Annotated in this window: 41 protein-coding genes (1 of these 41 only partly in view); 14 read left to right on the top strand and 27 right to left on the bottom strand. The window is 37.0% G+C overall.

The features are described from left to right. Window positions 1–49 precede the first annotated feature (49 nt). From D9780_RS02760 to D9780_RS02750, 3 genes are all read left to right on the top strand, one after another. Window positions 50–844, top strand: a complete 795-nt coding sequence (locus D9780_RS02760; protein WP_121639210.1) for an ABC transporter ATP-binding protein — start codon at window positions 50–52, stop codon at window positions 842–844. Continuing rightward, window positions 825–1,589 carry an ABC transporter permease gene (locus D9780_RS02755; protein WP_121639209.1) on the top strand — a complete coding sequence of 255 codons (765 nt, stop codon included), beginning with the start codon at window positions 825–827 and terminating at the stop codon, window positions 1,587–1,589. Before D9780_RS02760 ends, D9780_RS02755 begins: the two co-directional genes overlap by 20 nt. Window positions 1,590–1,651: 62 nt before the next feature. Further along, a complete protein-coding gene (locus D9780_RS02750) occupies window positions 1,652–2,647 on the top strand; it encodes an aliphatic sulfonate ABC transporter substrate-binding protein (protein ID WP_121639208.1) in 996 nt (331 codons plus the stop codon). A gap of 477 nt (window positions 2,648–3,124) precedes the next feature. On the opposite strand, the gene htpG is transcribed toward D9780_RS02750, so the two are convergent. From htpG to D9780_RS02730, 4 genes are all read right to left on the bottom strand, one after another. Continuing rightward, complete coding sequence (htpG, locus tag D9780_RS02745; protein WP_121639207.1) at window positions 3,125–5,002, bottom strand: molecular chaperone HtpG; 1,878 nt, start codon at window positions 5,000–5,002, stop codon at window positions 3,125–3,127. A gap of 148 nt (window positions 5,003–5,150) precedes the next feature. Continuing rightward, window positions 5,151–6,089, bottom strand: coding sequence for a nucleoside hydrolase (locus D9780_RS02740; RefSeq protein WP_121639206.1), 939 nt, complete (start codon window positions 6,087–6,089; stop codon window positions 5,151–5,153). 604 nt (window positions 6,090–6,693) lie between these two features. Next, the gene (locus D9780_RS02735; RefSeq protein ID WP_121639205.1) at window positions 6,694–6,963 is read right to left on the bottom strand and encodes a hypothetical protein; all 270 of its coding nucleotides are present in this window, start codon (window positions 6,961–6,963) and stop codon (window positions 6,694–6,696) included. 161 nt (window positions 6,964–7,124) lie between these two features. Beyond that, window positions 7,125–7,949, bottom strand: a complete 825-nt coding sequence (locus D9780_RS02730; protein ID WP_121641412.1) for an aldo/keto reductase — start codon at window positions 7,947–7,949, stop codon at window positions 7,125–7,127. A 243-nt stretch (window positions 7,950–8,192) separates the two neighbouring features. On the opposite strand from D9780_RS02730, the gene D9780_RS02725 reads away from it, so the two are divergent. Continuing rightward, a complete protein-coding gene (locus D9780_RS02725) occupies window positions 8,193–9,395 on the top strand; it encodes a potassium/proton antiporter (RefSeq protein ID WP_162985769.1) in 1,203 nt (400 codons plus the stop codon). Between the two features lie 627 nt (window positions 9,396–10,022). Here D9780_RS02725 and manA read toward each other — a convergent pair. The 3 genes from manA to D9780_RS02710 form a co-directional block, all read right to left on the bottom strand. Further along, window positions 10,023–10,979 carry a mannose-6-phosphate isomerase, class I gene (gene manA / locus D9780_RS02720; protein ID WP_121641411.1) on the bottom strand — a complete coding sequence of 319 codons (957 nt, stop codon included), beginning with the start codon at window positions 10,977–10,979 and terminating at the stop codon, window positions 10,023–10,025. A 382-nt stretch (window positions 10,980–11,361) separates the two neighbouring features. Further along, complete coding sequence (locus D9780_RS02715; RefSeq protein WP_116279791.1) at window positions 11,362–13,281, bottom strand: PTS fructose transporter subunit IIABC; 1,920 nt, start codon at window positions 13,279–13,281, stop codon at window positions 11,362–11,364. Window positions 13,282–13,592: 311 nt separating this feature from the next. Continuing rightward, complete coding sequence (locus tag D9780_RS02710) at window positions 13,593–15,506, bottom strand: BglG family transcription antiterminator (RefSeq protein ID WP_121639203.1); 1,914 nt, start codon at window positions 15,504–15,506, stop codon at window positions 13,593–13,595. A 472-nt stretch (window positions 15,507–15,978) separates the two neighbouring features. Between D9780_RS02710 and D9780_RS02705 the strand changes: the two genes are divergently transcribed. Continuing rightward, complete coding sequence (locus tag D9780_RS02705; protein ID WP_121639202.1) at window positions 15,979–17,376, top strand: NAD-dependent succinate-semialdehyde dehydrogenase; 1,398 nt, start codon at window positions 15,979–15,981, stop codon at window positions 17,374–17,376. 199 nt (window positions 17,377–17,575) lie between these two features. Here the strand turns inward: D9780_RS02705 and D9780_RS02700 are convergent, their stop codons facing one another. The 4 genes from D9780_RS02700 to D9780_RS02685 all read right to left on the bottom strand — a co-directional run bounded on the left by D9780_RS02700 (window position 17,576) and on the right by D9780_RS02685 (window position 23,843). Beyond that, window positions 17,576–18,874, bottom strand: a complete 1,299-nt coding sequence (locus tag D9780_RS02700) for a family 4 glycosyl hydrolase (RefSeq protein WP_121639201.1) — start codon at window positions 18,872–18,874, stop codon at window positions 17,576–17,578. 382 nt (window positions 18,875–19,256) lie between these two features. Next, entirely contained in the window at window positions 19,257–21,305 is a 2,049-nt protein-coding gene (gene ptsG / locus D9780_RS02695; protein WP_121639200.1) for a glucose-specific PTS transporter subunit IIBC, read from the bottom strand. 350 nt (window positions 21,306–21,655) lie between these two features. Next, the gene (gene glcT / locus D9780_RS02690; protein WP_121639199.1) at window positions 21,656–22,501 is read right to left on the bottom strand and encodes a glucose PTS transporter transcription antiterminator GlcT; all 846 of its coding nucleotides are present in this window, start codon (window positions 22,499–22,501) and stop codon (window positions 21,656–21,658) included. A 250-nt stretch (window positions 22,502–22,751) separates the two neighbouring features. Then, a complete protein-coding gene (locus tag D9780_RS02685; protein WP_073005829.1) occupies window positions 22,752–23,843 on the bottom strand; it encodes a nitric oxide synthase oxygenase in 1,092 nt (363 codons plus the stop codon). 421 nt (window positions 23,844–24,264) lie between these two features. Between D9780_RS02685 and D9780_RS02680 the strand changes: the two genes are divergently transcribed. Continuing rightward, window positions 24,265–25,863 (top strand): aspartate:alanine exchanger family transporter, encoded by a 1,599-nt coding sequence (locus D9780_RS02680; protein WP_121639198.1) that lies wholly within the window; start codon window positions 24,265–24,267, stop codon window positions 25,861–25,863. Between the two features lie 360 nt (window positions 25,864–26,223). Here the strand turns inward: D9780_RS02680 and menC are convergent, their stop codons facing one another. Further along, window positions 26,224–27,333: an o-succinylbenzoate synthase gene (gene menC, locus D9780_RS02675; RefSeq protein ID WP_073005826.1), complete on the bottom strand. Its 1,110-nt coding sequence runs from the start codon at window positions 27,331–27,333 to the stop codon at window positions 26,224–26,226. A gap of 205 nt (window positions 27,334–27,538) precedes the next feature. Next, on the bottom strand, window positions 27,539–28,957 hold the full coding sequence (locus D9780_RS02670; protein WP_121639197.1) for a YfcC family protein: 1,419 nt from the start codon (window positions 28,955–28,957) through the stop codon (window positions 27,539–27,541). A gap of 313 nt (window positions 28,958–29,270) precedes the next feature. On the opposite strand from D9780_RS02670, the gene D9780_RS02665 reads away from it, so the two are divergent. The 7 genes from D9780_RS02665 to D9780_RS02635 all read left to right on the top strand — a co-directional run bounded on the left by D9780_RS02665 (window position 29,271) and on the right by D9780_RS02635 (window position 43,037). Continuing rightward, window positions 29,271–30,392 (top strand): M20 peptidase aminoacylase family protein, encoded by a 1,122-nt coding sequence (locus D9780_RS02665; protein WP_121639196.1) that lies wholly within the window; start codon window positions 29,271–29,273, stop codon window positions 30,390–30,392. 548 nt (window positions 30,393–30,940) lie between these two features. Next, window positions 30,941–32,539 carry an aspartate:alanine exchanger family transporter gene (locus D9780_RS02660; protein WP_121639195.1) on the top strand — a complete coding sequence of 533 codons (1,599 nt, stop codon included), beginning with the start codon at window positions 30,941–30,943 and terminating at the stop codon, window positions 32,537–32,539. Window positions 32,540–32,795: 256 nt separating this feature from the next. Continuing rightward, complete coding sequence (locus D9780_RS02655) at window positions 32,796–34,019, top strand: ISL3 family transposase (RefSeq protein ID WP_121638963.1); 1,224 nt, start codon at window positions 32,796–32,798, stop codon at window positions 34,017–34,019. 440 nt (window positions 34,020–34,459) lie between these two features. Further along, complete coding sequence (locus D9780_RS02650) at window positions 34,460–40,516, top strand: lamin tail domain-containing protein (protein WP_121639194.1); 6,057 nt, start codon at window positions 34,460–34,462, stop codon at window positions 40,514–40,516. 352 nt (window positions 40,517–40,868) lie between these two features. Then, window positions 40,869–42,071, top strand: coding sequence for an MFS transporter (locus D9780_RS02645; protein WP_121639193.1), 1,203 nt, complete (start codon window positions 40,869–40,871; stop codon window positions 42,069–42,071). 337 nt (window positions 42,072–42,408) lie between these two features. After that, complete coding sequence (locus D9780_RS02640; RefSeq protein WP_116279282.1) at window positions 42,409–42,618, top strand: helix-turn-helix transcriptional regulator; 210 nt, start codon at window positions 42,409–42,411, stop codon at window positions 42,616–42,618. Continuing rightward, a complete protein-coding gene (locus tag D9780_RS02635) occupies window positions 42,615–43,037 on the top strand; it encodes a hypothetical protein (protein WP_121639192.1) in 423 nt (140 codons plus the stop codon). Before D9780_RS02640 ends, D9780_RS02635 begins: the two co-directional genes overlap by 4 nt. 167 nt (window positions 43,038–43,204) lie before the next feature. Here the strand turns inward: D9780_RS02635 and D9780_RS02630 are convergent, their stop codons facing one another. From D9780_RS02630 to D9780_RS02600, 7 genes are read right to left on the bottom strand one after another with little or no spacing between them, the layout of a single operon-like run. Beyond that, a complete protein-coding gene (locus tag D9780_RS02630; RefSeq protein ID WP_121639191.1) occupies window positions 43,205–43,990 on the bottom strand; it encodes an ATP-binding cassette domain-containing protein in 786 nt (261 codons plus the stop codon). Beyond that, window positions 43,987–44,967 carry an ABC transporter ATP-binding protein gene (locus D9780_RS02625; RefSeq protein ID WP_162985768.1) on the bottom strand — a complete coding sequence of 327 codons (981 nt, stop codon included), beginning with the start codon at window positions 44,965–44,967 and terminating at the stop codon, window positions 43,987–43,989. Before D9780_RS02625 ends, D9780_RS02630 begins: the two co-directional genes overlap by 4 nt. A 10-nt stretch (window positions 44,968–44,977) precedes the next feature. Further along, entirely contained in the window at window positions 44,978–45,784 is an 807-nt protein-coding gene (locus D9780_RS02620) for an ABC transporter permease (RefSeq protein WP_121639189.1), read from the bottom strand. A gap of 7 nt (window positions 45,785–45,791) precedes the next feature. Beyond that, window positions 45,792–46,736, bottom strand: coding sequence for an ABC transporter permease (locus tag D9780_RS02615; protein WP_205601116.1), 945 nt, complete (start codon window positions 46,734–46,736; stop codon window positions 45,792–45,794). A 25-nt stretch (window positions 46,737–46,761) separates the two neighbouring features. Beyond that, a complete protein-coding gene (locus tag D9780_RS02610) occupies window positions 46,762–48,303 on the bottom strand; it encodes an ABC transporter substrate-binding protein (protein WP_121639188.1) in 1,542 nt (513 codons plus the stop codon). A gap of 13 nt (window positions 48,304–48,316) precedes the next feature. Then, the gene (locus tag D9780_RS02605) at window positions 48,317–49,057 is read right to left on the bottom strand and encodes an MBL fold metallo-hydrolase (protein WP_240458768.1); all 741 of its coding nucleotides are present in this window, start codon (window positions 49,055–49,057) and stop codon (window positions 48,317–48,319) included. 9 nt (window positions 49,058–49,066) lie between these two features. After that, window positions 49,067–49,900, bottom strand: coding sequence for a MurR/RpiR family transcriptional regulator (locus tag D9780_RS02600; protein WP_240458767.1), 834 nt, complete (start codon window positions 49,898–49,900; stop codon window positions 49,067–49,069). 536 nt (window positions 49,901–50,436) lie between these two features. On the opposite strand from D9780_RS02600, the gene D9780_RS02595 reads away from it, so the two are divergent. Then, on the top strand, window positions 50,437–51,270 hold the full coding sequence (locus tag D9780_RS02595; protein ID WP_121639187.1) for a YitT family protein: 834 nt from the start codon (window positions 50,437–50,439) through the stop codon (window positions 51,268–51,270). Window positions 51,271–51,534: 264 nt separating this feature from the next. Here D9780_RS02595 and D9780_RS02590 read toward each other — a convergent pair whose 3' ends face one another. The 7 genes from D9780_RS02590 to D9780_RS02560 all read right to left on the bottom strand — a co-directional run. Beyond that, on the bottom strand, window positions 51,535–52,263 hold the full coding sequence (locus tag D9780_RS02590; RefSeq protein ID WP_121641408.1) for an SIS domain-containing protein: 729 nt from the start codon (window positions 52,261–52,263) through the stop codon (window positions 51,535–51,537). Between the two features lie 65 nt (window positions 52,264–52,328). Then, on the bottom strand, window positions 52,329–53,060 hold the full coding sequence (locus tag D9780_RS02585; protein ID WP_121639186.1) for a creatininase family protein: 732 nt from the start codon (window positions 53,058–53,060) through the stop codon (window positions 52,329–52,331). A 51-nt stretch (window positions 53,061–53,111) separates the two neighbouring features. Continuing rightward, window positions 53,112–54,104, bottom strand: coding sequence for a phosphotriesterase family protein (locus D9780_RS02580; protein ID WP_121639185.1), 993 nt, complete (start codon window positions 54,102–54,104; stop codon window positions 53,112–53,114). A gap of 259 nt (window positions 54,105–54,363) precedes the next feature. Then, a complete protein-coding gene (locus tag D9780_RS02575) occupies window positions 54,364–55,659 on the bottom strand; it encodes a PTS ascorbate transporter subunit IIC (RefSeq protein WP_121639184.1) in 1,296 nt (431 codons plus the stop codon). Window positions 55,660–55,698: 39 nt separating this feature from the next. Continuing rightward, on the bottom strand, window positions 55,699–55,971 hold the full coding sequence (locus D9780_RS02570) for a PTS sugar transporter subunit IIB (RefSeq protein ID WP_073005794.1): 273 nt from the start codon (window positions 55,969–55,971) through the stop codon (window positions 55,699–55,701). Then, on the bottom strand, window positions 55,968–56,417 hold the full coding sequence (locus D9780_RS02565) for a PTS sugar transporter subunit IIA (protein WP_121639183.1): 450 nt from the start codon (window positions 56,415–56,417) through the stop codon (window positions 55,968–55,970). The genes D9780_RS02570 and D9780_RS02565 overlap by 4 nt, the downstream gene beginning before the upstream one ends. A 28-nt stretch (window positions 56,418–56,445) precedes the next feature. Next, window positions 56,446–57,671 carry the 3' portion of a BglG family transcription antiterminator gene (locus D9780_RS02560; RefSeq protein ID WP_162985767.1) on the bottom strand. It continues 886 nt past the right edge of the window, so 1,226 of the gene's 2,112 nt are visible here — the last part of the coding sequence; its start codon lies off the right edge, out of view; the stop codon is at window positions 56,446–56,448.

The following is a 57,671-nucleotide window of genomic DNA, read 5'->3' as shown; positions in this document are numbered from 1 at the left end:
TTTTATTATAGGAATAATAAACTTTGTGTTGCCAAGGAGGTTTTCATCTTTGCTTTTAGAAATCGAACATGTAAATAAATCCTATTGGGATGACAAACAACAAGTACATTTCCCTGTTTTTTCAGATGTGATGATAAGTATAAATGAAAATCAATTCGTCTCTATACTTGGCCCATCTGGTTGTGGAAAGTCGACTTTACTTTCTATGATTGCTGGTCTGGAGGAGACAACAGAAGGAACGATAAAGCTAAACCGCGAACCTATTAGCGGCCCTGGGCCAGATCGAGGAATGGTGTTTCAGCAACCTTCCTTACTTCCATGGCTCAACGTTAAAGAAAACATCTTATTTCCAATTAAAAAACGGTTCAAAAAGAAGGAAGCAGAAGAGCAAGCTGCTTATTTTCTACAGTTAGTTCAACTAGATAAATTTCAACATCATTATATCCATGAACTTTCAGGTGGGATGCAACAGCGAGTAGCCATTGCACGTGCCTTAGCAATGAATCCAAAAATATTATTAATGGATGAACCGTTTGCCGCTTTAGATGAGCAAACAAGAGAGAACCTTCAAGACAAATTGCTTGCTATTTGGCAGAAAAAGAAGAAAACGATATTGTTTGTAACGCACAGCATTAAGGAGGCACTCATCCTTTCTGATAGAGTCATCGTCATGGGAACCAATCCCGGACGAATAATAAGTGATGTAAATATTAATCTAAGCAGGCCACGTAAACGAGAAGATGAACAAATCATAATTTTGGAGAAAAAGATTAGAAAGCTTTTAAAAAATGAAGTGAATAAAGCATTAAAGGATGCATGGTCAAATGAATTTCAAAATGCTTAGCAAGCAACTACTATTTCTAGTTTTCTTTATAACGATTTGGCAATTGGTTTACTCAATAGGTATTTTTGAAGCAATCGTATTTCCTTCACCAAAGAATGTAGCTTTTGCCTTATATAATGGATTTTCAAGTGGCGATTTTTTAATTGCTTTGGGAGCGAGCTTTAAGCATCTTCTACTTGGAATGACAACAGCATTATTCATAGGTACTGTTATTGGGCTTATTCTTGGCAAATCAAAAGTTGCCAATGAAACAGCAGGCATGTATTTGATAGGGATGCAAAGTATACCAAGTATTGTTTGGGTGCCACTTGCAATTATGTTATTTGGTTTTACCGAGTCTTCTGTTGTATTCGTAGTTGTACTAGGGGGAACTTTTGTCATGGCACTTCAAGTAAGGTCAGCCATTCAAAATATATCCCCTCAATTAGTTCGTGCGGCAAAAACGATGGGAGTTAATGGTATTGAGCTTTTTTACAGAGTTGAAATACCTGCGGGGATGCCCCATTATATAACAGGCATAAGGCTTGCATGGGCCTTTAGCTGGCGTGCATTAATGGCAGGAGAATTATTAAGTAATGGTCCTGGATTAGGCTATTCACTTAGATATGCGCAAGATTATGCTCGGATGGATCAAGTCATCGCAATCATTATAGTTATTGGTGTTATAGGAGCAACTGTAGATCATGGCATCTTTTCAAAAATTGAACGTAATGTCATGAAACGCTGGGGTTTATTAAAACAATAGGAAAATAAATTTTGCCGATTTCCCCCCGTTCAAACATATATTTTATAGAAAGGGTGACGAAAATGAGAAAGAAAAAACTGTTTTTATATGTATTCATTATTTTCATTGCGGTGTTAGCAGGTTGTGCTAAAGAAAATAAGGATACTGACAATAAAGAAAAAATAACTATTGGTTACTTTCCCAATATTAATCATGTTGCAGGAATGGTCGCAGAAGAAGAAAAAATGTATGAATCCGAGATGCCAAACGGTATAAAAGTTGAATATCAATATTTTCCTGATGGTTCTGCATTTATGACTGCATTAGAAACTGGTGAAATTGAAGGAGGTCTTGTTGGTCCTGGCCCCGCAATGAACCACTTTGCTAGCGGCGCAAAGATTAATATTGTAGCAGGAGGATCGACTGGTGGCACTGTCATTATGGCTCGCAATAAAGCAGGGATTGAAAGCCCGAAAGATTTAGCAAATAAGACGTTTATTTCTCCACGAGTTGGTTGTACGCATAATGTACAATTTGAAGCTCAGATGAAGAAAGAATATAATCTAACATCTGATCGAGTCCAAGGAAAAATGAAACATGTGACTGGAAAGCCTGCAACTTATCACAGTATGTTTATCTCTGAGAAGATTGATGTTGCTACAGTGCCAGAACCTTGGGCATCTGTAATTGAAGCAGAAGGAAGCGGAAAAGTGTTGATCGACACACCTGAAGTCGCTTGGGGAGAAATATTGCCTGCTGCAGTATTTGTAACTTCTCAAGATTTAGCCAAAAACAATCAAGAGCTCGTGCAACATATGGTGAACGCACATCAACAAGCAACAGCGTTTATTCAAGATAATCCTGAGAAAGCCAAAACAATTGCTATTAAAAAGATTGCAGACATTACGGAACAAAAGCTGTCCAAACAAGTCATTGATAAGGCATGGAAGCGTATTGATTTCACATCCGAAGTGGATAGCGATGTACTACAGGATTTTTCTAATGCTTCCTATGATTTAGAGTTTCTCAAAGACAAACCAAATCTGAAAGGGTTAGTAGATACACAATTTTTACAGTAACGAATAGTCTTTTAGAAAAAATCGGTGCGTATATAAAGTTTTTTCCACACCAGAACCGATTTCCCTTCACGTTGGTAGTTCACTAATTACAAGACAAGATGTTTTGTGAGAGTGAAATTGAAGGAACTTAAATGATACTATAAGCCCAAAAAATTTTATACTTTTCTACAGTGCAAAAAAAACAGCCAGACGCATTCCCATGTTTGGAAGATTAGCGTCTGGCTTTTCTTATAAAATAAGGTGCTAGTATAGTGAACAAGGAAATAACCGAATAGTCACGCTCCTAGTCCATGACTCAGCAACGAGGTGACTTCTCGAAATTTCCCTAAACTAAGTCACCATCAGTTCCTCCCTAAAAGGAAGACCGATTAAAATAGGCTTGCCGACCAAAGTGGACATACTTCTGTTTTAGTGGCATGATTCCTATATCTTTCATTGATCCATTCCATCGCTTCGTTGCTAAACGAGCGCTGTTCCTTAAACCATGACTTTACAAATATCATTCGTAAATTCAACAGGGTCGTTTACAGGTATACCTTCAATTAATAACGCCTGATTATACAATAAGTTTGTATATAAACCTATTTTTTCCTTATCCTCTTTATGAGACTTTAATGCTTGGAATACGTCATGATTTACGTTAATTTCTAATATCTTTTCAGCCTTTATTTGTTGATTATTCGGCATTGCATTAATTACTTTTTCCATTTCCAAAGAAATTTCGCCCTCAGCTGTTAAGCATACAGGATGCGATTTCAAACGTTTAGAAGCTCGGACATCTTTTACTTTATCTCCTAGATGTTCCTTCATAGCTGTAAACAATGCTTTATTCTCTTCTTGTATCTCTTCATCTGCTTCATCTTTTGTGTCATCCTCTAAACCAAGATCACCACTAGATACAGATTTAAATTCTTTCTCTTTATATTCTCGCATCATTTTAATCGCAAATTCATCTACTTCTTCGGTGAAATATAAAATTTCATACCCTTTATCTGCTACCATCTCCGTTTGTGGTAATTTTTCAATGCGATCAATAGATTCACCAGCAGCATAATAAATATACGACTGATCTTCTGGCATACGTTGTACATATTCAGCAAGCGTGACTAATTTCTTTTCTTTTGATGAATAGAACATAAGCAAATCCTGCAGTGTTTCTTTATTCGCACCAAAGTCATTATATACACCAAATTTCAGCTGTCTGCCAAAGGCTTGATAAAATGTTTCATACTTTTCACGATCATCACGTAATAGGTGCTGTAGTTGTGTTTTAATTTTTTTCGTCATGTTTTTTGCAATTACTTTCAACTGTCTGTCATGTTGTAACATTTCTCGTGAAATATTTAAAGACAAATCTTCGGAATCTACCATACCTTTAACAAAGCTAAAATAATCTGGTAGAAGATCTGCACATTTATTCATAATTAATACACCGTTGGAATAAAGTTCGAGGCCTTTTTCAAATTCCGGCGAATAATAATCAAATGGTGCATTTTCTGGAATGAATAAAATAGCATTATAGCGAACTGTACCATCCACATTAATATGCATGGATTTTAACGGTTTATCGAAACCATATCTTTTTTCTTGGTAAAAATTCGTATAATCATCTTCTGTTAATTCACTTTTATTCTTTTTCCAGATTGGGATCATACTATTAATCGTTTCTTCTTCTACATAATCTACGTATTCTTCACTATCTTCCTCTTTCGGTTTGCTCTTTGTAACATCCATTTTAATTGGATAACGAATGAAATCCGAATACTTTTTAATAATTTGTTGTAATTGATGCTCGTCTAAAAATATATCAAACGAGTCTTCCTCTTCGTTTTCCTTCATCTTTACAATAATTTCTGTGCCTACGCTTTCTTTATCGGCCGGTGTAATGGTATAACCATCTGTCCCTGTTGATTCCCACTGGTATGCTTGGTCGCTATCCACTGATTTCGTAATTACCGTTACTTTATCTGCCACCATAAATGCCGCGTAAAAACCAACACCAAATTGCCCAATAATATCACGGCCATCTTTTAGTTCCGTGTCATTTTTAAAAGCAAATGAACCACTTTTAGCAATCGTTCCTAAGTTTGTTTCTAATTCTTCTTTCGTCATTCCAATTCCGGTATCGATCACTCGTAACGTGCGATCTTCTTTATTTGGGATAAGTTTAATATAATAATCTTCTTGATTAAAAGTTAAGTTTTCATCTGTTAAGCTACGATAATACATTTTATCCATTGCATCACTTGCATTGGAAATTAGTTCTCGTAAAAACACTTCACGCTGCGAATAAATGGAATTAATCATTAATTCTAACAAACGTTTGGATTCCGCTTTAAATTGCTGTTTTCCCATAAGATCCTCTCCTCTACTTAAACTCATATGTTTAAATACCATAAATGTTATTTCATGTCAATCATGATGCATGTATTCCTATTTTATACACGATAGGAAAGTATAAATAGTATGTTTTTAATATAACACCCTTAGCAATATAATTACACTACTTTTGTCTAGCGAGATCTGTTATGTAGGAAAAAAATTGTTCCCGTTTCACTTCATAGACAAGGTTCACTTCACGCCCTTGTTTATTCAGTTCTGTTCGTCCCTGACTTTTTCCATCAGGATGAACGAAACATCGAACGATTTTCCTTTTAATTACATTTGAATTTCCTATTGTTGCTGTTGTAAGTACATCCCATAGAAAATATGTTGAATTTGTTTGGAAGTGGACAAGTGGAGGGACCATTGCATAACATTGTCCTAAAAAGTCTATTCCTATATCTTCTCTTTCTCTCGCCCATTTATTACGAACATCTACCGTTAGTGGCACATTATTCGTGCTTTCTAATGCTACTAAATCAATAGTTATTTTACTATCCCAAACTATTTTTGCAGCTTCTGGGTCCCAAAATGCGTTCCACTCAGCTGTTCCATCGTGTTCAGGCTCTTCTACATTTCCAGTCGGTAAAAACGTGCCACCCATCCAAACGAGTTTTTCAATCTTTTCCTCAATATCTGGCGCTTCGTCCAATGCTCTTGCCAAATCCGTTAATGGCCCAACGAATAATAATGTCACTCGTTCATTACTATTTCTTAAAGTTCGAATAAGGTGTTGATGTGCTGGTAATTCTGCTTCCTTTGTTTGGATTGGTAAATGCTCATTGAGTATTGGTAGTGCATCTACATAAAAAGCATGCATGCGCCAATCTTTAGGAAATGGATTTTTCCCACGTGAAGTAGAAGCTGCTACTTCTATCTCTTTCCCTTGTCCAAACCGATCAATAATTTTGCGACTTGCATATATTGCGGGCTCCAAATAACAATCTGCTGGGATAACGCTAACACCTACTAGATCAACATCTTCCATTTGCAATAATAAAAATAACGATACTAAATCATCGACTCCACCATCGTGGTTCATGTATACTTTTCTCTTCATTCTGTGTAAATGTCCTCCTCGAATTAACCCATTTCCGATATGTATACAACCCATTGTCTCAAGTTTTTCAATTCTTTACAAATGATATAGTAGAGAGATGTATATCAAGTTTTTTCGACATAGTTATATTTTTAATGCAACAGTTGGTTTGAATTAGAGACAGCTACAGAAAAACACTACGCTAGCTTAACAGTATGAACTATCGCTATATGTGCAATGTCAACTTCTCCACTTCACGAGGTTGAAAATATAACAGCTAAGCCGTTTGCTAGCCTGTTTATATATATGCTCTACAAACTACTCCAACCTTAAAATGAACCTCTTTGGCGATTTTCTTTTATCTCACACGAAGGCTTTAGTAGCTCAAGGGGTGTAAGACCTCTTACGAAAAATGGGATTTAGGTACTGTAAGACGAGTGGGTAATAACAGTACAGCAACCTGTTATAAAAATGGAAATGTAGGCCATAGCCTAGCGAAATTTTAATAACTTGCAGAAAAAGGAGAAGGAGATATATGATAGCATTTTCTGGTGCTTAATCCAGTTTTCCTAAAAACATATACAAGCCGTGAGGGAAAGGACCTACCACGGCTTGTACATTCACTTTATTGTTTATTTTGTCGATACGTTTCAATTTCTTGTCTTGCATTATGCAATTTTTCAAAGGTTTGTTGAAATTGTGGGTTGTCTAAAGCATCTTGTCCTGCTTGATACTGTGTTTCTTTCAATAAGTGGTCCACTTGTAACAGTTGGTTTTGCGCTTGCATCAACTCTTCCTCATTTCCACTTGTTTTAGCCTGTTGTATAAGCTCGTAAGCATCTGTAAATTGCTGTGTAGCCAACTCTAATTGCTGGTGAAGCATTTGCTTTTCCATTGTATACCTCCAAACGTATCGTAAACATATATTCATAAGCATCCTATTAACAATATATGTATTGTTATTCCCAAAACTTTTATATTCATACGTTTTAAAAAAGGAATAAGCTTCTTTTTAGAGTTGACGAGCCTAATAAAGCAGGAGCATAGACATCATAATTAATCGTAACTATCTGGGTTTGTTCCACTTCGATCATTTTGATTTAAACGGCTAATTTTTTGCATTTCTTTTTCAGTTAGCGAAAAATCAAAAATAGCAGCATTTTCTTTAATTCGTCTGGGATTCGTTGATTTCGGAATCGTTATTACTTCGTTTTGAATATCCCAACGCAAAATAACCTGGGCTATAGTCTTTCCATACTTTTCAGCTACGCTTAGTAAATACGGCTCGTCCATTAGTCGCCCTCGTTTTAAAGGGGACCATGCCTCTAACTGGATACCTTGTTGTTTGCAAAACGCATACAGCGGCTTCTGTGTTAAATGGGGGTGATATTCAACTTGGTTGATAGCAGGAACTATTTTACTATTCGCTAACAAATTTTCTACATGTTGTTGGTGAAAATTGCTCACTCCAATTGCACGGACTTGACCGCTTTCATACAGCTCTTCCATAGCTTTCCAAGTCTCTACATACTTTCCTTTCACTGGCCAGTGAATTAAATAGAGATCTATATAGTCTAAGCCAAGCCTCTGCAAGCTCTTTTCAAAAGCTTCTTTTGTCTCAGCGTATCCTTGTTCGTCATTCCATACCTTTGTCGTAACAAATAACTCTTCACGGGGAATATTTGACAGCTTAATGGCTTCCCCAACACCTACTTCATTGTCATAAAATGAGGCAGTGTCTATCATACGGTAGCCTGCCTCTAAAGCTGCTTGAACCGCAGTTTGAACCGTTTTTCCATCTTCAACTTTGTAGACGCCTAAGCCGAAACCAGGCATTTTTACTCCATTATTTAACAAGACAGTATCTTGTAAATGTGTAATCACGTAACATTCCTCCCCTTAGACTACCTCCATTATTAACACAAAGAAAACGAACGTTCAATTAGGAGACCCTAATTTCTTACATCATGATGATAACTCCTCCTTACTATATGAACAGCGTTTTCCACACTTTTGATAAAAGCATCTTAGTTACGCAAGGCTGAAATTATTTTTAATAAATTGGTGTTATTTTTAAACCGGCGGGGAATAGACAAAAATAGAAATAAAGGGGGGGTTTTCCTGTTGATTCCAGCAGTCCAACAATCAAATATAACAATACTTTCTATTTCCCTTATATTAATAATTAGTATTCTAGCTGTAAAGTTCTCCGCAAAAGTAAATTCTCCCTCGCTTGTCTTCTTTATTGGCATAGGGATGATTTTCGGTAGTGAAACTGTTCATTTATTTCACTTTGATGACCCATCTGCGGCGCAATTAATAGGGATGCTAGCTTTAGTTGTTATTCTGTTTGATGGCGGGATGCAAACAAATTGGCAATCTTTACGGCCTCATGCAGTCCCTGCTTTATCTCTTGCTACGATCGGAGTGTTATTAACGACTATTGTGATGGGTCTTGTAGCAAAATTACTGTTTCCTTTTAGCTGGCCAGAAGCTTTATTATTAGGAGCTTTAGTTGGCTCAACAGACGCTGCAGCAGTATTTGCTATGCTTAAAGGAAAAGATGTATCTAACAAAATTACTTATACGTTAGAAGGAGAGTCTGGAGTAAATGACCCCATGGCTGTATTTTTAACTACTTCGTTGATTACAGTGGTAACCAACGAAACTCCCAATAGCTTATCTTTTATTGGAGATTTCATATGGCAAATGGGCGGAGCAATCGTTTTTGGTTTTATTATTGGTAAATTAGGAAGTAAAGGATTGCATCGCATGGCCTTATCTGCAAGTGGTTTATATCCTTTATTAGCACTTGCTTTTGCTCTATTTGCCTATAGTTTTGGTTCATTGCTACAGACAAGTGGTTTATTAACCGTCTACATTGCAGCCATTGTTATTGGTAGCCATCCTTTGCGCCAACGCTACACGATTTTGCGTTTTAATGAGGGATTGAGTTGGGTAGCACAAATAGGAATGTTTGTACTTTTAGGTATGTTTGTCATTCCGTCTGACTTATTTTCGTTTTCTATTATTGCAAAAGGTTTGTTGCTCTCTTTTACATTAATACTTATTGCGAGACCAATTGCAACAAATATCGCCGTTATACGAATGGACTTTAATTGGAAGGAGAGATGTTTTATATCGTGGGCTGGATTGCGTGGAGCTGTGCCAATCGTGCTTGCGCTATTTCCAATGCTTGCTCAAATAGAGCATAGTCAGCTTTATTTTAACCTCATATTCTTCATCGTGTTAACATCTAGCATGATTCAAGGAACTTCACTACCATGGCTGGGAAGAAAACTCGATCTATCAAAAAACAGCAAATAGCCGTATTCAGATCATATAGTATAAAACGGGAATGAAAATGATAAAGTACATCTTCATTCCATGCTTTTACATGCCCTTATTTGCACTTGCTTTTTGCTTGGTTTTCTATAAGGAGCTCCTTATTTATTTTAAATAACTCACCTATGAATGTTGTTCGCTATGTACAGTTTCTACATGAACGGTTTTTGATTTTGTGTGATTGTGTAAATCGCAATAATATACGGTTGTTTTTATTTTTTGTGATATATGACACGTACGTTTATGTCTCATAAAATTCTTCCAGTACGTAAATTCATGACTACCCGTATGTATGTAATTAATATCTGAGCTTGCTTGCTTCCATTCATGCAAAATAGCTGCATAAGAATGGTTCGGTCTGTCCAACCAGCCAAAAGAAAAGGTACAAAATAAAGTGATACTACAAATGTAAAAAAATCGCCTGTATACCATGTTCAATCACCAACCTACTATTCGTTTTTTACTATTTTGATACAGGCGAATTGGAATTATACATCTTAGGTTTACATTTAAATCCGTAGTTGGCAAAACGGATGAAAGGATACAGTAAACGCAAATAGAAAAAATCGTTATGCACAATAAGCTAACTTATAACGCAACATATAGACTTCACGTATGCGAAACGATTAATTCAGCATCCCCTGCCAAGCGATACGATGTAATTCCATGTGGCAAAATAAAATGATCACCTTTTTGTATGGCGAATGACTGCCCATTTATTTCAATTTCTGCTTTCCCAGAGATTACGCTACATTGAAGAAAATCAGCGTCTAACTGTTTTGTTACTTGTCCATTTACTTTCCAGTGGTAGACAGTGAAATAATGTTCTTTAACCAATTGCTTTATTTGCAAATCATCTATTTGACTCTGTTTCTGATCAAATACAGAAGCTTGATGGGGAATATTTGTAACTTCTTTTGCTTTCTCCAAATGTAGTTCTCGTGTATTTCCATGACTATCCGTTCGATCATAATCATAAACTCGATACGTAATATCTGAACTTTGCTGCGTTTCTAGTATAACAATACCTTTACCTATCGCATGAATAGTACCACTAGGGACGTAAACAAAATCGCCCGCTTTCACAGGAATTCGTTGTAATAATTGGTCCCACTTTCCTTCATCCATCATCTTGGCTAGCTCTTCTTTTGTTTTGGCATGGTGCCCTAAAATAAGTTCCGAACCCGAGTCTGCTTGTAACACGTACCAGCATTCTGTTTTACCATACGGCTGTTTTTCTACCTTTCTTGCGTACGCATCATCAGGATGTACTTGTACAGATAAATTATCATCTGCATCTAGTATTTTCACCAATAACGGGTATGCTTCACTACGATTAGACTCTCTGTTAAATAATTCACGATTGGTATTCCACGCATCTGCTAATGTTTGGCCAGCAAGGGGACCGTTTATTATTTCACTTGGTCCATGAGGATGAGCAGAAATAACCCATGCTTCCCCAGTTTGATTTGATGGGATAGGATACTGAAACATTGACTTTAACTTTCCCCCACCCCATATTCTCTCTTGAAATACAGGTTTTAAAAAGATCGGTTCTTGATACACATTCATTCCTCCAATTGTACGAACATAGTTGAAAAGCATGTCAAACTTCAATGAAGCACTCCATTTTTTCTTCATGAGTTGTGCCCATGTGATAGTTTGAACGACATTATTATACCAAAGAAAAGGAAGGAGCTTAAATCTCACCTCTCCTTCCCGGTTAGCAACGTAGCGAGTGGAACGAATCAACGAAAGTTTTAGGAAACATGCTCCTGCAACAGGAGTATGCCCGCGCCCTCTGGCAAGCCCGTCTTTAGTCGGCCTTTCTATTTAGTACGAACAGATGATGACTTATCTTAGGGTCCTAATAAATTGTTAATTTACCATTATTTTCAGGGCTACAAACAAGCAGCCTAAGATAACAACTTAATTGTAGCTTCTTTTTTTATTGAATTTCACTTAATAATTGATGCGCTTCTTCTTTTGTTGTGACATGAAGTAATTTTTCTCTGTAATCGTCATCCATTAATTTCCGTGAAAGCATTTGTAAAATTTTCAAATGATCATCTCCAGCCCTCTCTGTAGGCACGGCAATCATAAATATTAATTTAGCAGGGTTTCCGTCTAAACTTTCCCAATCAACTCCAGCGCGATGCATACCAAAAGCTACAGCTGGTTCACTTACTGCATCGGATTTTCCATGTGGGATAGCAATGCTCATCCCCATTCCTGTCGTCCCTTCATGCTCTCGAGCGATAACAACTTGCTTATATGCTTCTGCGTCAAGTACTACTCCTGCTTGTTTCATACTAGCTATTAACTCATCTAATACTTCTTCTTTTGTATTTCCTTGAAGATCTAAATGAATTAAATCGTTCGTTACAATATCGGTTAATTTCGTAATCTCAGTCGTTTTAGATGAAGCATCTTCTTCCGCTCGTTTAGGTGACGTATCATTTCCCTTGAGCGTTCCTGATACATCTTTCTTAAGAAAGTTAACCATGAAAGCCGTGACAATTGTACCGATAATGGCAGCTACAAAGAACATAAGCACATTATCTACTGCTCCTAGTACAGCGACAATAGGTCCGCCGTGAGCTACTCGATCACCGACATTCCCAATCATTGCAATGACAGAACCTGTCATGGAACCAACCATAATACTTGGAATAACTCGCAATGGATCTTGCGCAGCAAAAGGAATCGCTCCTTCCGTTATGCCAAATAGTCCCATAGTGAAACTTGCTTTTCCTGCTTGTTGCTCTGCAGGTTGATATTTACGTTTGTTCATAAGCGTCGCTAGTCCCATTCCTAAAGGTGGAATACAGATAGCGACAGCAATTGGTCCCATAATTTCATAATTTCCTTCTGCAATCATGGCTGAACCAAATAAGAAGGCTACTTTATTAAAAGGACCACCCATATCAATGGAAATCATAGCCCCTAAAATTAGAGCGAGCAATATAGAACTTGCTCCTTGCATCCCTTCTAGCCATGCTGTTAACGATTCAAACACTTGTGCTACTGGCGCACCAACAACATAAACAAATAATAACCCAACTGCTAAAGTTGCTAAGATTGGTATAAAAATAATTGGCATTACAGGTTGAATGGCTTGTGGTACTTTAATCTTCTTAATAGCTAATGTAATATACCCCGCAAGAAAACCTGCAATAATACCACCAATAAAACCTGCACCTGCTTCACTTCCATAAAAGCTACCATTTGCAGCGATAAACCCACCAATAATTCCGGGAGCTAAGCCTGGACGGTCAGCAATACTAACAGCGATAAAACCTGCCAATATAGGCACCATAAAGCTAAAGGATGCCGCGCCAATTTCTTCTACCTTTTTCCAAAACGAATCTTCAGGAATAACGATTCCTCCTGGTGTTTGTTCACCACCTAAAGTTAGTGCAAGAGCTATCAGCAATCCACCAACTACAATAAAAGGAATCATATAGGAAACTCCACTCATCAAATGTCGATATATGGGGTTTTCTTTTTCTTTTTTCTTCTTTTTCACGTCGTTTGCGGACATTAAGTCAGCTTGATAAACAGGTACATCTTCGGTAGCAAATCGGTTAATTAATTCTTCTGGACGTTTTATCCCTTCCTGCACACCAGTAGCAATTAACCTTTTTCCAATAAAACGTTCCTTCGTGACTTCTTTATCACTCGCTATAATTACACCATCTGCTTCTTCAATATCCTCATCCGTCAATGCATTCTCTACACCAATAGAACCTTGTGTTTCGACTTTTATGTCTACACCTAGTTTCTCACCAGCTTTTTGTAAGTTTTCAGCCGCCATATACGTATGAGCAATTCCTACAGGACACGCTGTAACAGCAACTATTTTCATCATTACGCCTCCTACTCATCTATTTTACATCTATGATTTATAATTGCTTGCAAACTTAGTATACAGTAGCTTTATCTACAATATATTCTTTATTCTTTCCGGAACTATGGTAATTATATTTTATTATTATTTTAATGTTTCTAGCCGTTGGTTTTTTCCATTCGCATTAAAGAAAACGTAGCTTACCTTCAATTCTTAGAAGAAAAACTTGGCTTGTTGCCAAGTCTTATAGTGAAAGCTGTAGTTTTTCTTATAAACCTTTCCAATTCATGTTCCCAGAGCAGAAATGAAAAAACACGACGAACCGCTACTTACCACTCTTTTTCTGTCAATACACGTAAGAATGCTTGCTTATCAGTAGCATTTAATAAATCTCTTACTGTCATTGGGTCGTTTGATAGTGATGATAGCTTATGAATAATTGCTTTAATTGGATTCGCTTTTTCATTCGCTAAGGCCAACATAAACACAATTGACACCTCTTCTTTTCCCCACTCCAACGGCTCGGTTAAAACAGCAATGGCAATCGTAGAAGCAATAACAAGCGTCGGATCTCCATGTGGAATAGCTATGGCACCACCAATTGCTGTAGCTGACTTCCTTTCACGCAAAAGCGCTTGATGGACATATGATTTTTCTACTTTACCTTGTTTGTATAAGGCATTTCCTAGCATTTCAACTACTTGAAAACGATGTTGAGGATTAATATTTAGAAACAGTAATTCTTCTTCTATAAAATCATGTAAAACTTGAGGACTGGTAGCCAAAACAGAAGAACGACCCGCTTTTTTCTTCAGAAATCGTTGCAATTTTTCTTTATCAGTTGCTTCTAAAAGCGGAGAAATAATAATCGTTGGGATATTAATTTTTTCTATAGGCGTAGTCGATATAATTAAATGCACTTGTTCTCGCTTTATAAAACGTTGCACTTCTCCCTTCCCAACAGTTCCTACAATTTTCATTTCTTGATACTGTTTTTCCACTTTTGCTTGCAGTAATCTAGACATCCCTATTCCCATATCACAAACAATTAACACGCGAGGTACTGCATAATTTTCAGCATCTAACCTTTCTATGGAAGCTTGAAAATGCAGAACTATATAAGCTGCTTCTTCTTCAGGTATATCAAATGGAAATTTCTCACTTACCTTCTCTAAAGACAGCGTCACCATACTCAGCATATACGGATACATCTTTTTTATGTCCTGTAACAATGGATTACTAATTGGAAATCCATACAGCAAACGATTAGTAACAGCTTCTAAATGAATCATAAGTCCATTGATTAGTTGTTCATCTTCATGAAAGGATACATGCGTCAACTGTTGCATCGTCTCGATCATTGTCGATAATACTTGGCGTGTAATTTCTTCTTCCGTAGATGTATGTAACGAATATTTTTTACTCCCACGTAAATGCCACGTTAAATATATTGTCTCGTCTTGAGCTAACGTAATCCCAAATTTGTGTTCAAGCTGATCTAAACACCAAGCAGCCGCTCGGTACTCATTTGTCTCACTCATCGATGCACTTTGCTTATCAATCACTATTGGACTAGCCTGCTTTGTACGTTGTACCATAACGAGCACGTGGACAACTAAATTATCCAGCGCATGACTTGTCATGGGAATTTTCCATTTTTCTATCATTTGGTTTAGTATTTGTCTTACTGTAGCAATTTCAAAGGGCGCAAATACATTCTTTAAAAATGCCGTCGCACTTTGGTTCACCATTTCCTCTATATGTGCCAAAGCCATTCGTTTGTTTAATTCTTCCCCTTTTACGTAATGACCTAGCTTTTGCCTTGATTCAATAATCAATCCAAAACTTTCAAACCACTGCTGAATCGCTTCAAGATCACTCTTTATAGCAGTATGATGGACATAGTAATCCATACTCAGCTGTTGCAACGTGAGTGGGTTTTTATCAGTTAATAAACGATAAGCTATTTCCATAAGCCGTTGATACGATGATTTATTTTCACGAAAAAGTGCATGAAACAAGTCTTGTTTATCTGAATTGTTTATCTCTAAATAAATCCCTGTTCCAGGTTTTCGAATTAAACATGCAGACGAATAGTTTTGCAAATAAACATCAATTGTTCGCAAATCATTACGAACTGTTTTTTCTGAACAATCAAGTTGTTTAGCAAGATCATTGACTAAAATTGGACGGTTGCCATAAGATAATAGAGCTTCGATTATTTTTCGCTGTCTAGCATTCATCTTAGCTGCTCCTTGTTCACATAGTTTGCGGTACAATATGCGCCCATAAAAATTTAACGTATATAACTGTTTTTACTGAGCACACACTCTAGTATACTGTATCACAACAATTTCTCCTCATGTATAACTTTGTTCGAATAATCACAAATAAAAATAATATATTACAAGACTTTGCTTATCGCGAATTTTGGTGAAAGCCACAGCTTTTCCCGATAGCATAAAAAACCCCTATTATAAAGAAATAAGGGTAGTATGTAAAATATTAGATTTTGCATAGATAACTAAACATAGACTTTTTCCTTTTAAAGACGGAAACGGTTACTTCCATTGAAAACGCAACCACTTTTCTACGTTTAAAATGACATACATTAATTTTTGAACCTTTTCGATATGATATGTTTCCTTTCCGATTAATCAAGGAATATACTAAAATAGAGATTATATTTAAAATGATAAGAAAGGGGTTTTCTATTTGACTAACAAAATCACCGTTACAAACCCGGCTACTGGTGAAGTACTAAAAGAATTGAGTTCCTGGTCTAATGAGGAAGTAAAGAAAGCGCTTTATAAAGGTTATGCGTTCTTTCCAACTTGGGCAAGTATACATGCACATAAACGGTCACAATTACTGCAACGTTGGGCAATACAAATCAGAGAGCATAAGGATGAACTTGCTAAACTGATGACGAAGGAAAACGGAAAGCCACTAAAGGAATCTTATGGTGAGATAGAATATGCGGCAAGTTATATTGATTGGTATGCAGAAGAAGCAAAGCGAATTTATGGGCGAACAATTCCAGCAAACGCCGAATCAAAACGAATCCTCGTTCGTAAAGAGCCTGTTGGTTTAGTCGCTGCTATTACACCTTGGAATTTCCCTGCAGCCATGATGACAAGAAAAGCAGCACCAGCACTAGCTGCCGGGTGTACATTTATTGTCAAACCTGCTTCTGAAACACCGCTATCAGGTATTCGAATAATTGAATTAGCTCATAAGGCAGGTATTCCAGAAGACGCTATTCAATATGTCGTCGGTTCCGGGAAAGAGATTGGCGCATTATTTACAGAAAGTGACTATGTGCGTAAGATTACCTTTACAGGTTCCACTGCTGTAGGAAAAAACTTAATTAAAGGAAGCGCAAACACGGTCAAACATGTCACCATGGAGCTTGGTGGGCATGCACCATTGATTGTTGCTAAAGATGCGGATATTGAATTTGCAGCTGAACAAACGATCATCTCAAAATTTCGTAATGCTGGCCAAACATGCGTCTGCGCAAATCGAATTATCGTTCACGAAGATATTGTAGATCAGTTTGCAGCAGCTTTTGTACAACGTGCCAAACATTTAACGGTTGGCAATGGACTTCATGATAATATGGATATTGGACCAATCATTAATGAACGAGGCTATAACAAAATTAAAGAACATATTGATGATGCTAAGCAAAAAGGTGCTAAAGTATTGTTAGGAGATACATTTGATGCAAACCATGAGAAAGGATATTATTTTGTATACCCAACCATACTTAATGAAGTAACAGCGGATATGACAATTATGCATGAGGAAACATTTGGTCCAGTAGCTCCTATAACTACTTTTACAAATATCGAGGAAGCTGTACGCCTTGCTAACGATACGCCATTTGGTTTAGCTGCCTACTTTTTTACAAATGATTACCGTACTGGTACTTATTTGTATGAGCATTTAGATTACGGCATTGTTGGCTGGAACGACGGCGGACCATCTGCCGCTCACGCCCCATTTGGTGGAATGAAGGAGAGCGGACTTGGTCGTGAAGGTGGGGTGGAAGGCATTGAACCTTACTTAGAAACTAAATATGTATCGATTGGAAATCTATCGTATTAGAAAAACTCGTCCTACCATCAAGTCTTTATGGCGAATGCTGTAGCTCTGCTTATACTATAAATCATAGAAAATTTTATACTTTTCTATAGAAACAAAAGGGAAACCTCCTGTTCTATAGGAGGCTCCCTTTTTCCTGCTATTAAAAGTATACCAATGTAAAATAATGACGATGCATACACGCCACCCCTCTTGCTTTAAGTTAATAAATGACCGGTTGAACATAAGCTTCATTTGCAATAAACATATCTTGAAGCAGCTTATGAGCTACTTCCGCAGATGGCACAAATGGATGCATGGTCATCGCCTGAATGGCTACCCCAATGTTTTTGGATATTCCTGCTTCCACAGTCAGTGACTCATAAGCTTTCATATATTGTAATAATCCGTGAACATGCGGTAAGATTTCTGGTACTTGAATTGGTATAATTCCATGTCTTTCCACTACACTATTCACCTGAACACAAGCATCGTTCCGTAAGCCTTCTATTGCTCCATTATTTCTAATATTTACTGGTAAAATGCGCTTTAAATTATAATGGATTGCTTGAATAACCTCGAGCACCCCTTCTAAAGCTGCTGCACCTCGCCTATCTTCCACTCCATTTGGTAACGTAGCTGTTTTTGCATGTTCATATAGAGAAAATAACTGCTTGTGTTCTTCTAGTTCAAAATCAGATGGAAGCACACCTTGTTTAAACACATCTAATTGCTTTGTTAAAATTTGGTCACCCTGATAATAATAAGGCTGATAGTCGCAACCAATAACGCCATATGTTTGTAAAAAATACGTATCAACTGTAATATCTTGCCGCTTTTTTCTACTATGCAGTTTTTTATAAAGTATGGCATCTGTTAACTTTGATTTTCCACGAACATATAAATCCGTAACCCATAACAATTGACTTGTCCCTATTAGTTGCATACTTATATCATTTTTGACAACATCGTACGCCTTTGCAAATTGATTCCGAAAAGCCATTGGCCCCTCATTGATACCAATAACTTTCACATTCGTATGCTTATCTATCGCTTCTGTGATTATACTACAAGGATTCGTCAAATTAAGTAACCAAGCATCTGGTGCTAATTCTTCAATATCTTCACAAATATCAAGCATAATAGGTATCGTTCGTAAAGCATTCATAAATCCAACCGGACCTGAAGCTTCCTCTGCTATGATACCATACTCTAAACATAACGTTTCATCTATTTGACGCATATCAAAGCCACCTACTCTGATTTGATTAATAATAAAATCAGCCTGCTTCAATGCCTCTCGCCTATCGAGCGTTTCCATTATTTCTATGTTACTATTTTCCTGTTCTATCATACGTCTAACGAAAGATGCAATGATGGATAAACGTTCTCTCCCTGCTAAAATATCAACAAGGTATATCTTTTTTATAGGTAATGCTTCCTCGTGTTGGATAAATTGACTTATTAACTGTGGCGTAGATGCTGAACCTCCTCCAAGAATAGCAATATTCAAGGTGGTCATGAGTTGTATCCCCCTTTATCACGAATATAAAATGCTGTATCACTTCTTCAAGAATGTGAACATGTTAGCTTGGACATTAACCAAAAGATAAAAGATAACAGCACATAGTTCATTTATAAGCCTTTGCGTCATAGGATTGAAGTGGGCCATCAGCAGCAGATTGAAAAACTGCCACTAATTAAAATTCCACTTTATCGTACGTATTAAAAAGTATATGATAGAGGATGTCATTTTAGTAGTTAAGTCTGCTTGCTCTCTTAGCCAAACGAAGGCTACTGCCATAAAGGTTTGGCAATAGCCTTCTATTTGCTGTTAAATCTTATGTTTTCTAATAACTGTTAAAAAAAGCTAGTCAAGGCAGCGACCCTAACTAGCTTTTTTATTACAATGTAATGATATTTTCTTCTTTACTTTCTACTTTTCCACTCTTCTCAAGTGATATTTGTTGTCCCTCTTTTAGGTTGGTAAATACAATTGGTGTGATAACCGGCATTCCTTTACTTTGAATAAAGGACAGATCTGCTTTAAGCAGTGGTTGTCCAGCTTCGACCTTATCTCCTTCTTCAATGAGCATTTCAAAGCCGTCTCCTTTTAAATTAACCGTATCAATACCAACATGAATAAGAATTTCTTTTCCACCATCTGACTGTAAACCAATGGCATGTTTAGTTGGGAAAACATTTACCACTTTCCCATTTACAGGTGAAACAACTAGACCGTCTTCTGGTACAATCGCAAAACCATCACCCATCATTTTTCCAGAAAATACTTGATCAGGAACTTCTGTTATTGGCAATAGCTCCCCTTTCATTGGTGAAACAATTGCTTCTGTTTCAGCTTCATTTTGCATTGCCTCTGGATTGACTTCTTCAATCTGTTGTTGAACTTCTTCATCTTGATCTGTTTCCACAGGACGTGGTGTTTTACCAGACATAATATCTTGCATTTGTCCTTTAATCGTTTCGGAACGTGGACCAAAAATGGCTTGAATATTATCGCCAACTTCTAATACACCTGAAGCGCCTAGCTTCTTCAATCTTTCTTTATCGACATTTTTGATCGAATTAACGGACACACGTAAACGTGTAATACATGCATCTAAGTGTGCAATATTTTCTTGACCACCCATTGCTTCTAATACATCATAAGCAAGCTCACCAGTTTGTCCACTATTATTTTCCTCTTCCTCTTCCACTTTCTCCCGACCTGGAGTCATTAAGTTAAACTTCTGAATGAAGAAGCGGAAAATGACGTAGTAAATAACAGCAAATGCTAAACCTAATAGGATGGTGATCCACCACGGTTCCTTATTCGGTAAAATTCCAAATAATACAAAGTCAATCGCACCACCGGAAAACGTATAACCGACATTAACGCTTAAGAACGTCATTAGTACGAATGAAAGTCCATCTAAAACCGCATGTAAGAGAAATAATAACGGTGAAACAAACATAAATGAAAATTCGAGCGGCTCAGTAATCCCTGTTAAAAAGGATGTTAATGCTGCAGAGCCTAACAAACCAGCAACGACCTTTTTCTTTTCTGGTCGTGCTGTGTGATACATAGCTAATGCTGCTGCTGGTAAACCAAACATCATAACTGGAAATTCCCCTGCCATAAAGTTACCAGCTGTAATTTCTACCCCATCTTTTAACTGGGCAAAGAAAATCGTCATATCTCCACGAACTAAATCACCTGCTACAGTAGTATACGAACCAAATTCATACCAAAATGGCGCATGGAAAATATGGTGCAATCCAAATGGAATAAGTAATCTTTTTACAAAACCAAAGAAGAAAACAGCTAAATATGTTCCTTCCTCAATTAGCCAATAGGATGCACTATTCATCGCATCTTGCACAGGTGGCCAAACAAATAATAGCGCAATACCTGCAAGAAATGAAAACGCAGCCGTAACAATTGGTACAAATCGCTTTCCAGCAAAGAAACCGAGAAAAGCGGGCATTTCAATATTGTGATAGCGATTATAACAAAATGCGGCAATCAAACCTACAATGATACCTCCAAACACGCCTGTTTGTAACGTAGGAATGCCTAATACAGAAGCAAACCCAGGGTCTGATTCGATCATTTCTGGGGTAACATCGATCCAAGAGCCCATGACTTGGTTTAAGACTAAATACCCTACAAGAGCTGCTAAACCAGCTGCCCCATCACTCGCTAAACCTATGGCTACACCAATCGCAAAGATAAGCGCCAAGTTACTAAAAATAATTCCACCGGCATCTTCCATGACAGTAGCAACCAATTGAATCCAATCCGCTTTTAAAAACGGTAAGTATCCTAACATCGTCTCTTGCTGTGCTGCATTACCAAACCCAAGCAATAAACCAGCAGCCGGTAATAACGCGACTGGAAGCATAAGTGCTTTACCAACTTTTTGTAAGACACCAAAAGCTTTTTTAAACATCTTTTTTCCTCCTTTTATGCAACAACCAACATTAAAATTTCGAGAAGCTTTCTTTACCATTTATCCTTCCCAAAATCTATAAGAAAAATGAAAAAAACATGACTTATTAGCAAGTACCATGACGAAATCCTTCACTTTACTTCACACTATAAACTTGAAAAACGCGCTTTTCGCCAAAGTGTTTATAACACTAGAACGTCAACATTTTTCTTAAAGGATAAACCCTAAAGAACAAAAAAAGGCATGAGTAGAAATCAGAAACAAGCAGTAGGGGCTATACGTGTACCCTACTGTCCTATTTCATAATCTTTCCACTCATGCCTGATCGTATCAGTAACACGGAAAATGTATTATGAGTCATGTTTTTGATAGAGGCGTTGCAAGTGCATCGTTAAATACACCGCTTCCGCTTCATATACTGGTTGCTTTAATGTTTGTTGCATCATTTTAATCAATTTCCACGCTAGATTATAACATGTTGGGTATTCCTTTTTCAAGAGGGAAGCTATTTTAACTGGTTCATCTACTGTCTCCCCCTTTAACACGCGTTCGATTGTATAGCGCACATGCCGAACAAGGCGTACGTACTCTATCCCGCCTCTGTCCACTTTAATTTTTAATTGTTCTTCAATAATATCGACAAATTGCGTAACCAATTGGGAGTATTTATTGATATCAGAGAGAGCTTTATTCGATATGGCACTGTGTACATGTAAAGCAATAAAGCCAATTTCCCCTTCAGGAAGATGAATATCCAACCTATGATTCATGTCTTCAACAATTTCTGAGGCGATCTCATACTCAAAAGGATATAATGCTTTTGTTTCGGCAAGAAAAGGATTTTTTATTTCCAAACCTTTTAGCATACGATGGTAAGCAAACAACACATGATCAGTTAGAGCCACATGAACGGATTCATTCAACATGACATGTGATCGTTTCTGAATTAATTCTACCGCTTTAACAATGGAATCCAACAATGTATGATCTATGTTTGGAAGCAATTGCTTATATTGCGCCTGCGCCTGTTCATCACGTAATACAAACAGCTTTTCTATTTGCTCTTTATGGATAATGTCTTTTTTCTTATAATGAAAACCAATTCCATTACCAATCAAGACGACTTCATTCTGTTGGTCATCCAAAGCAATGAGGACGTTATTATTTAGTGATTTCTTAACCGTAAACGTGTTCAAGATGTTTATCTCCTTAGAAGCTGTATTTCCAATACGTACTTGTTACTACAGGAAACATTATGCACGATTAGCTAGAAACATTGCAAGTAGATTGAATCTCCTACAGATTAAGGTTTGAAATGACCACCGAAGAAAAAGCATACGTTAATATATCTCCAGTAGTTGCGCTAAATTAATAAGCTTTCTCCATATAGCTATTATTTTGATGAATTAAGGATAAAAGTCATGTTAAAGCCTCTATGACTTGCAATTAATTCTTCTCATGTTTGGAATAGAAAAAATTTGGCTTATGCACCGTATTATCAAATGGTTTATGAAAAATATGTGTTGTTGCTGGTGACAATGGAGGAATAAGCCATGACCATTTACCAGTAACTGTTCTGCCTTGTTTTTGTTCATTCTTTTCAAATACCGCAAATTGTTTAGCTGCTGTATGATGATCAACAATGGAAACCCCTGCTTGTTTAAATGACTCTAAAACCGCAATGTTTAATTCAACTAAAGCACGATCTTTCCATAATGTATTTAAATGCTTTGTGTTTAACCTCAACTGTTTCGCGACTAAAGGTAATAAATTGTAACGGTTCTCATCAGCAAGGTTTCTTGCCCCAATTTCTGTTCCCATGTACCATCCGTTAAACGGGGCAGCATAATAACTTATACCACCTATTTCCAAGCGCATATCAGAAATAATTGGTACACCATACCATTTTACTTTTTGCTGAGCAAAAATATCTTCCGTTGGATGTTGGATGGGAACTTCTAAAACCATATCGCTAGGAATCTCCATCCACTCTGGTTCTCCATCATCAACTTGGATAACTAATGGGAGCAAATCAAAAGGAGTTCCTTCCCCTTTCCAGCCAAGTTTTTGACATTGCTGTGTAAAAGTAATCGAATCAGGGTCACCTATTATTCCATTTTCTGTTTGGTAACCAGCGTAGCGAAGCAGCTGATGATTCCATATTTTCACTGGAGCATGTCCATCCTTTGTTGGTGAGAATATCGTAATTAACGGTCGAATTTTCCCGCCGTTTCCAGCGTAACGAATGTGATGCAATAACTGTTCAAAAACATGTTGGCTTTTATTCACAGAACGCGCATCAATAACTTCCATACGCTCCCAAAACAACCTACCAATACAACGGTTAGAATTTCTCCAAGCTACTTTCGCCCCGTAGGTTAATTCCTCATACGTATGCTCATAAGTGCCTGTTTGTTCCATTTCACGTTGTACCTCTTGTAATCGGTATTCAAGCTCTTTTTCTAACCCACATTCATTGTGATACAGTTGCAAAAAATGTACAGCTTCTGCCCATAGTTGCTCTTGATTATCATGCATATATTATCCTCCGATGTTTGAACTCTTTTATAGTTTATCAAAGCCATTTTCCTTCATGTGTGACAAACTTTCAACAACTGAGCCATATTCTAATTAATAATTTGTTTTCCTTTCACATCATCATTATCCTATTCCTTTTTTAAAAATAGACTTTCCACCAAACCATGAATACGAAAACAGCAGCTAGATTTTCACTTTACTATCAACCTTTTACATTTTATACTCTTATGAGGATGATTATAGCATCCATAGGAGTCCTGTAAGAAAATCAACTTTTAGTACGATAAATTGTCGTTCATTCCATGTAAACGACGCTGAATTCTACTGCATTGTAAAATTTTATTGACGGTTTTCAGTTCTTTCGTTTTTTCTGTCTAGATGTAGTAAGATAGATTGGGTAGAATAAAAGAGGGAGATTCGAATGGAAGATTTACTACACGATTTACTTAATGAACAGCTTATTTTAGTCTTTGTTATTTTGTTTTTAGGATCATTATTAGGACAATTAAAAATAAAAGGCATCTGTCTAGGCTCAGCTGGAGTTCTAGTAATTGCGATGCTTTTTGGACATTTTGGTTATCAAGTATCAACAGCAGTACAAAATTTGGGGCTTAGCTTATTCATAGTTGCCGTTGGGCTACAAGCGGGGCCGCGTTTTTTCCGTATGATGCGTTCTAATGGGATCGTTTTTTGCCTTATTTCTTTATTTATCGTCATTAGTGCAGCTGTAACTTCTGTTGTCGTTGCTAAAATTTTCGACCTGCCAACAGCACTAGCTATTGGGTTATTAACAGGTGCATTAACAAACACCTCAGGCTTAGCAGCAGCTCTGCAAGCAACCAATGACCCGATGGCATCTGTTGGTTATGGGATCGCCTATCCATTCGGCGTGCTTGCTATTATACTATTCGTTCAGCTTTTACCGCGTATTGGGAAGATAAACCTTGCTAAAGACTTAGAAGAAACAAACAGCCCGATAAAAACAGAACACTCACCAGAAGTAATGACATTTAAAGTAACGAACCCAAAATTGCATAAAAAAACATTACGCGAGCTCGGTTTTAGTCGAAATTCTGTCGTGATCAGCCGGATTATCCGTGGAGTTCACACCATGATTGCACTTCACGACACTACTATTTTATTAGGAGATTACCTCGTTTCCGTTGGGGAAGCTGACGAACTGAAAGCTTTTGGAGAATATGTTGGTGAACCCGTCAATGCAACGATGGATAACCCTGATAATATACAATTACGCAAGATTACGGTTGAGGATGAAGACTTAGTTGGTAAAAACATGAAAGAACTTAGACTGAGGAGAGATTATGGGGCAACCGTAACCAGAATTGAACGAGATGGAATTGAGCTAAATCAAAATCCGAACACTCCATTACTTCGTGGAGATGTCTTAACGATGGTAAGTAGTGAAAATCGATTAGATGAAATAGAAAAATTCTTTTCCCGTAAAAAACTATCTGTAACAAACATTCACATCCTATCCATTAGTGTTACGCTTTTAGTCGGTATTCTAGTTGGAATGCTACCAATTCCTATACCAGGATTAGGAACGATGCAGCTTGGATTAGCAGGAGGCCCTTTAATTGTTGCTTTAATTATTGGCCACTTTGGAAAACTAGGCCCCATCCATGTACGGTATTACGGTCCAGCTATTCACGTTATAAGCGAATTAGGTCTTGTCTTATTTTTGGCAGGCGCTGGAACAACAGCAGGCCAAGGTTTAATTGATGTGATCCAAAAGCAAGGTGTCGTATTAGTTGTTAGTGGAACTATTATAACGACTGTGTCCATCTTATGTGGATATTTTGCAGCAAGAAAACTGTTTAAGTTGGGCGTTGTCTACTCACTAGGTACTTTATGTGGTGGTAGAACATGTACACCTGGACTCGGTGCCTTGAATTTACAAATAGATTCTGAAGAACCAGCTATTGCTTATGCTGCAGCTTATCCTTTTTCACTTATTTTTGGTACGGTTGCCGCTCAATTTGTGTTAGTTTTCTTCTAAAAAATAAAGATGAAGATATTACAACCTTTATTTGTACATTTTTTCACAAATGATCATCATCTATTAACATGTTAAAACAAAGTTTACGTTTATAGACAGCTTGAATGACCGCAAATTCGCCTGAAAAAAGTGGTAATGGTTATAATTGACTCATTTTCTATCCTTAATGACGAAAAGCTTATATGTCTTTATATAAATGAAAGCAAGCACTTTTTATCGGACGCCTACTTTACTATTTATGTAAAAAGTCTACATGGGAGATAACCATACCTATGTCTCATTTCCGTAATAGGTATTTAAGTAATACTTGAGCTACTAAAAATCAGTGGAGAAAAAAACAAACTCCACTGATTTTTTCTATTACTTTTTAAACTGTTTCTTTTTTATCGTATGCTTTTCAACCTCATCTTTTAAAACTGTATAACCAATTCCTGGCGCATCATTTACTGTTAAGACACCGTCTTCTGCCACTACCTCCGGATTAATAATATCTTTTTCCCAATATCTGGAAGAAGACGCTGTGTCTCCTGGAAGTGTAAAGTTGGCTAGCGAAGCAATAGCAATATTGTGCGCGCGTCCAACACCAGACTCTAACATTCCACCACACCATAAGGGTATCCCTGCTTGTTCACATAGGTCATGAATTCGTTTTGATTCGGTCAATCCGCCTACACGACCGATTTTTAAATTAATTATTTTGCAGCTTCCTAAAGCAATTGCTTTCCGAGCATCTTCATAAGAATGGATGCTTTCATCTAGACACACTGGTGTTTCAATCTCTTTTTGTAACGTAGCATGATCAAGGATATCATCAGCTGCAAGCGGCTGCTCAATCATCATTAAATGAAACGCATCCAAAGCTTTCAACGTGTCCATATCTTCCAGCGTATAAGCAGAGTTTGCATCTACCATTAAAGGGATATCTGGAAAATGCTGACGTACTTCTCGTACTACATCCACATCTTTACCAGGCTTAATTTTTATTTTAATTCGTTTGTAACCTTCATCCACTTTTTCTTGAATATTTGCTAGTAGAGCTTCAATATTTTCCTCGATTCCTAAGCTAATCCCTACTTCGATTTGCTTTTTGGTTCCACCTAATACGGAAGATAAAGACTTTTCTTGCTGTTTTGCATACAAATCCCACATAGCACCTTCCAAAGCTGATTTAGCCATATAATTGCCTTTATACGGTTTAAACGTATGTTGTAAATCGTTTGGGTGGCTTATCTCTTGTTTCAATGCCTCTGGAACGAGAAACTGGTCAAGCATCATCCAGCTTTGTTGCGTAAATTCTTCACTATACATCGGACGTTCGGAAGCTACACCTTCGCCCCACCCAGATCGACCACTAGCATCTTTCACCTCTACTAATAAAAAACCGCGATCTTGCTCAGTACCAAAGCTTGTTGTAAATGGGTGTTTCATTTTCATTTTCAATTGATATAAAATAATTTCTGAAATATCCACTAGTTATCTACTCCTTTTTTTAAAACAAATTACCATTGGGACTTTGCTATCCTTTCGGAAAGATTTAGCTATGTTTACATAGTATCATGTTTGAATGAAGGATGGTTCAGCAAATCCTTTCATATGTGTCAAGTTTTTCTCGACATATTTGTAACCTCAATATATCCAGCTATTTGAAATGTAGGCAAGATTGAACTCATGAAGCCTATACAGGCCCCCAACTAATAAATACTGCAACAGTTAAGTAGACAATACCGATAATGAACCAAATAATTACTAAAGGTATAATGAATTTTACCCACTTTACCCAGGAAATACCAGCTATCGCTAGGGTAGCCATCAAAATTCCAGAAATAGGAGTAATGACGTTTGAAAATCCATCCCCCATTTTGTATGCTTGAACCGCCACTTGTCTTGGAATTTCCATCATATCTGCTAAAGGGGTCATAATAGGCATGACAATTACTGCTTGTCCACTTCCAGAGGAAACAATAATGTTAAACAAAAAATTAGCTAAAAACATCATATTTGCGCCTAATACACTGGAGAATGGATCCATGATCGTAGCCATCCCTTGGACAATCGTATCCAGGATTTGACCGTTTTCTAAAACAACAACGATAGAACGAGCCATTCCAATAATCAATGCTCCATATACTAAACCACGACAACCATTAAAAAATTGTGTAACGAGTTCATTAGGATGCATTCTAGCAAGAAAAGCTGTTCCTATTGCAATAACGATAAACATAGCGGCCATTTGGTTTAGCGACCAATCATACTGAAAGACACCAAACACATAAATAGCTATGCCAACCGCTAGCCATGTTAATACTAACTTATGAACAGTGGTAAGTTGTGCATGAACGCTTTCGAAAGCTTTTTCTTCTGATTTTGGAAATGGGTTGTCTCCTAATACACTTTTGGTTGGGTCTTTTTTAATTCGATTCGCATACCACCAAACATAGCCAATCGTAGATCCAAGTACAGTTACATAAATGAGGATTCGATAGCTAATACCTGAGAAAAGAGGAACTTGAGCAATTTCTTGAGCCGTCCCTGTTGTTAACGGGTCAAGAAATGCTGTGTTAAACCCTGCATAAGCTCCCAAATATATAATGGACACGCCAACAATAGCGTCTAATTTCATAGAACGCGCTAGGATAATCCCAATTGGTATAAATGCAATGACAGCATTTACTATAATTCCTAATGCTCCAAATATCGAAAATAACGTACTAACGAGAATAATCAGTAAATATTCCTTATTCTTCGTTTTATTAATAGTCTTCATAATAAGTGCATCGATCGCTCCCGTATACTCAATGACCCCAAAAGCACCACCAATGATAAGCACTAAGAAGATAAGCCCTGCTGAATCAATCATTCCTTGTTGAATAGATACAAATAAATCCATAAAGGAAGCTGGGTCCTGCTCAAATTGTTGGTAGCTCTCAGGCACTACTATCGTTTTGTCATCCACTGTTTCCCGCTCAAAACTCCCCGCTGGGATAATATACGTGGCTATAGCAGCTAGCACTAAAATCATAAATAAAATAACATAAGCATCTGGCAAACCTAGCTTCTTCTTGTCTTTTTGTGTAAATCCTGATGAATTTTTCATAGTCTCCTCCGATTTTTCTAAATTTTATTAACTTGCATGATATTATAATAAAGCATATAATTTATTTCAATACTAAATTAAAATAATAGTTTAAAAACTTTTAAACTTCCACTCTTGTAAAGCGAACCGCAATTAGGGGAGTTCTTTCATTCTCCACTAGATTTTCTTCGCATGTCATGAGTATGACCTACAACCCTCTTACAAAAAGGAATAGAGATGTTGTTAGCTGACTTAGATGTTTCAACTCATCTTTTTCAATTCTTAAAGGAGAAGCCTTATAACACTTTTTAAACAGGAAAGGAGATCGCCTCTCATGGCTAACTTAGAACAAAAAATAAAAAACACGTTCCATCATTTACATAACCATGCAGAAATCAGTTGGGAAGAGATAGAAACGACCAACTACATCAAGCATATTCTTCAAGAACAAGGGTGTGATGTGCATACATTCACAGATCACACAGGGGTTATTGGGCGATTTGGAAACTTTGAAAAAGATTTACCAATAGTAGCCATTCGAGCTGATATTGACGCACTTTGGCAAGAAGTAGATGGCACATTTCAAGCCAATCATTCTTGTGGACATGACGCACATATGGCTATGGTATTAGGACTATTGTGGAAATTAAAACAGAGCTCCAGTCTTCAAGACAAGGTAGCGATAAAATTTATTTTTCAACCTGCAGAAGAAACAGGGACTGGCGCATTAAAATTAGTAGAAAAAGGTGTTGTAGAAGATGTCGATTATTTATTTGGCGTCCATTTACGACCAAAACAAGAGACTCCGATGCACAATGCAGCTCCCGTCATTGTGCATGGAGCATGTAAAACATACAAAGCGAAAATTATTGGTGTAGACGCACATGGGGCAAGACCGCACTTAAATACGAATGCAATTGAAGTTGGTGCACAAATTGTACAATTACTAAGTAAGATTCATTTAGATCCAACCGTCCCGCATTCTGTAAAAATGACGAGCTTCCAAGCTGGTAGCAAGAGCACCAACATTATACCTGGAAGTGCTACTTTTGCAATCGACATGCGGGCACAAACGAATGAAGCGATGGATGAGCTAGATAAGCAAGTAGGAGCCATTTTTGATTCAATACAACATCTTTACCCAATTAACATAGACATTATGGAGAAGCATGGCATTGCTGCAGCCAAAACAAATAAGGAAGCAACATCTATAATGACAACTGCTATTACCAATGTGTTAGGGAAAGAAGCCGTTCAGCCCCCTTTAATTACTCCTGGAGGAGATGATTTTCACTTCTATACAATTAAGAAGCCAGAATTAAAAGCGACTATGCTAGGTCTCGGTTGTGATTTAACGCCAGGATTACATCACCCACAAATGACATTTAATTCTGATGCACTCATCAACGGTGTTGAAATTCTAACGGAAGCAGTTCGACAAGTTTATGAATTGTAGAGCATTTTCTATTAAAAGGTTGGCTTCCATTTTCGTTATATCTCAAGTTGTACGTTCTAAAGGTGTGCAGAAGAAATAGACGTAGACACTGTAGTAAGAAGGCATTGGATAGCCCCTACATTGCGCCTGCACGAGGGGGCTATCCAACCACTTACGAAAAGCAACATGTTTTGCCGAGCATTTTAGAGACATGAACTACTTCCACTCGTTCATGTTTTTCTTTGTTCAGAATACTTTTGTTACAACTTCGAGATTACACAATGCATTTAAAAGTTGAAAAATTCCTTTTACTATACATTTTTACCTCTTTCCCCTTCATTCAACACATTTTTACCTCTTTCCCCTTCATTCAACAATTGATAAATTTCATAGATTCTCATCCACCTTTTAGTAATATCTTTTAAAAATGGTTGGAACAGGATATTAAAGCGATTACAATGTTTTTCAATCATTCAAAGCTTGAAAAATTTTTGAACAATCTTCCCAAGAACAAGATTTTTTCTTTCGTTGTAGTAAAATAGATACTATGAAAGAAAGAGGAGAGGAAAATGGAAACATTACTTCACGATTTACTTGACGAACAACTTATTTTAGTTTTTGCCATTTTACTTATTGGCTCTTTTCTTGGCCAACTTAAATTAAAAGGACTAAGCTTCGGTTCTGCCGGAGTTTTACTTGTTGCTATGATTTTTGGACATTTTGGATATAACGTATCGCCAATTGTACAAAACCTAGGTTTGAGCTTATTTATAGTAGCTATCGGTTTACAGGCTGGCCCACGATTTTTCAGAATGATCCGTTCTAATGGAATTATATTCTGTAGTATCTCTTTATGTATTGTTACCAGTGCAGTCATCACTACCATTATAGTTGCAAAAACATTTGATCTTGAAGCAGCGCTAAGCATTGGATTAATGACCGGAGCATTAACAAGTACTCCTGGTTTAGCTGCAGCATTACAAGCAACAAATGATTCCATCGCTTCTGTCGGTTATGGAATTGGGTACCCTTTCGGTGTGCTAGCAATTATTTTATTTGTTCAGCTTTTGCCTCGTTTTAGTAAAGTCGACTTAATGAAAGATTTAGAGGCATCAAAAAATCCAATTAAAGATGAACATTCACCTGAAGTGATGTCATTTAAAGTAACCAATCCAAAACTTCATAGAAGAACCTTAAAAGAGCTTGCGATTAGTAAAAAGGATGTCGTAATTAGCAGAATTATTCGCAACGGACATACGATGATTGCTCTCAGCGATACTCCTGTACTTATGGGGGACAACCTTGTTACTGTTGGAGAAGAAGATGAATTGAAATCTTTTGGCACCTATGTCGGACAAAAAGTAACCACGCAACTAGAAAACCCAGATAATATACAGTTTAAAAAAATCACTGTAGAAGACGAGTCCGTTATTGGAAAAAGCATGAAGGAATTAAAATTGAGAAAAAAATATGGTGCCACCGTAACTAGAATTGAACGTGAAGGACTAGAATTAAAGCAACATCCTACGATGCGCTTGCTCCGAGGTGATGTATTAACCATTGTAAGCACGGAAAATCGTTTGAAGCAAGTTGAAAAATTATTTTCGCGAAAAAACCCAGCCGTCACCAATGTACACATTTTCTCGATTAGTATAACACTTTTATTAGGAATCATTGTTGGTATGCTCCCCATTTTCATTCCAGGGTTAGGAACAATTAAACTAGGAATAGCTGGCGGGCCACTTTTTGTTGCTTTAATTGTTGGTCATTTCGGTAACATTGGACCCATACATGTCCGTTATTATGCCCCGGCAAACCATGTCATTCGAGAATTAGGTCTTGTATTATTTCTAGCAGGTGCTGGAACAACAGCGGGACAGGGACTTGTAAATGTGATACAAACAGAAGGAGTGCAGCTTGCGGTTGGAGGAACGATCATCACGCTTGTGCCACTCTTTATCGGTTATTTAGTAGCAAAAAAACTATTTAAGCTTAGCATTGTGCACTCACTTGGTTCACTGTGCGGCGGTAGGACGAGCACCCCTGCTTTAGGTGCATTAAATCAAGTGGTAGATTCCGATGATGCCGTGATTGCCTACGCTGCTGCTTACCCATTTTCACTGATTTTTGTTGCTATTTCAACACAATTAATGATGTTTTTTCTGTAATCCATGCTCATCAATGAACATGGACCTCTGTCATTTTAAAAAGAACGTAGCACTTATATGTTAGCTTGCATTTACGCCTTTCGCCATAGGACTTGGCGAAAGGCGTAGTTTTTCTTATACTATACACCTTTATACTTTTATGCTTTCCTATAGTACTAGTAAAAACGATAGTCGTATTTAGCCCCTTCGCTGATTAAAATGAAATAAGGTTGGACATACTGAAAACTATCAAAATAAAATGTTAGGTGGTTTTCATATGTTAATAGAAATTAAGGATATTGAAAATGTGTTCCATATTCCAGAACCTTGGTATATCCATGTCTGTATATTTGATGAAATAAAGCAACAGCTAGATGTCTATTTAAAAGTAGATAGAGATGCTTTATTTTCATGTTCGGAGTGCGGGGCTAAAAATCAACGTTTTTTTGATATTGCTGATTACAACCGGACATGGCGTCATTTAAACTTTTTAGAATACCCATGCTATATTCATGCAGAACACCCACGTACAGATTGTGAAAACTGCGGAAAAAAGCGTCGTGTTTCTATCCCTTGGGCTATAAAACCACGAGCTTCTTTTACAAAGCTATTTGATGCGTGGATTATGATGCTTGTTAAAGACATGCCAATGAATGCAGTAAGTCGCTTAGTGGGGGAGCACGATACACGTTTATGGCGAATATTACATCATTATGTAGATCAAGCTATGGCTCATCAAGACCTTTCTCATGTTACTAAGATTAATACGGATGAAACGTCATCAAAGCGCGGGCACCAATATATTACTATATTTGTGGACTCAGATAAAAAGAATGTCATTCATGTTGCCAAAGGAAAAGATGCTGCTACATGGAAAACGTGTAAAGAACGCCTAGAAGAACAAGGTGGTCATGCGAAAAATATAACAGAAGTCTGCATGGATATGTCACCTGCTTTTATTAAAGGCGCCTCTGACTATTTTCCGGAAGCCTCTATCACTTTTGATAAATTTCATGTGATTCAAGAGGCTAACAAAGCTGTAGACGAAGTTCGTCGCAACGAGCGTAAGACATGTGCTGAGCTCAAAAATACCCGTTATGCTTGGTTGAAAAATGAAGAAAATTTAACGAAGAAACAAAAAGCCATGCTGGATAAACTGAAAGATACAGAATTAGATACTGCCAAAGCTTATCGTATGCGACTTTGTTTGCAAGAAATTTATCAATACCCTGCTCCCATCGCTCCTATGGTATTGGAAGACTGGATACAATGGGGATTACGATCTCGACTAGAACCAATGATAAAGCTGGCAAAGACGTTAAAAAAGCATTTTGATGGTGTAGTTCAATGGTTTCAATCGCAATTAAATAATGGTATTTTAGAGGGTATTAACAGCTTGTTCCAGACGGCTAAACGAAAGGCAAGAGGGTACCGGTCTGATAAAAATATTGTAGCTATGGTGTATCTTCTTGCTGGGAAACTAGACTTTTCCATCAAATAAAAAGAACAGGTATCAGTATGGAGTCATGTGTCGCTCGCAACCAAACCCGTTCCCTTGTCCAATACTTAGGATACCACCTAGAAAGAAAATTATACATCGAATAAGATGTTGCTTAATTGGACTTGTATCAGGTGGTGATTGTGGAGCGAAGCAATTAAATCCGTTCCCTTGTCCGGTTTTGATTTGGTTTTTTCATAGATTTTATAGAAGCTATTAAACTGTGTTTTATGCTATTTCATCGTATTTAGCGAAGAGCCCGTATTTATGTTTGTTTTGTTTAAATTATAGAGTAGGATAGAATTCTAAGTTATAACTAAAGCAATAGCCATAGAGATTAGTAATAAATCACATATTTATAGTAAATCTTTACACTACTTTAACCAATTATTAACAACTGCTCCCGTATACTTAGACATATACATGCAAAGGGAGGATAAAAAATGCAAAACAAGAAGTTTCGCACGCTTTTAGCAGCATTGACGGCGATCGTAATAATAATCGCCAATTTCTTACAACCAACTTCGGTTGCTTATGCCACTGTTTCCACCCCTAAACAAGCAACAAAAACTAAAGAGGAAAAACAGCAAGAATTACCAAATCAAGATAGTGAAACTATGAATAATGATACATTGATTATGCAGCATGTTGCACCTAATGTGATGCAACGCCTGCAACAGCATTCATTATCAGTAACTGCACCTCACGCAGAGAAAGTAAGCTTGTTTTATCAATCTACAAAGGTTTCTAAACCGATAGAAATTGACATGAAAAAAGAAGACAATGGTGAATACACTGGTGCTATTCCCAAATCAGCAACTTGGTCTGACCATATAACGTATTGGTTTGAGGGAAAGTCAGCAACAGACCAAGGAAAAACAGATCCATATACTGTTCCAATACAATCGCAAACTAGTACGAATGTACAAGCACTGCCTAAAATAATGATTACAGAAGTAGGGTTTGGTGAACAACCATTTATCGAAATTTTCAACCATTCATCACACCCCATTGATGTAAAAGATTATTCATTACAAGTAGAGAACCAAAAAATTTCTTTTGAACAATCTTTATTGATCGCATCAGGAAAAAGTCATATTATTTGGTTTGCTAACGAAGAAGCAGATATGAATACATTTCATAGCTTCTATGAAATGCAACCAAATAAACAACAAGTAACTGCTGTAAATAAAGCGTTACTTCCTTCCACCATCAATAAACTATCATTAATAGAAAACAGTACCAATGAAGTTGTAACAGAAGGTAATGTTCATTTCACAGAGAATATGGCAGGGCAGCTTTTCTATTACACAGACCAAAAAACATGGCGGGGTGGCGGACTTACAACAGAAGCGAACCCTGGTGAGATTTTCCCTGGCCAAGTTCCAGCTGAAAGAATGGAAGTAAAAGCAGAACAACCCGAAAACTCTAAAGAAAAAAACACCAATGAAGACGTGGTGACGAAAGAAAAGAAAAAGCAATCAAAAGATACAGAATTAGATAACAAGAAAAATGAAAAGAACGTTACAACAGATTCGTTCATCCAACATGAAGCCATATATGATGCGACAGCTACAGATGACCTTACAATTACAGCAACTTTAACCGATGAAGTAACCGAGCTTAACCTTCAGTTCCAGACTGCAAATAAAATGGAAATGGAGGAATTGCCATTTACGAAAGATAAAGATGCCACTACCTATTCCGTTACAGTTCCTAAAGAAAAACTGTGGTCACCAAACTTTTACTACCAAATTGTTGCTCAAACGAAAAATGGTACAAGCATACCCTATCCTGAACAGGAGCCTATACATGTTACGATCAAACAAAGTGATACGGATGATACACAAACAATACCCCCATTGTTAATTACAGAAATTACTCCCGACACGACAAATGTAAATCAAAAAGATGCCTATGAATTCATTGAAATCTATAACAATACAAATCAAACAATTAACATGAATGATTACCAATTATTCTATCAATATCCAGATGATATGCCTGATCAAATATGGGGTATAAGTGATAATAAAGAAATCAAACCCCAGGAAAGCTTTATTGTATGGATTAAAAATGAAGGTAACCAACGTTTAACTTTAGCTGACTTTAATGAACAGTATGGCTTACATATGCCAGAAAGTCATGTAACCGAAATTCACAATGCTGGCATGGCTAATAGCGGAGAACGCACTTTAGTCGTTGCTGATAAATTTAACAACAAAATCGTATCCGCTACGTATAATGATACGGAAAAGGATGATACATCTCCAAACCAAGGAGTTGTTTACCGTTATCCGAATCAAGGGACAAGCATGATAAAAACTGGTTTAGGACAAGCGATGACGCCATTGTCTATCCTGCCTGGACAAGTTCCAAAAAAACCTGTTATCGTGGATGGCACTGCGAAAAAGCCTATTTTGGGCAAGCCAGAACTTTCCATGGATGAGAAAGGAATAACCGTTCAAATAGAGGTTAAATCAGAAAAATCAATATCAGGAGCTAGTCTCTCTATCTTGCAAAGTGCTAAAGCAACATATCAAACATGGCCATTGCAAGTTTCTGAGGAAAATCCGAATATCTATTCGGTAACTATTCCACTCGAAGAAATTTGGAGTGACCACATTCAATACTATTTCACCGCTACCAATGAGGCCGGTGAGGCAAAAACAGATGTTCATTCTTATCAGCTACCAACGAAGGAGATCGACTATCAACAAGTTCCACCTCTGTTCATTACAGAAATAACTCCTGATACGACGAATAGCAATAGTGCTGATGCCTATGAATTTATCGAAGTTTATAACAATACTACAGAAGCAATTGACTTTAAAGACTATACGATCCGTTATCGCTATCCGAACACAGACGCAGGTAACGATTTACTTTGGAGTCCAAACGAGAAGGACACAGTGATCATTCCACCGGGAGAAACAGTTGTTTTTTGGATCATCAACCACGGCAATAAAGAAAAAACTGCAGCCGATTTCAATGCAAATTATGGGTCCCATCTAACAGAAGGTGAAAATTTGTTTAAAATGTATAACAATGGAATGGCCAACGGGAGTCAACGGTCACTCATCGTTGCTACGAAAACTGGAAAAGAACTTTCTTACTCTACGTATAACGATGTAGTTGATGTTGATGATACAATAGCGGATAAAGGTATTTTCTATCGTTTTCCGACAGATAGCAGCTTGCATACTGCCAAAATAAGTGCAGGTGAATGGGATGCTACACCAGGTGAAGTATTAACAGAACAAGTTCCTAGAAAGAAAGTTGTCTTTCCTAAAGATGCGGAAAAACCTGTCATTAAAAATACAACCAAGAAAAAAGAAATTACATCGGAACAGCCTTTTACATTATCTGCCACCATTACCGATAATGCAGACGTCAAAAGCGTATCTGTTCATTATCGTACAGATGGGGGAAAGTTTAGAAAGGTGAATTTAGAGACACAAGCAACTAACCGTTATGAGCATATCATTTATGAGCCAGAGTTAATTGGAAAAGATACATTAGAATATTACTTTACAGCGAGTGATGGAGCAAACAAAACTACTTCTCCTACAAGCACTGTTTCCATTGATAACCCAACACTGCAAGAAGGGCTAAGACTTAATATGCAAGATAATGAATTTATTTCTGGGAAAAAAGTCATAAAAGCTACCGCTGACAATACAGAAATAGAGCCGAGCTTATTTGTTGATCAAAAGCAAGTAACAGATACATTTAAAGCGATGGAATCGGACGCATATTTCGCGTTTGATGTACGTGAGACAAATATTTACTTTAAAAATGGGGTGACTATGGGAGATGAAATACTCCACATTTTTGATGATACACATACAAAATTTACTACGATTACCGTCCCTGTTTCTGCTGATAAACTAAAACAAGGAGAAAACACGATCTCCATTCGAGCAGGTAATAAAGTCGGTCCTTTTGATGCAACATCTCAAGAGAACCGAGATGATTTCACGATTAAAAATATTCGCCTCGTGCTTTCAGATGGGACGACGATTTACGACCCAGCGTACAGTAAACCGAATCAAGATTACTCCATTGGCGATAGCTCAGGCAAAAAGCCTGTCTATGATTTCACTTTCACATTGGATGAAAGGGCATTTGCATCGACAGCTTATGTTTTCGATACAACCAAAGTGGACGATGGAAAGCATGAAATAAAAACGGTTTTAAAGAATGAAAAAGTAACCAAACAGGTGATTACAGATAATACTGCTCCAACGATCACGCCTTCTATAAAAAATGGTGAAACATATAAAGGGGCTTTTACCATTGACGCTAATGCCAAAGATGCAACAAGCAACGTTGAATCTATAACCGCTCAGTTAGATGGAAATTATATATCCTTACCGTATAATACCTCTTCTTCCCTGTTAGAACCTGGGAAACATGAGCTCAGTTTTCAAGCTACGGATACAGCAAATAATCAAACAGAAAAGAAAGTAACATTTTACGTAGACGAAGAACATCCACTGCTACCTAATTGGTTAGGGAATAATTCTGATAGCACAAGTGCCAACTTATCTGTTACCGTACATGACCCAACCAACGATGCCATGGATGTTGATTTTTATCAATCCTACCAGTATACAGCAGATGATCCAAATATGACCATTTCACAAAATGCTGTAGACACAGAACCGCCGCAAAGTTATTTACCAGAGGGCGAAGAAAGATTAACAAAAAAACAGCTGAAGCATTTACAGACAATCGATGGCAATCAAATAGATACGACCTCTGATTACCAATTTCCATATCATCGTTTTGACGTTACGGTTAATGAACAAGTAGATGCAAACGACGAAATAGAAATGGTTTGGAACGGATCTTCATTAGAAGGGCGAAAAGTAACGATGTATGCTTGGAACTATACGACAAACAAGTGGGATGCGCTTGTATCCACCATTGCTGGCACAGATGCGCTTGAACTCATCGGCTCTGTAAAAGGAACAGAGTATATGCAAGACCAAAAAGTTAGTGTTATTGTTCAGGATGAAATTGCCGATATTGGAGAAAACTTTAGCTTTGTTTGGATGGCGGATACCCAATACTATTCAGAAAGTTATCCACATATTTATGAAAGACAAACAGAATGGATTGCAGAGAATAAAGAAGCTTTAAATATAGAATATGTCTTTCATTCAGGTGATCTAGTAGATGTTTACGACGATCTAGAACAATGGGATGTAGCTGACCGATCAATGAAAAAATTAGATGAGGCTAATATCCCTTATGGTGTTGTGGCTGGAAACCATGATGTAAACAACAAAAGTCGTGATTACAGCTATTATGGACGTTTCTTTGGCGAAGAGCGTTTTAAAGACAATTATTATTATGGGGACTCTTTCAAAGACAACCGCGGCCACTATGATCTAATGTCTTTGAATGGAATGGATTTTATTATGGTTCATCTTGGCTGGGGGATTGAAGAGGATGGAATTCAATGGTTAAATAAAGTGTTACAAGCACATCCAAACCGTAAAGCTATCCTTAATGTACATGAATATTTATTAGCTACTGGAAGCAGAAGCCCTACTGGCGATCAATTGTTTGAAGAAGTTGTTATTCCAAATGAGAATGTGTTCGCTGTATTATCCGGTCATTACCATAATGCTCAGACATTAATCGATGACATTGATGATGATGGAGATGGGATTACGGATCGGACCGTTTATCAAATGTTAGCAGACTACCAAGGCGGGCCAGAAGGCGGACAAGGATATTTACGGATATTGAACTTTAATATGGATACAAATCAAATTGATGTAGAGACTTATTCACCATATCTAGATGATTACAACTACTATGACCCAGAAGAATACCCTGGAAAAGATACATTCTCGTTTGATTTTGATATGTCGGCACAAACGAAGCGAGTGGCTACAGATTACGTAGAAGTAAATGTGTATACAGATGAAAAAATTGGTTCTGTAAAAAATGTCCCTAGTGGTGAAAAAGCAGCGATCGTTTGGGAAGGGTTAGATCCAAATAGCGAATACTTCTGGTATACCGTAGCTTCCGACCAATACGGCGGTAAAACACGATCCGATATTTGGAAGTTTTTAACCATCGATGGGGAAATTATAGTACCTGAAGAACCGGATAATCCTACTTCCCCAACAGTTCCGGAACAGCCCTCTGGAGAAGATAAAACCAATGGTGGAGACATGGACCAAAACGATCAAAACGCTGATGGGAATGCCTTCCATAAAGGAGAAAAAGGCAACGGAAAACCATCCATTCAACAACCAAGCTCGGAGGAGAATCAAGAGGGAAGAAATAAACATCAGTTTGACGATGGGATGCCATCGATTAAAAATACGTCAAAGCCTCATCAAGCAGGGTCCTCCTTACCAAACACAGCAACAAATATGTTTAACGCTCTATTTATTGGAATAACGCTATTACTATTAGGTTCAAGCATATGGCTCATTCATCTTTATCGAAAAAAAGGGCAGGTACTAAACGAATAAGAAGTAAATGGAATCTCCAATCAGTGGGGAGTTTAATCACTCTCCACTGAATAAATTTCAACTTCGTATGCTTGATTAACTTTTTCCATAATCATAACACTTAGTAAAATGGATTTATTGTACACCGAATTGACCATCCTGTTTACAAAACAGTGGCAAAACGATAGAATAGATCAAGTGTGTCTTTATTCTAGATAGATAGAAGTAACAAATGTTGCTTCTTTTTGTTTTTTCTTCATACATTACCTTATACTGCTAGCGGTGGTGTTAAACCTGACTGTTCAAGCTTTTCTTCCCCTTTCATTTCAAGCTCGTCCCCCCTGGTTTTTATTAAGATAAGGAGAGATAGATATTGAGTCATCAACCAAAGATTTGGACAAAAGATTTTATTAGTATTTCATTAACACAATTCTTAATTTTCATTTCCTTTTATACACTTTTAACTACATTACCTATTTTTGTTGTGCAAAATTTACATGGAAATGAAGCTGAGGCTGGTCTCGTAGTTACTTCCATGTTAATTGCCGCCATTATTATAAGACCTTTTTCTGCATTACTATTGCAAAAAACAGGCAAAAAGCGAGGACTTATTTTAAGTGTTGTTATGTTTGTCGCTATTACTTTTCTTTACATGTTTATTAAAACTTTTATTCCTCTATTAATCGTTCGTTTCTTACATGGACTAGCATTTGGGGTTGTCACTACAGCAACAGGTGCCATTGCTGCTGATATTATTCCTGCTTCACGCCGTGGGGCTGGATTAGGATATTTTGCTATGGCAATGAATTTGGCTGTTGTTGTTGGGCCATTTATTGGCTTAACCGTACTACAATATACAAGTTTTCAACAGCTATTTCTCCTATTAAGTATTGTCATGCTCGTCACAATCATTCATGCTACCATGATACAAATCGACGAAACAGGTGTTAAACCGAATGTTCAGGAAAAACAGAAATGGGCGGTACATGATTTTATAGAAACACGTGCGCTTCCTATAGCATTCATTTGTAGTCTAATAGCTTTAGCTTATTCTAGTGTTATGTCCTTTATATCTGTCTATAGTAGTGCATTAGGACTTACATCTACAGCTGGGTACTTCTTTGTTGTTTTTGCAGCTGTCATGATCACCTCTAGACCCTATCTAGGAAGAACCTTTGATGTGAAAGGGCCTAAATATGTGATCATACCATGTTTATTCATTTTTTCACTTGGGCTTATCGCTCTAAGCATAACGCATTCAAGTTGGATGCTTTTAACATCCGCAGCGCTTATTGGCTTAGGATTCGGAACATTATTACCTAGCTTTCAAACAATGGCTGTTCAGGCAGCACCTAAACATAGAAGCGCGCATGCAACGAGTACATTTTTTATTTTATACGATGGTGGAATGGCTCTCGGTTCATTTATTTGGGGTATGCTTATTTCTTATTTCGGATTTGCTAATCTTTACTTACTAAATGCGGTAATTGTTTTAGCAGTCATATTGCTATTTCGTTATTATTTAGGTAAAGGAACCCTATTTATACATCGTAAACGTGAAAGAATTAGCTCGTAAAGATTTAGGGAACAAGCATAGAAACGTTTTGCCCCTTAAGCATGCCCTTTTCAAAAACGCCCATAATCAGCCACCATTTATCTTAGAAACTTTTGTTTTATAATATTTAGATACTTACATACTGTTTAAAACAAATCAATTAGATATTTGCAAATCGAGTTTCTTTCAAGAAAGTATAAAATGAAGGGGATTCGAAAAGTAAAAGGGATAATATATTATAAATCAGATTATCGTGTGAAAATAATAGCGACTGACTGTAAAGACTTCTTTACAGTCAGTCGCTATTATGTTACTGTTTTTGTAAAGATATCTTTACTTAGATTTGGAGGAGCAATTAATGAGAGTGATTAATTATATTCGCGAAATCCGTCAAAAAAAAGGGATAACTCAAATTAAAATGGCTGAGGATCTACAAGTTACACGCCAGACTATAAATGCAATTGAAAAAAACAAGTATAATCCAAGCCTTGAGTTAGCATTAAAATTAATAGCATATTTTGATATGCCAATAAATGAAATATTTATTTTGGAGGATGATGACAAATGAATGTAGAGGATAGAAAAAAATGGAGAAAGATCTTAGCAAAGTGGACTCCATACTTTATTATTACTTGTACTTTTATTGGTGCTTTGCTAGGTTCATTTCTTGCTTATTTTTTTTACGGTGAATTTCCGTATGAAGTGCTTGCAGGTGGTTTCGTAGCAACTATCATTTTGACAGTAATTCAGGTGATTAAACAGAAACGAAAAAGAGATAATTTGCCCGAAGCAGATGAACGAGTCATCCACAATATCTTCCGTTTTTTTGCATACGCATCACATATTTCCTTAACTATTTTATTAGTGGCTTTAGCAGTTTTCACATTTTTAGAATATGAGTCAATTCCCATTCTTTATCTATGGCTCTTTTTCTTTTCGTATATTTGGATTGTAGGTATAGTTGCTCTTATTATTAAAAGAAGGTAATAGGCTTTAATAAACAACCAAGATTTCTATTCATTTGATTTTATTTTGATCGCACAAGCCCTCATACCTTTAATAGGAATGATACAAGCATGATGATGAACAGTGCGCTGTCATTTTATTTTTGCTACCACCCCCTTTCAAGGTAGGTACTGGTGCTAAACGTTGCGTTAATAATTTACTATGGAGAATAAAGATTTAGAATACGGGTGCTGCTGCGATTGAATAATTTTTTCTGTTTCTCCTATTTCGACAATTTCTCCTGAATACATCACAGCAATGCGATCGCAAAAATATTGCACAACATGTAAATCATGAGAAATAAATAAATAGGTTAGTTGATATTGATGTTGTAAATCTTTCAGTAGATTTAAAATTTGTGCTTGGACAGAAACATCGAGTGCCGATACGCCTTCATCAATGACAATAAACTGAGGTTTGAGAATAATGGCAGCTGCAATTGCTATCCGTTGTCTTTGTCCACCACTAAGCTCATGAGGATAGCGTGATAAATAAGATTCGTCTAAACCAACGTCATGTAAAGTTTGAACAATTCTCTTATAGCGGGTCGCTTTATCTCCCAATTTATGAAGTGCTAGCGGCTCATCTAACGTCCATTGGACGTTTTTCTTCGGATTCAATGATGAAAAAGGGTCTTGAAAAACAATTTGCACTTCTTTTCTCCAAGCTTTTAATTGCTTAGCAGAGAATGATGATACATCCTCCCCCTTAAAATAAATTTCCCCTTCTGTTTGCTGTATTAACTGTACGAGTAATTGACCAGTCGTGGATTTGCCACTACCACTCTCACCTACTAATCCAAATGATTCACCCTCATATAAAGTAAACGATATACCATTAACAGCTTTTATGTACGAAGCTTGTTCCCAAAACTTCCCCCGCCTTTGGTCATAAAATTTTTTTAGGTTTTCTACTTTTATAAGCGGCTGTTTCAATGGTGGTCACCTTCTTTAGCAAATAAATGACAAGCGACCGTTTGCCGTGCAAATGTATATGTATCTGGAAAAACAGCTTTACATTGTTTCATTTTTAACGGACAGCGCTCATAAAATGGACAACCTGTTTTTCTCTCTTGTAAACTTGGTACGTTTCCTGGAATTGTATATAATCGTTGCCCCCGCTTGGATGCATTAGGAATAGCTTGGAGGAGGCTTTTCGTATAAGGATGTTTCGGTTCATTCATAAGCTTATCTACATTGCCTTGTTCGACAATTGTTCCTGCGTACATCACCATCACCCGATCACAAATGCGTCGTATAACGCCCCAATCATGGGAAATAAATAACAAAGCATTATTGTAATTTTGTTTAATGGATTGAAATAAATCTAATATTTGAGCTTGCGTGGTTACATCTAAAGCCGTTGTCGGTTCATCTGCAATAATTAATTGCGGTTCGCCAATAACTGCCATAGCTATAACAACGCGCTGACACATCCCTCCTGAGAGCTGATGCGGGTATGCTTTCCATAATGCTTCTGGTCTAGGTAAGCCCACTTCCTTCCATGTTTTCATTACTTTTTGCTTTCTTTCCTTTTTTGAAAGAGATGAATGTCTCTTTAATACTTCAGAAACTTGTTTTCCAATGGTTAATACAGGATTTAGTGAATTCATAGGTTCTTGAAAAATCATCGTTAATTCGTTTCCTCTTAAACGTTGCCAATCTTTATCTAACATTTGATGTAGCTGACGATCCTGAAAGACCATGTTTCCACGTGTAATGCTCGCATTTTGTGGTAATGTTCCCATAATGGCTTTTGCAGTTAGACTTTTTCCACAGCCAGACTCCCCTACAATGCCAACTACTTCATTTGGATTTATTTCAAAAGAAATATCTTGCAAAGCATAAAACTCACCTTCAGGAAAGTGGAAAGTTATATCGAGTTCATGAACTGCTAAGGTAGCTTGATTCACTTTTCCCCTCCTATGCCCTTTTATCATGGATGTCACGCATCCCATCACTTAATAAATTAAAACCTAACACAAGCACCGTAATCACTACCCCCACAATGACGACATACCACGGAGCAGTAGCGATATAAGGCTGTGCTTCTTTTAACATTCTTCCCCAGCTTGGATCAGGAGGCTGCACTCCTAAGCCTAAATAACTTAAACCAGATTCCGCTAATACAGAACCTGAAAAGCTTAAACTTGCTGCTACGAATATTGGTGATAACGCATTTGGAAGAATATGCTTCAACATAATATGCAATGCACTTCCACCTTTTGCTATACTCGCCTTTACAAAATCATACGATTTGTACTGAATAAAAGTACTCCGAATAATTCGCGCAAATGCAGGAACACTCATAACTCCAAGTGCAATTACCGTATTTTTCATGCCTGGTTCAAAGACAGCAACTAGCATAATTGCTAATAATATCCCAGGAAAGGCTAGCATAGCATCAATAAAACGCATTAATATCTCATCTATCCAGCCACCAAAGTATCCAGCAAAAGCACCGAACAGGAAGCCAAAAAATAAACCGATGGATACAGCAGTAGTTCCGATGAAAAAGGCGGTCTTGGTTCCTTCCATGACACGACTAAAAATATCTCTGCCAAAATTGTCTGTGCCAAATAAGTGGGTAGCTGACGGTAAGGCAAGCCGATTTGTTGCATCCATCGCGTTAGGGTCATAGGGTGTATAAAACACGCCAATCAACATCATAACAAAAAGCAACCCTACAAAAGTTAAACCAATATATAAGGGAAGTCGATTGCTCCTCATTCAAAGATTACCTCCCTTGCCTTATTCTTGGATCAATAAATTTATATAAAAGATCGACGACAAAATGAATGACTAATACAATAGCAGCTATGTATAGAACCATGGATTGCACCAAAGGAAAGTCTCTTGACGTAATAGATTGAATAAGTAAACTACCTAGTCCAGGAAGGGCAAAGACATTCTCAATAATAATGCTCCCACCCAACGTATCTGCAGTAATTAAACCAATAATCGTAATGATAGGAATACATGCGTTTCTTAATACATGCCCATATAGTACAGCTCGCTCAGATAATCCTTTACATGTTGCTGTTCGCACATAATCCATTTTGTTTTGATCTAATATGGTATTTCTTAAATAACGAATGACAACAGCAATATTAGAAATAGCAATAGCTAGCGATGGCAACAAATGCGCCTGAAGCGCTCCAAAGAAATCTTCTGACCACGCTACGTATTCAAATGAGGTTACCCAATTTAACGTCACGGAAAACAATAAAATGAGCATAAACCCAAACCAGAAAGAAGGAATGGAAATGCCTAATTGTGTAAACATCGATAAAAAAACAGCAATTCTCTTCCCATTCATTCTAGCAATTAAAATTCCTAAGGGGATTCCAACAATAACTGTTAACACCATGGAAAATATCGCTATGGATGTCGTCACGGGAATACGTTCGGCAAGCACGTCACTGACAGGTACTTGGTAACGCAAAGATTCCCCTAAGTCCCCTTGAAATATACCGGCCATCCAATCGATGTATCTTTCGATTGCTGATTTATCCAGTCCTAATTCCTGCTCTAAATAATGAATTTGTTGTTCATCAGCATCCAACCCAAGGATAATTTGGGCTGGATTACCTGGCAATAACTGAAAAACAAAGAAAATCATGAGGGAAACGATAAATAATGTTAAACCGAACATAGACAATTTATATAAGTAAAACCTCACAACAGTTATCCCCTTTACGTGACAGTTATTCCGTATAATATAAATCTTCTAAATTGAATTTTTGAATCGGATACATTTTCCATCCTTGTAACCCTTTCTTCATCGCAACTGTACGATAAGGATCCATAATAAATACGGAAGCTGCTTTTTCTGTCAGGATTGTTTGAGCTTGCTTATATATATGAGCTAACGCTTTTTCATCCGTAGCCGCAAGTGCCTCTTTGATAAGTGCATCGTATTCCTTATTTTTAAATTGAACAAAGTTATTATTGTAGTCACTTACATACCTTCGTAAAATTTCATAAGGATCTAGCTTTCCAGTAAACCCGATAATAGTACTTTCATATTGCGCTTGATTATAAACTTTTTCCAACCAAGTACTAAATTCAATTCGTTTGATATCTACTTGAATACCGACTTGCCCTAATTGTTCTGTAATAACTTGCGCTGTATCTACATGAAATTGATAATCAGATGGCACCGTCAATTCTAAATTAAACCCATCTTTGTATCCTGCTTCCTTCAATAGCTTTTTCGCTTCATCAAGATGAGGTTGATACGTATCTTCTAATCCTTCCTGGTAATATAATTCCATGGATGGACTGAAATTTGATCCTAGTTTAACACCATCTCCTTCAGCTACCATATCGATAATCATATCTTTATCAATAACTAAGTTAATTGCTTTACGTACACGAAGATCATTTAACGGTTCTACTTGGTTGTTTAAAGCCATTAACTGTACCATGTTTTGTGGGGCAGCTATCGTTTCAATGGTTTCGCCTAATTGCTCTTTGCCTTGAGCAGATATACCTGGAATAACATCAATTTCTCCAGATCGCATCGCTAGTATTGCTGATTCTGGATCAGGCATGATTTTAAACTGCACTTCATCCAGTTTCGGTACTTTTTCTTCATCATAGTAGTCTTCGTATTTCACTAAGCGCAGTTCTTGTCCTACTTTATATTCTGCAAATTTAAACGGACCAGCTCCAATAGGTTTTTCGCTATGATTATCATAATCAGCAGGTAAAATCGGTCGAATATTTGCTGCTAGAAAAGCCGAATTTGTTTCTTTTAATGTAATGACGACTTCAAAATCAGAGGGAGTCTCCACCTTTTCAATTACTTCAAATTGGGATGAAATTGGCTCGTCACCGCTTAACCCTGCTAACTTTTCATAAGAATATTTCACATCTTCTGCAGTTAATTCAGACCCATCGTGAAACATAACATTTTCCTTTAATTTAAATGTATATACGCGCCCATTTTCGGAAATATCGTACGATTCTGCGATAGCAGGCACCAGTTCACCAGACTCATCTGTGTCTAATAAACCATCATATACATTGTCCATCATCGACATCGTATCTGTTGCAGCAGATTGATACGGATCTAAATGATCCACTTCCGTACTCATTGCTATACGAACCGTACCGCCTGCTTTATTTTCCTTGGCGTTTACTTCTTGCTCATCCGTTGGAGTAGAATTTGCATTGGAACAAGCTATAAGAGCAAGTGAAACAGCACATAATAACAAAAAAGCTTTGAAATTACTTTTTTTCATATCAAATCCTCCGTTATATAGTGATGGTAAAACCTTCCTTTGCAAGATGAACAACTTGATCTGTTTTTGACGCCACTTCCTCTTTTAATTGTTGAATATTACCATAGTGCGGGAAATGCGTAAGAATAATGGTAGCTACGTTTGCTTTTTTAGCAATGTTAGCTACTTCATAGCTCGATAAATGTCCTTTTACTAATCCTTGTTGTTCAGCATAAAAACTACATTCAATTAATAATGTATCCACATTTTGAGCAAACTGAATGAGTTTTTCTGTATAACCTGTGTCTGCAGAATATACGAAGGCATGTCCTTGCTGATTCATTACCTTCATAGCACAGCACGGAACCTCATGAACATTTTCTGAAAAAGTAAGCTGTAGTGAACCTATAACCACCGATTCAGTTAGGTGAATTGGATGGACACGTAATACATGAGGAAATTCAAACGATAGATCACTCCTATTTTCTGCGTATACATAAACATCTAGCGGCTCTTTTCTTTTCCCTAGTTGTTGTAAAATAAGCATGGCATATTCCAAACTGTAAATATCCGCCATATGATCGGTATGAATATGACTTATAAAAACGGCATCTAAATCCTGTAACTCCATTACATTTTGCAACTTAGAAAGAGCGCCACTGCCACAATCTAGTAAAATTTTTGTTTGTTCATCCTCAACGTAATAACATGAAGTCGCTTCGTTCACGTTTGGATAGGCGCCCCAATATCCGACTGTATGTAATTTTATTTTCATCCACTCCTATCAAGATTCGCTTTTTTCTAGAAAGTCTGGATAACTCTTTTCAATTTGCTTTATATTTTCTTTCACACGTTCCCCTCCAATATGGGAAAGTTCATTTACAATTGCCTGACATATAGATAATGCGGCTGTATACGAATCTAAAAAGCCTTTTGACTTTGTTTTCGCAAGCAAAGTTATATCCGCATGTTTACAAGCAGGGCATAAAGGCGAGTCCGTCAAAATAATTGTTTGAACATGTTTCTCTTTTGCCTTTTTTATAATTTGTACTGTTTTATGATCATAACGCGGAAATACACTTCCGATAAGGACGTCTGTTTTTTTTAAATGTGCACTATATTCAGCGAGTTCTCCTTGGGGAATTAACGTCGTATTTCCAAGCATATAAGAAAAAACAAATCGCATATAAGTAGTTATCGATAATCCCAATCGCCAACCAGCTATCCATATATGATTAGCATGCAGCAATGTGTTAGCTACGTCTTGAATGTCGCGCTCCTTTATTGCTTTACTTGTACGAACAATATTGTCTGCTTCTTGCAAGAAATGTTTTTCTAACCAAGAATCTGGTTTTTCAGCAGTTGTAGTAATTAAATTATTTAGCGCTCGTTGGTTCTTACGTAATGTTGTATGTATGTCCTGTTTTAGTTCAACAAAACTAAAATATCCTAGTGTCTTAGCAAATCGATGAACGGTAGCTTCACTTACGTCTGACAAAGAAGCAATTCTTTGTGCTGATAAGACAACAACTTCTTCCATATTTTCTACTATGTAACGAGCGACTTTTCGTTGTGCTTCGCTTAATTGTTCATATTTTTCGTTTATTAAATTATTCAAACATGCTCTCTCCTTTAGGGAAAACTTGGCTTGTTAACCAGGTCTTTAAGACGAAAACGACCGTTTATCGTATTATACTTTTCTCCAGTGCAAAGCCTTACGCAAGAGAGTGTGCCAATGTTATCCCATTTAGACTTACTCAGCATACAGCTTTCATGTTTTTTAAAACTTAAAAACACTTTTTTCGAAGCAGACTTTTATTCTATAGTGCAAGAAATAGATGGGTGATTCCTTTCACATATAGTTTGGTTACCGCTGCTTATTAAATACGGCGTATCCGCTATTATTCCTCCTGGTAAAACCTTTTTTGCACATATCTTTATCCATCCAACGGATACAACCTTCTACAACTTTTTTGAATAGTATAACACATAACATTTATATTGTGGGTAAAAGGCGGAAAGGTATCATAGCATCATTTTTCGGAGCATTTCCTTCACAGCGATTAGGATAAAGAAGCAATGCTTCAGATTATTTTGTTGCTTTTTATTTCCTTGGAATACTGATAAAATCTAGTTAGAGAGGAGTTCTTGAAAATGGGAAAATGGTTAAAAGAAAGCAGTTTAATTATTATCGGATCATTTATATTTGCGTTTGGAGTTAATTATTTTGCAATTCCCAATAACCTGTCTGAAGGGGGAATCATTGGGATATCGATTGTTACTTATTATATATTTGGATGGTCCACAGGAATTGTAAATTTTGCTATTAATGCTGTTTTACTAGCTATCGGTTATCGATATTTTAGTAAACGGGTCATGATATATACCGTTATATCTATCGTCTTTTCGTCCCTATTTTTGCATGTAACTGAAAACATCGGTAAAGCTGGAAACGGTGATACATTGTTAGCCGCTTTATTTGCTGGCTTAACTGTCGGAATTGGGTTAGGTCTCATTTTTAAAACTGGAGGTACATCAGGTGGGACAGCTATTATCGTTCGTTTACTTCATCAATATATCGGCTGGAGCTTTGGAAAGGGCATGCTCCTTACAGATATTGCTGTAATCGGGGTTTCTGCGTTCGTCATCGGTCAAGAAAAAGCCATGTATACGTTAATCTCTGTTTACGTTGGTGCCAAAGCAATTGATATTATCGTAGAAGGTGCAAATGAACGCACGGCCGTACTCATTATATCAAAATACCCTGAAGAAGTTCTCCAACAAGTAACGAATAATATGTCTCGTGGAATTACTGTTTTAGAAGGTAAAGGTGGTTATACAAAACAGAACAAAGAAATTCTTTACATCGTCATAAATAAACAGGAAATTGTTCACTTGAAGCGTATTATTGAAAAAATAGATGAAGATGCTTATATAACCGTTCATAGTGTACAGGAAATAAATCGTAGAGGCTATAAAGGAAGGTAATACAAATTGAAGATGAAGGAATATGAAGATGTTCAGCAGATCGCTCAATGCGAGTCATGATAGTATTTTATTGTACACAACCATTCGATAAGCTTGAAAAAAGCTTATTGAATGATTGTTAGAATAAGGTTGAATCACCTTTTGCTTTTCCGTTCAGCGCCATTATGAACTAGAGGCGGAACAGGAATGAGATTGCTCGGAAAGTGAAAGATACACTGGAAGGCGCCTACTTGGATTTTTTGTATCGTTTTTGTCAAAGACCGACTATAATTTTACTCGTTCTTTATATTTTTCAACTAAGCGTTGGTTATGTTCATCAGAACCCTCTATATTGCCGCTTAAAAATACAGGCGGTTCAAATCCTTTCTCTGCCATCGTTTCAATCGCTTTAGCTAATATAGCATTCAGTATCGTTGCTCCAATAACAGTTGAACTTGGTGCAAAAGGTACAGTTACTTTTTCATGAGATAGTAGTGCATCGCCAGCAGGTGCGTGATTATCAATGATGATATCAACGACATCATAAAGATGTTTCCCGCTAATGTGACGTGAAGCTTGACTAGATGAATAAACAATGGAAGTAATGCCTATTACGTAAGCACCTTGCTGTTTTGCATAGTTAGCCACATCTACGGGTACTGGATTTCTTCCTGAAGTAGAAATGACGAATACGACATCTCCTGCTGCAATTCCTTGGTTTGCAATAAAGTTTTTCGCATAACCGTTTTCTCTTTCTAAAGAGGAAGAACGCACAGCTCCCTCATGAAGCATTAAAGGTTCGTGAAAAATAGGATGGATGGGCACAAGTCCACCAGCACGATAATACACTTCTTCTGTTAAAATATGTGAATGACCACAACCAAACAAGTGAATAACCCCGTCAGCTTGAATCGTTTGAGCTACTTTGTTTGCTGCTTTTTCCATTGTTTCTGTTCCCTTTTGTTCTACAGTAGTCAGTAATCCGTGAATCTTTTCAAAATATGCTTGAATCAAAACAACTACCTCCTCTTTTAACATGTAAATCCTTCCATCAATTCAAAAAGTGCAAAAAATAAAACTTATCGTCTTTTCTGGCAGTGATTCCTTAACATGTCAACCATATTGCGAATCGCAATCTCGATAATATGTTCACCTTTTTCTTTTGTTGCCAATGTCGCATCTCCTAAAACAGCTGATTTTGTAAATGCTTCCCAAGGAGTTGGTGTGACATCTGCATCTTCAGGTATTTGCGGAATATCTTTTATCGCTTTTTTCATATCCACATATTCTGGCGCTAAGTAAAGCATGTAAGATGTTTCAATTTCACAGGCATGAAAGTATGTGGCATGAGCAGAGTCTGTTTCTCGAACTTCCTTTGCCGCTTGCTGCATTCCCGGATAAAAGAAGTAAAAAACTTTGATATCAGGGCATGATGTAAATAGAACACGAGCTGCGTCTTTTAATGCAGGCTGATTTCCTAAATGTCCATTCACCATAGCAAACGTACGGAACCCTTGGTTGTATAAACTTTCACCAATATCCACTACGATGGAAATAAGCGATTCGTTCGAAACGTTAATACTTCCTGGAAAATTTCGCAAGCTCCATACTTGTCCATATGGTAAAGTAGGTAAAACAAACGCTTCTACTTGCTCAGCTACGTTTTTAGCGACACGTTCAGCTAAAAGATTATCTGTTCCCAATGGCAAGTGTGGGCCGTGTGCTTCAACTGCTCCTACTGGTAAGATGGCAATACTTGATGCTGTGACCTTATCTTTTATTTCATATGAATTTTCGTATTGAAACTCCATAGTTGCACCTTCCATCACATATTTAATTTTCTGCATAATTGTTAAGGGTAATTACTTTTTAAATGCAAAGCATCTCGCTGGGTTATTTACAAAGAAATTGGTGACTAAATCTTCTCCTGAAAATCCAGCTTGGTCCGCTTCTTCTATAAAGCGAGGTACCCATTTCCCTAAAATATTCTCTAAACCTAGCCCATAATCGTAATGCTTGTAATACGTTTTTCTAGCTGTATCGCCACTAACTAAAATTTGCTTTTCATAGCCTTTTTTCACTAATTCAAAAATACATTGAATGCGTGTGCTCTCTGGAGCATATTTTATTTTAGATATACCGTCAAAAGATAAGAATGCACCTGTTCTTGCTACTTGTTCATGATAAAAAGGATCTGGATTTCGATCCATATGGCCAAAACTCACATATTCTAATGGAACATGCTCTGATTTTAAAATTTCAATTTGCTCTAGTGCCATCGTACCTGCTTCTGTATGTGAATGAACGGGAGCTTTTGTTTCATGATGTGCTCTAGCTACTGCACGAATCGTTTTCTCTTCTAAAGGAGTAATTCGATTATAGCCCGTCCCAAATTTCACCTGCCCACCGCAAATGTTCGTCCCTTCTAAACCTTCTTCTACTTCGCGAATAACGAAATCTGCCAACTCATTAATACTTTTTGCTTCAATCCACTCATGGAATGTTGAATAATTGCCGGTTACAGATTTCAAATGTTCAGGGATGCTTGCTGCCCATAAAAAACTTTTATTAAATCCCGCTGTACCTACAATCGTAATTCCTGTCTCTTCTGAAATCTCCTTCACCGCCTGTACATCTCTACCATAATCAATTGCTGTAGCATCTACGATCGCTTCACCACCAAGGCGACTGAAATCTAACACATCCAGTTTGGACTTCTCTTTATCATCAAGCAATAAATCATCTGCTTCTTGCTCAACCCAATATGGCGGACGACAAACAATATGCTCATGAGAGTATGTAACTCCTAGTGTTTTAGGATCAACATCACCATGAAATGTACGAATAAAACTCATTACGCATCAGCTCCTTAGAAAAACTTGGCTTGTCGCCAAATCTTTTGACGAAAGCTGTAGTTTTTCTTATACTATAAACCTTTTAACTTTTATACTTTCGTATCGTGTTAGAAAAACTGGGCTATCGCTTAAGTCTTTATGACGATAGCCGTCATTTTACTTATTGAAGATAATACATAGCTCAACTTTAGAGCATGCAGTTGATGATATGCTCCATCCTCTCTACTTGAAACCAATCATAAGTGTCGTTTTCTTTAATTTAGAAAAATAATTGGGATAAGAAACGTACAATTGGTCCTAAGATGAACATGTCTGAATCCGCTGCCCACATCGCTGTATCAGGAATGGTATCAGATAGAAGCATTTTCACCATAATAAATTGCCCCCATGCTACAACAGTTGAAGTAATAAATCCTGCCATTAATGCACCACGTACTCCTCCAGTCGCATTTCCAAATACACCTGCTGTTGCTGAATGGAAAAATAATACGATCATCGTTGGAACAAAAACGTAGCCAACAGTATTTCCTAACACGACAAGCCAAATTAGCGCACCTACAAAGGAACCTAAGAACCCTAAAATAACAGCATTTGGTGCATATGGGAAGACGACTGGACTGTCTAGAGCTGGCTTTGCACCAGGTACAATCTTTGTCGCTATTCCTTTAAATGCTGGAACCATTTCACCAATAAACATTCGTACACCTAGCAAAACAACTGCAATACCCGCTGCAAATGTGAAGGATTGAATAATCGAGTAAATAATAAAGTTTTTATCACCTGCTGCTGCCACTAACTCTTGAGCCCCGGGAGTATCTTTAAACGATATAATGATGGCTCCAACTAAAAATAATAATCCCATGGTCAATGCAGTTATAACGTTTGAGTCCCTTAAGAATTCCAATCCTTTAGGAAGTTTTATTTTTTCTGAATCATTTTCTTTGTTTCCCATCACTTTACCAGCTAAAGCTCCTAATAAAGCAACAGAAGCAGAAGTGTGTCCGAGGGCAATATTATCATTACCGGTAATTTTTCTCATAAATGGTTGTGTTAAAGCTGGTTGAATAGTCCAATATAACCCCATAAATATACTTAAGAATATAACGAGCTTTGAAAATGAAACATCGCCAGCAGCTTGAACGATTACACCTGCAAAAATGGTGGTTGTCCAAAACATCATATGCCCGGTTAAATAAATATATTTTAATTTGGTAAATCGAGCTAAAAGGACGTTAATGACAAACCCCAGCGTCATTGCTAACGTAACAGCACTTCCATACTTTGCGTTAAACCCTTCCTGACCCATAAAATCACCAAGAGGCTCCGCCGATAAATTAAAAACTTCTTTCCATAGCGGCTCAAATACGGTTAATGCGTTTACAATAACGCCAGCACCTGCACTAATTATTAAAAACCCTATAATCGCTTTAAATGTACCGCTGACCGTTTGACTCGCTGATTTTTTTTGCAACAGTAATCCTAAAAGAACGATAAAACCTAATAATATGGCGGCTTCTCCAAACACATTCGTGGCAACCCAAAAAATAATATCCATTACTTTTTCCTCCTATTTTTTATAGAAACCTCTTAAAGATTAAGAGGCTTCCATATTTTCTTTGATAGCTTCATTAATTTCATCCATATCAAAATAGTTATTAACAATAACAATCTTTGCCTTATGCCCTTGCAGACTTTCAGCTAATTCATTACTTGTAATGATATAGTCAGCATCCATACTAGAAGCTGTTGATACGTCCATATGCTCTACATCTGCACGTATTCCAATATCTGTTAAAGCCTGCTCCACATTCATTTTTAAGATTAAACTTGTTCCCTGTCCTAAACCACAAACTGTTAATACTTTCATCTTGTCATCTCTCCATTTCTAATCGTTTTTTGAACTTCATCTATTGTTGTTGCTTCAAGCAATTGCTCAATATTTTGTGGATCATTTAATAATGTTGTTAGTTTTCGTAGCAGCGTTAAATGCTCTGCACTTGATGAAGCACCTAGCCCAAATACTAAACGTACAGGGTCATTAATCGCATGTCCAAAAGATATGGCTTCTTTTAATTGTACTAATGAAACAGCTGCTTCATTTACTCCATCTTCTGGCCGTGCATGCGGAATTGCAATTTGAGGCGCTAAGACAAAATAGGGCCCATTCTTGTTATAAGCTTGCTTCATAGCTTCTACATAAGATGGTTCAACCAACCCATCTTTCAATAATAATTGGCCTGCTTTCATAATTGCATCTTCTGGGCTTTTCACTTCTACATCTAGCTGTATAATAGTTTTTTCTAAAAATTTCATAATATGCAAACACCTGTCTTTCTTTCTGCTATTCCAATATGCTTTGCGAATACTGTTTAATTAATTCATATATAGTAAACGTATCCTTAGCCTCCATTACGAGCTCTTTATTATTTTTTTCAGAAAACAACTTCGTTAACTGTGCTAACGCTTTTAAATGTTGTTCGTTATCTTTAGAAGCTAAGACAACGATAATTGAAACTTCTTTGCCTAATAAATTTACCGGTTGTTTCAAACAAAGCATACTTAACCCCGTTTGAAATACATTCTTTGATGGACCAGCATGAGGCAAAGCAAATTGGTCAGAAATAACAATGTAAGGACCATTCTTATCAACGGCTTGCAGCATGTCATCTATATAACGTTGATTAATAAACCCTTCCTTTACTAAAGGTTGAGCTGCACAAGTAATTGCTTGTTGCCATGTAGAAACACTAGTTTGCAATTGAACATGATGAATAGGCAATAACTGTTGTAAACTTTGCTTTTGAGGATTCCTAACTATCTGTTCAGGAGTATACAAAAATCTCCTTAATTCTTTTCGCAGCTCATCTTCTTTCTGAATAGTAGCATAGCGATGAACGATATCTAAAAGCGTTTCCACGGAATATTCTTGTCGAGCATTGATGGAAAATAAACTATTAACGTTTTTCAACAACTGTTCTTTCTCATCATTGTTTAATACAGGGCTAACAACAAACACAGGTACACCTCGATCTGGAAGACCTATGGTTGAAACAATAAAATCAACAGCCAAATTCATTTGTTGGTATTCTCTTAATGACGTTACACCTTGAAATTCAACATTCGAAAACAGTGATAATAATTGACTCTCTAGTAATTTGGAGGTTCCTAAACCATTCGTACAAACGATTAATAAACGCTTAGGTTTATCTTCAAGAACAACCCCTTCCCTTCGAAGCCATCCGCCAAAATGAGTAGCAATAAAAGCGATCTCATTGTCATCTACTACTTTTTCAATAAGCTCTTCAAAATGTTTCATCACTTGCTTTGTAATTTGAAAAACTTCTGGATATGTCTGTTTAACCGAATCCAGCAATGTATTTTCTAATTTAATTCCATACATAATTCGATAATATGCAGGTTTTAGATGAAGGAGCAAATTATCCATAATCTGTTTCGGTTCATCAAATTCCACTGCCGCATAGAGTTGAAAATCATTGACCATTTTTTCAACTACATCTATTAAAGACTTCATAACGCTATCTTCTTTATTTGGCGTCAAATCATAAT

Source organism: Virgibacillus sp. Bac330 (assembly GCF_003667845.1).
GTDB classification, from domain to species: domain Bacteria; phylum Bacillota; class Bacilli; order Bacillales; family Amphibacillaceae; genus Virgibacillus; species Virgibacillus chiguensis.
Note: the sequence above shows the minus strand (reverse complement) of the source record. Positions and strands in the feature narration are given on the sequence as shown.

Bases quoted from the DNA above. Each gene is read 5' to 3' on its own strand.
- D9780_RS02670 (WP_121639197.1), bottom strand. From the start codon at position 28,957: ATGAAAAATTCATCAGGATTTACACAAAAAGACAAGAAGAAGCTAGGT.
- D9780_RS02605 (WP_240458768.1), bottom strand. From the start codon at position 49,057: ATGAAAATAAAATTACATACAGTCGGATATTGGGGCGCCTATCCAAAC.
- D9780_RS02735 (WP_121639205.1), bottom strand. From the start codon at position 6,963: ATGGAAAAGCAAATGCTTCACCAGCAATTAGAGTTGGCTACACAGCAA.
- D9780_RS02655 (WP_121638963.1), top strand. From the start codon at position 32,796: ATGTTAATAGAAATTAAGGATATTGAAAATGTGTTCCATATTCCAGAA.
- D9780_RS02580 (WP_121639185.1), bottom strand. From the start codon at position 54,104: ATGAGTTTTATTCGTACATTTCATGGTGATGTTGATCCTAAAACACTA.
- D9780_RS02660 (WP_121639195.1), top strand. From the start codon at position 30,941: ATGGAAACATTACTTCACGATTTACTTGACGAACAACTTATTTTAGTT.
- D9780_RS02710 (WP_121639203.1), bottom strand. From the start codon at position 15,506: ATGAATGCTAGACAGCGAAAAATAATCGAAGCTCTATTATCTTATGGC.
- D9780_RS02750 (WP_121639208.1), top strand. From the start codon at position 1,652: ATGAGAAAGAAAAAACTGTTTTTATATGTATTCATTATTTTCATTGCG.
- D9780_RS02665 (WP_121639196.1), top strand. From the start codon at position 29,271: ATGGCTAACTTAGAACAAAAAATAAAAAACACGTTCCATCATTTACAT.
- D9780_RS02635 (WP_121639192.1), top strand. From the start codon at position 42,615: ATGAATGTAGAGGATAGAAAAAAATGGAGAAAGATCTTAGCAAAGTGG.
- D9780_RS02585 (WP_121639186.1), bottom strand. From the start codon at position 53,060: ATGGAGTTTCAATACGAAAATTCATATGAAATAAAAGATAAGGTCACA.
- D9780_RS02755 (WP_121639209.1), top strand. From the start codon at position 825: ATGAATTTCAAAATGCTTAGCAAGCAACTACTATTTCTAGTTTTCTTT.
- D9780_RS02620 (WP_121639189.1), bottom strand. From the start codon at position 45,784: ATGAGGAGCAATCGACTTCCCTTATATATTGGTTTAACTTTTGTAGGG.
- D9780_RS02575 (WP_121639184.1), bottom strand. From the start codon at position 55,659: ATGGATATTATTTTTTGGGTTGCCACGAATGTGTTTGGAGAAGCCGCC.
- D9780_RS02715 (WP_116279791.1), bottom strand. From the start codon at position 13,281: ATGAAAATAGTTGCTGTTACAGCGTGTCCTGTAGGAATTGCTCATACG.
- D9780_RS02700 (WP_121639201.1), bottom strand. From the start codon at position 18,874: ATGACCACCTTGAATATTGCTATTCTTGGAGGAGGTTCAGCATCTACG.
- D9780_RS02740 (WP_121639206.1), bottom strand. From the start codon at position 6,089: ATGAAGAGAAAAGTATACATGAACCACGATGGTGGAGTCGATGATTTA.
- D9780_RS02650 (WP_121639194.1), top strand. From the start codon at position 34,460: ATGCAAAACAAGAAGTTTCGCACGCTTTTAGCAGCATTGACGGCGATC.
- D9780_RS02570 (WP_073005794.1), bottom strand. From the start codon at position 55,971: ATGAAAGTATTAACAGTTTGTGGTTTAGGACAGGGAACAAGTTTAATC.
- D9780_RS02680 (WP_121639198.1), top strand. From the start codon at position 24,265: ATGGAAGATTTACTACACGATTTACTTAATGAACAGCTTATTTTAGTC.
- D9780_RS02640 (WP_116279282.1), top strand. From the start codon at position 42,409: ATGAGAGTGATTAATTATATTCGCGAAATCCGTCAAAAAAAAGGGATA.
- D9780_RS02565 (WP_121639183.1), bottom strand. From the start codon at position 56,417: ATGAAATTTTTAGAAAAAACTATTATACAGCTAGATGTAGAAGTGAAA.
- D9780_RS02595 (WP_121639187.1), top strand. From the start codon at position 50,437: ATGGGAAAATGGTTAAAAGAAAGCAGTTTAATTATTATCGGATCATTT.
- D9780_RS02610 (WP_121639188.1), bottom strand. From the start codon at position 48,303: ATGAAAAAAAGTAATTTCAAAGCTTTTTTGTTATTATGTGCTGTTTCA.
- ptsG (WP_121639200.1), bottom strand. From the start codon at position 21,305: ATGTTTAAAAAAGCTTTTGGTGTCTTACAAAAAGTTGGTAAAGCACTT.
- htpG (WP_121639207.1), bottom strand. From the start codon at position 5,002: ATGGGAAAACAGCAATTTAAAGCGGAATCCAAACGTTTGTTAGAATTA.
- D9780_RS02685 (WP_073005829.1), bottom strand. From the start codon at position 23,843: ATGCATGATAATCAAGAGCAACTATGGGCAGAAGCTGTACATTTTTTG.